At 40.1% G+C, this 57,671-nt stretch carries 51 protein-coding genes and 2 pseudogenes (2 of these 53 cut by a window edge); 20 read left to right on the plus strand and 33 right to left on the minus strand.

Translation table 11 applies throughout. From position 1 onward, the window contains the following. Positions 1-783, minus strand: the 5' portion of a protein-coding gene (locus P3L40_RS10030; RefSeq protein WP_094960462.1) for an MBL fold metallo-hydrolase. It extends 60 nt beyond the left edge of the window; 783 of the gene's 843 nt are visible here — the first part of the coding sequence; its start codon is at positions 781-783; its stop codon lies off the left edge, out of view. A gap of 207 nt (positions 784-990) precedes the next feature. Beyond that, positions 991-2,643 (minus strand): methyl-accepting chemotaxis protein, encoded by a 1,653-nt coding sequence (locus tag P3L40_RS10035; RefSeq protein WP_136135171.1) that lies wholly within the window; start codon positions 2,641-2,643, stop codon positions 991-993. Positions 2,644-3,000: 357 nt separating this feature from the next. Here P3L40_RS10035 and P3L40_RS10040 point away from each other — a divergent pair, with 357 nt between their 5' ends. Beyond that, positions 3,001-3,339 (plus strand): GlpM family protein, encoded by a 339-nt coding sequence (locus P3L40_RS10040; protein WP_004253427.1) that lies wholly within the window; start codon positions 3,001-3,003, stop codon positions 3,337-3,339. Between the two features lie 76 nt (positions 3,340-3,415). Then, positions 3,416-3,889, plus strand: coding sequence for a hypothetical protein (locus P3L40_RS10045; protein ID WP_227528966.1), 474 nt, complete (start codon positions 3,416-3,418; stop codon positions 3,887-3,889). A 46-nt stretch (positions 3,890-3,935) separates the two neighbouring features. Here P3L40_RS10045 and P3L40_RS10050 read toward each other — a convergent pair whose 3' ends face one another. Then, a complete protein-coding gene (locus P3L40_RS10050; protein WP_094960464.1) occupies positions 3,936-4,718 on the minus strand; it encodes a class I SAM-dependent methyltransferase in 783 nt (260 codons plus the stop codon). A gap of 85 nt (positions 4,719-4,803) precedes the next feature. Continuing rightward, a complete protein-coding gene (locus P3L40_RS10055; protein ID WP_110591811.1) occupies positions 4,804-5,295 on the minus strand; it encodes an N-acetyltransferase in 492 nt (163 codons plus the stop codon). A 134-nt stretch (positions 5,296-5,429) separates the two neighbouring features. Between P3L40_RS10055 and P3L40_RS10060 the strand changes: the two genes are divergently transcribed. Then, entirely contained in the window at positions 5,430-5,774 is a 345-nt protein-coding gene (locus tag P3L40_RS10060; protein WP_094960466.1) for a DMT family protein, read from the plus strand. Positions 5,775-5,817: 43 nt separating this feature from the next. On the opposite strand, the gene P3L40_RS10065 is transcribed toward P3L40_RS10060, so the two are convergent. Beyond that, a complete protein-coding gene (locus P3L40_RS10065; protein WP_196731920.1) occupies positions 5,818-6,969 on the minus strand; it encodes a pyridoxal phosphate-dependent aminotransferase in 1,152 nt (383 codons plus the stop codon). Between the two features lie 280 nt (positions 6,970-7,249). Here P3L40_RS10065 and P3L40_RS10070 point away from each other — a divergent pair, with 280 nt between their 5' ends. After that, a complete protein-coding gene (locus P3L40_RS10070; RefSeq protein WP_004253444.1) occupies positions 7,250-7,753 on the plus strand; it encodes a DUF1543 domain-containing protein in 504 nt (167 codons plus the stop codon). Positions 7,754-7,793: 40 nt separating this feature from the next. Here P3L40_RS10070 and P3L40_RS10075 read toward each other — a convergent pair whose 3' ends face one another. After that, entirely contained in the window at positions 7,794-8,132 is a 339-nt protein-coding gene (locus tag P3L40_RS10075; RefSeq protein ID WP_004253447.1) for a hypothetical protein, read from the minus strand. A gap of 189 nt (positions 8,133-8,321) precedes the next feature. Continuing rightward, a complete protein-coding gene (locus tag P3L40_RS10080; protein ID WP_094960468.1) occupies positions 8,322-8,546 on the minus strand; it encodes a hypothetical protein in 225 nt (74 codons plus the stop codon). A gap of 286 nt (positions 8,547-8,832) precedes the next feature. Here P3L40_RS10080 and P3L40_RS10085 point away from each other — a divergent pair, with 286 nt between their 5' ends. Continuing rightward, the gene (locus P3L40_RS10085; RefSeq protein ID WP_094960469.1) at positions 8,833-9,210 is read left to right on the plus strand and encodes a hypothetical protein; all 378 of its coding nucleotides are present in this window, start codon (positions 8,833-8,835) and stop codon (positions 9,208-9,210) included. A 59-nt stretch (positions 9,211-9,269) separates the two neighbouring features. Here the strand turns inward: P3L40_RS10085 and P3L40_RS10090 are convergent, their stop codons facing one another. Together P3L40_RS10090 and P3L40_RS10095 are read right to left on the minus strand one after the other, a co-directional pair. Continuing rightward, positions 9,270-9,641 carry a hypothetical protein gene (locus P3L40_RS10090; protein ID WP_036957640.1) on the minus strand — a complete coding sequence of 124 codons (372 nt, stop codon included), beginning with the start codon at positions 9,639-9,641 and terminating at the stop codon, positions 9,270-9,272. Positions 9,642-10,014: 373 nt separating this feature from the next. Then, the gene (locus tag P3L40_RS10095) at positions 10,015-10,263 is read right to left on the minus strand and encodes a DinI-like family protein (protein WP_004253462.1); all 249 of its coding nucleotides are present in this window, start codon (positions 10,261-10,263) and stop codon (positions 10,015-10,017) included. Positions 10,264-10,844: 581 nt separating this feature from the next. Here P3L40_RS10095 and P3L40_RS10100 point away from each other — a divergent pair. Together P3L40_RS10100 and yddG are read left to right on the plus strand one after the other, a co-directional pair. After that, positions 10,845-12,305 (plus strand): alanine/glycine:cation symporter family protein, encoded by a 1,461-nt coding sequence (locus P3L40_RS10100; protein WP_094960470.1) that lies wholly within the window; start codon positions 10,845-10,847, stop codon positions 12,303-12,305. A gap of 188 nt (positions 12,306-12,493) precedes the next feature. Then, complete coding sequence (gene yddG, locus P3L40_RS10105; protein ID WP_094960471.1) at positions 12,494-13,393, plus strand: aromatic amino acid DMT transporter YddG; 900 nt, start codon at positions 12,494-12,496, stop codon at positions 13,391-13,393. Positions 13,394-13,460: 67 nt separating this feature from the next. On the opposite strand, the gene yidA is transcribed toward yddG, so the two are convergent. Both yidA and P3L40_RS10115 read right to left on the minus strand, forming a co-directional pair. After that, positions 13,461-14,273, minus strand: a complete 813-nt coding sequence (yidA, locus tag P3L40_RS10110) for a sugar-phosphatase (RefSeq protein WP_004253474.1) — start codon at positions 14,271-14,273, stop codon at positions 13,461-13,463. Between the two features lie 226 nt (positions 14,274-14,499). Beyond that, positions 14,500-14,883 carry a helix-turn-helix domain-containing protein gene (locus P3L40_RS10115; RefSeq protein WP_004253477.1) on the minus strand — a complete coding sequence of 128 codons (384 nt, stop codon included), beginning with the start codon at positions 14,881-14,883 and terminating at the stop codon, positions 14,500-14,502. 333 nt (positions 14,884-15,216) lie between these two features. Between P3L40_RS10115 and mgrB the strand changes: the two genes are divergently transcribed. Beyond that, complete coding sequence (gene mgrB / locus P3L40_RS10120; RefSeq protein ID WP_004253482.1) at positions 15,217-15,363, plus strand: PhoP/PhoQ regulator MgrB; 147 nt, start codon at positions 15,217-15,219, stop codon at positions 15,361-15,363. Between the two features lie 230 nt (positions 15,364-15,593). Further along, positions 15,594-16,970: an amino acid permease gene (locus tag P3L40_RS10125; RefSeq protein WP_036957645.1), complete on the plus strand. Its 1,377-nt coding sequence runs from the start codon at positions 15,594-15,596 to the stop codon at positions 16,968-16,970. A 75-nt stretch (positions 16,971-17,045) separates the two neighbouring features. On the opposite strand, the gene pagP is transcribed toward P3L40_RS10125, so the two are convergent. Beyond that, entirely contained in the window at positions 17,046-17,621 is a 576-nt protein-coding gene (gene pagP / locus P3L40_RS10130; protein WP_196731923.1) for a lipid IV(A) palmitoyltransferase PagP, read from the minus strand. Positions 17,622-18,292: 671 nt separating this feature from the next. Between pagP and P3L40_RS10135 the strand changes: the two genes are divergently transcribed. The 3 genes from P3L40_RS10135 (at position 18,293) to thiD (ending at position 21,676) form a co-directional block, all read left to right on the plus strand. Then, positions 18,293-19,849, plus strand: coding sequence for a YjjI family glycine radical enzyme (locus P3L40_RS10135; protein ID WP_196731924.1), 1,557 nt, complete (start codon positions 18,293-18,295; stop codon positions 19,847-19,849). Beyond that, positions 19,821-20,687: a YjjW family glycine radical enzyme activase gene (locus P3L40_RS10140; RefSeq protein ID WP_036957647.1), complete on the plus strand. Its 867-nt coding sequence runs from the start codon at positions 19,821-19,823 to the stop codon at positions 20,685-20,687. The genes P3L40_RS10135 and P3L40_RS10140 overlap by 29 nt, the downstream gene beginning before the upstream one ends. 191 nt (positions 20,688-20,878) lie before the next feature. Then, positions 20,879-21,676 carry a bifunctional hydroxymethylpyrimidine kinase/phosphomethylpyrimidine kinase gene (thiD, locus tag P3L40_RS10145; protein WP_004253495.1) on the plus strand — a complete coding sequence of 266 codons (798 nt, stop codon included), beginning with the start codon at positions 20,879-20,881 and terminating at the stop codon, positions 21,674-21,676. Positions 21,677-21,722: 46 nt separating this feature from the next. On the opposite strand, the gene yegS is transcribed toward thiD, so the two are convergent. The 14 genes and pseudogenes from yegS to purM form a co-directional block, all read right to left on the minus strand. Beyond that, positions 21,723-22,622: a lipid kinase YegS gene (gene yegS, locus P3L40_RS10150; RefSeq protein WP_004253508.1), complete on the minus strand. Its 900-nt coding sequence runs from the start codon at positions 22,620-22,622 to the stop codon at positions 21,723-21,725. 462 nt (positions 22,623-23,084) lie between these two features. Then, positions 23,085-24,470: a tRNA 5-hydroxyuridine modification protein YegQ gene (gene yegQ / locus P3L40_RS10155; protein ID WP_004253511.1), complete on the minus strand. Its 1,386-nt coding sequence runs from the start codon at positions 24,468-24,470 to the stop codon at positions 23,085-23,087. A 128-nt stretch (positions 24,471-24,598) separates the two neighbouring features. Next, the gene (gene baeR / locus P3L40_RS10160) at positions 24,599-25,306 is read right to left on the minus strand and encodes a two-component system response regulator BaeR (protein WP_172767103.1); all 708 of its coding nucleotides are present in this window, start codon (positions 25,304-25,306) and stop codon (positions 24,599-24,601) included. 2 nt (positions 25,307-25,308) lie between these two features. Further along, positions 25,309-26,697, minus strand: a complete 1,389-nt coding sequence (gene baeS / locus P3L40_RS10165) for a two-component system sensor histidine kinase BaeS (RefSeq protein ID WP_004253515.1) — start codon at positions 26,695-26,697, stop codon at positions 25,309-25,311. After that, entirely contained in the window at positions 26,687-29,788 is a 3,102-nt protein-coding gene (mdtC, locus tag P3L40_RS10170; RefSeq protein WP_165879770.1) for a multidrug efflux RND transporter permease subunit MdtC, read from the minus strand. Before mdtC ends, baeS begins: the two co-directional genes overlap by 11 nt. Further along, a complete protein-coding gene (locus P3L40_RS10175; protein ID WP_144140702.1) occupies positions 29,788-32,910 on the minus strand; it encodes an MdtB/MuxB family multidrug efflux RND transporter permease subunit in 3,123 nt (1,040 codons plus the stop codon). Before P3L40_RS10175 ends, mdtC begins: the two co-directional genes overlap by 1 nt. Then, positions 32,910-34,154: an MdtA/MuxA family multidrug efflux RND transporter periplasmic adaptor subunit gene (locus P3L40_RS10180; RefSeq protein WP_094960479.1), complete on the minus strand. Its 1,245-nt coding sequence runs from the start codon at positions 34,152-34,154 to the stop codon at positions 32,910-32,912. Before P3L40_RS10180 ends, P3L40_RS10175 begins: the two co-directional genes overlap by 1 nt. A gap of 248 nt (positions 34,155-34,402) precedes the next feature. Next, positions 34,403-35,755 (minus strand): MFS transporter, encoded by a 1,353-nt coding sequence (locus P3L40_RS10185; protein WP_094960480.1) that lies wholly within the window; start codon positions 35,753-35,755, stop codon positions 34,403-34,405. Between the two features lie 585 nt (positions 35,756-36,340). Then, positions 36,341-37,612: pseudogene (gene mgtE, locus P3L40_RS10190) on the minus strand (magnesium transporter); the annotation flags it as partial. 375 nt (positions 37,613-37,987) lie between these two features. Continuing rightward, complete coding sequence (locus P3L40_RS10195) at positions 37,988-39,517, minus strand: exopolyphosphatase (protein ID WP_004253535.1); 1,530 nt, start codon at positions 39,515-39,517, stop codon at positions 37,988-37,990. 4 nt (positions 39,518-39,521) lie between these two features. Beyond that, positions 39,522-41,591 carry a polyphosphate kinase 1 gene (ppk1, locus tag P3L40_RS10200; protein ID WP_210853162.1) on the minus strand — a complete coding sequence of 690 codons (2,070 nt, stop codon included), beginning with the start codon at positions 41,589-41,591 and terminating at the stop codon, positions 39,522-39,524. Between the two features lie 54 nt (positions 41,592-41,645). Continuing rightward, positions 41,646-42,233 (minus strand): spermidine N1-acetyltransferase, encoded by a 588-nt coding sequence (gene speG, locus P3L40_RS10205; protein WP_004253538.1) that lies wholly within the window; start codon positions 42,231-42,233, stop codon positions 41,646-41,648. 237 nt (positions 42,234-42,470) lie between these two features. Beyond that, entirely contained in the window at positions 42,471-43,109 is a 639-nt protein-coding gene (gene purN / locus P3L40_RS10210; RefSeq protein ID WP_096863895.1) for a phosphoribosylglycinamide formyltransferase, read from the minus strand. Further along, positions 43,109-44,149, minus strand: coding sequence for a phosphoribosylformylglycinamidine cyclo-ligase (purM, locus tag P3L40_RS10215; protein ID WP_094960484.1), 1,041 nt, complete (start codon positions 44,147-44,149; stop codon positions 43,109-43,111). The genes purN and purM overlap by 1 nt, the downstream gene beginning before the upstream one ends. A gap of 354 nt (positions 44,150-44,503) precedes the next feature. Here purM and upp point away from each other — a divergent pair, with 354 nt between their 5' ends. The 3 genes from upp to hda all read left to right on the plus strand — a co-directional run bounded on the left by upp (position 44,504) and on the right by hda (position 47,353). Beyond that, positions 44,504-45,130, plus strand: a complete 627-nt coding sequence (gene upp / locus P3L40_RS10220) for a uracil phosphoribosyltransferase (protein WP_004253541.1) — start codon at positions 44,504-44,506, stop codon at positions 45,128-45,130. 98 nt (positions 45,131-45,228) lie between these two features. Then, positions 45,229-46,524, plus strand: coding sequence for a uracil permease (gene uraA, locus P3L40_RS10225; protein WP_004253542.1), 1,296 nt, complete (start codon positions 45,229-45,231; stop codon positions 46,522-46,524). A gap of 127 nt (positions 46,525-46,651) precedes the next feature. After that, positions 46,652-47,353, plus strand: coding sequence for a DnaA inactivator Hda (hda, locus tag P3L40_RS10230; RefSeq protein WP_036957653.1), 702 nt, complete (start codon positions 46,652-46,654; stop codon positions 47,351-47,353). 43 nt (positions 47,354-47,396) lie between these two features. Here the strand turns inward: hda and arsC are convergent, their stop codons facing one another. After that, complete coding sequence (arsC, locus tag P3L40_RS10235; RefSeq protein WP_210853161.1) at positions 47,397-47,753, minus strand: arsenate reductase (glutaredoxin); 357 nt, start codon at positions 47,751-47,753, stop codon at positions 47,397-47,399. A gap of 12 nt (positions 47,754-47,765) precedes the next feature. Then, a complete protein-coding gene (locus tag P3L40_RS10240) occupies positions 47,766-49,229 on the minus strand; it encodes a tetratricopeptide repeat protein (RefSeq protein ID WP_210853160.1) in 1,464 nt (487 codons plus the stop codon). 196 nt (positions 49,230-49,425) lie between these two features. Between P3L40_RS10240 and P3L40_RS10245 the strand changes: the two genes are divergently transcribed. Further along, entirely contained in the window at positions 49,426-50,490 is a 1,065-nt protein-coding gene (locus P3L40_RS10245) for an AI-2E family transporter (protein WP_004253547.1), read from the plus strand. A gap of 47 nt (positions 50,491-50,537) precedes the next feature. On the opposite strand, the gene bcp is transcribed toward P3L40_RS10245, so the two are convergent. Together bcp and P3L40_RS10255 are read right to left on the minus strand one after the other, a co-directional pair. After that, a complete protein-coding gene (bcp, locus tag P3L40_RS10250; protein ID WP_004253548.1) occupies positions 50,538-51,008 on the minus strand; it encodes a thioredoxin-dependent thiol peroxidase in 471 nt (156 codons plus the stop codon). A 14-nt stretch (positions 51,009-51,022) separates the two neighbouring features. Then, positions 51,023-51,580, minus strand: coding sequence for a glycine cleavage system transcriptional repressor (locus tag P3L40_RS10255; protein ID WP_004253549.1), 558 nt, complete (start codon positions 51,578-51,580; stop codon positions 51,023-51,025). Positions 51,581-51,867: 287 nt separating this feature from the next. Between P3L40_RS10255 and dapA the strand changes: the two genes are divergently transcribed. The 4 genes from dapA (at position 51,868) to purC (ending at position 55,828) form a co-directional block, all read left to right on the plus strand. After that, positions 51,868-52,776 (plus strand): 4-hydroxy-tetrahydrodipicolinate synthase, encoded by a 909-nt coding sequence (gene dapA, locus P3L40_RS10260; RefSeq protein WP_004253550.1) that lies wholly within the window; start codon positions 51,868-51,870, stop codon positions 52,774-52,776. A 16-nt stretch (positions 52,777-52,792) separates the two neighbouring features. Further along, positions 52,793-53,848: an outer membrane protein assembly factor BamC gene (bamC, locus tag P3L40_RS10265; RefSeq protein WP_004253551.1), complete on the plus strand. Its 1,056-nt coding sequence runs from the start codon at positions 52,793-52,795 to the stop codon at positions 53,846-53,848. Between the two features lie 192 nt (positions 53,849-54,040). Beyond that, complete coding sequence (locus tag P3L40_RS10270) at positions 54,041-54,697, plus strand: hypothetical protein (protein WP_228677083.1); 657 nt, start codon at positions 54,041-54,043, stop codon at positions 54,695-54,697. Between the two features lie 417 nt (positions 54,698-55,114). After that, positions 55,115-55,828, plus strand: coding sequence for a phosphoribosylaminoimidazolesuccinocarboxamide synthase (gene purC / locus P3L40_RS10275; protein WP_004253553.1), 714 nt, complete (start codon positions 55,115-55,117; stop codon positions 55,826-55,828). Between the two features lie 59 nt (positions 55,829-55,887). On the opposite strand, the pseudogene P3L40_RS10280 reads toward purC, so the two are convergent. The 3 genes and pseudogenes from P3L40_RS10280 to P3L40_RS10290 form a co-directional block, all read right to left on the minus strand. Then, positions 55,888-56,643, minus strand: a pseudogene (locus tag P3L40_RS10280) (energy-coupling factor ABC transporter ATP-binding protein); the annotation flags it as partial. A 52-nt stretch (positions 56,644-56,695) separates the two neighbouring features. Beyond that, positions 56,696-57,559 carry an energy-coupling factor ABC transporter ATP-binding protein gene (locus P3L40_RS10285; protein ID WP_136135133.1) on the minus strand — a complete coding sequence of 288 codons (864 nt, stop codon included), beginning with the start codon at positions 57,557-57,559 and terminating at the stop codon, positions 56,696-56,698. Further along, positions 57,550-57,671, minus strand: the final stretch of a protein-coding gene (locus tag P3L40_RS10290; protein ID WP_136135132.1) for an energy-coupling factor transporter transmembrane component T. It continues 583 nt past the right edge of the window; the window shows 122 of its 705 coding nt (coding positions 584-705); its start codon lies off the right edge, out of view; it ends in the stop codon at positions 57,550-57,552. The genes P3L40_RS10285 and P3L40_RS10290 overlap by 10 nt, the downstream gene beginning before the upstream one ends.

The raw sequence follows: 57,671 nt of genomic DNA on the forward strand, positions 1-57,671 counted from the left end.
CAAATGTATTTTTGCGTTGAGATCTGTACAGTGGCATGGGTGTATAAATTTTATATCCTGCTGGTTAAAGTAATTACCTGTTTTTTCCAAAATTTCTTTTGATGCTTGCTGTAAATGAAATCCACCTATGACAGTGACAATATTATTTATGCCAGTTACATGCTTTGCATATTCAGTAATATTACAAATTCCAGAATGAGAGCAACCCGTTATTACAATTAGGCCTTCAGACGTTTTAATTGCAAGTGCTGAGTCATCAAACACATAGTCATCAATGATATTATGATTGAAGTCGAGTGTAGTACCAATTGGCTCTTTTCCCTCAAAACTATTGAGTCTAGGAATTTGGCCTAAAAAAATTATCTTTTCAGAAAGATAGTATGGTTTTGTCGCTTCTATACAATGAAAATAAGAAGCTAAAATGTCTTTAGATGTATTTGTCCCGATGACTTTAGATTGAAATTTTTTGGGAATTAGCGCATCCGGATGGTATATCAGGTGTTTAGTTTCAGGTGCTTCAATGTTACGGCGGTCAAAGTGTTGAATTAGGTGACCTAAGCCCCATGTATGATCATTGTGGCCGTGAGAAAGCACCAGGTCAGTAATATCGGCAAGATCAATATGTAAAATATTCGCATTATCAATAAATATATCTGAATAACCTGTATCGAATAATATTTTTTTATCATCAGCTTCGATATAGTAGCAAACACCGGGTTCACCACAAAAATAACTATCAATCAGGGTATTATTATCTACAAGAACAGTAATTTTTATTGTCATCATGAGCTCATGTTTAATAGAAGTAATCGTAATCTGTTGTATCAGATAAACAGTAACAAATTACTAAATGGCGATAAAATATAATTATAAAAAATGAGGAAATGAGAGGAATACGAGAAAATTATAAAAAAGGTCGGAGGAGACTATCGAGAGTCAACCTCCTAAATAAATTGCGATATAAGCTTATACATTGCTAGGCAAATTTTTTTACTTCTTTACTTCTTGTTGAATTTCATCACCTGTTTCATGGGGATTGGTTGGCTCTGTATGAAAAATAGACATAATATCTTCTAATAGATCTGATTGAGCTTCTAAAGCTTTTAAGGATGATTGCAACTCACGAGTCATAGCTGCATTCGCTTGAGTGGTGTTATCTAATTCATTGATTGCTAGATGTATTTGACTCACCCCATGGGTTTGTTCATTTGAGGCAAGCGCAACACTTTGGATCATTTCATTGATATTAGATGTGTCTTGTGCAATTGAAACGATATTGTCATTTGCATCCGCTGCTAATTGGAAACAGTGGTTAATCTTATCATTTGAATTATTAATCAATAGCTTGATTTCTTTGGATGCTTGAGTACAACTAATTGATAATTCGCGCACTTCATTTGCGACGACCGCAAACCCTTTGCCATGTTCACCCACTCTGGCAGCTTCTACAGCGGCATTCAATGCTAATAAATTAGTTTGAAAAGCAATATTATCAATGGTTGAAGTGATTTTACTGATTTCTTTTGAAAAATCGACGATATCATCCATGTTTTCTACAACATCAGAAATAAGTTCATTGCTTTTTTCAATGGTTACACTTGTCTCTGACATCAATTGGCACGATTGGTTGGTGTGAGCTGTATTTAATTTAAACGATGAATCGAGTTCTTCGACACTGGCTGCGGTTTCGACAATTGCCGCGGCTTGTTGATCTGCTCGAATAGAGAGGTCGTGATTCATCTGAGTGATATCTCCGAGCTCAACTTTTATATGATGAGTGTTGTCATAGATATTTTTAACGATATCAATCAGCTTACTTTGCATATTAGATACATGCTGTTTAAGTAATTTAATTTCATATAAACCTTTGTTATCAAAGGTATGATATAGAACGCCATGGCTAACTTTCTCAATACCATCAATAACTTGGTTTAGTGGGCGAATAAAGAAAAGCTGTAGAATAAATCGAATAAATAGAGTCACGAGGATAACGATTGAGATAGTAACGATTAAGCCAATCAAACTTTGCTTATACAATTGCTCACTTGCAAGAGCAATATCATGATAATTACTATTTAACTGTTGATGATAATTAACGTAGTTTTTCTCAAATGTATCTTGAAACCCTTGAGTAGGTTGGTTTAAAAAGTCATATGTTTTTCCTTGAACTAAAAATACAGAAAGTTCATTCAATGCAGCATATAACGCTCTATATGATTTTTCTAGTTCAGCAAATTCATCACCGTTTTTATAGATTGAGGTGGATGTGAATGCATCCCAATAGTTTCCTGTTTCTGTTATTTTTTTATGATAAAACTCGATGAGGCTATCTATGTCAGTGTTTGATGTTTTCATCTTGTTGATAACCAATAAATGACGAGAGCTAGCGCGATTCAATGTGTTACGTGCTTGTAATAAAGATTGCCACGTATTGTTCAGTTGTGTTTGTTCATTATAAATAGTGTCGAGTTTGGATAATGTCTCTTGATATTGCTTTAAAGAACTAAAGAAAAACCAACAGGTTGAAAGAAGAAGGACGATGAGCAGGCCTGAAATAAACCAGACTAGAGTTGTCGTTTTAAAACCAGAAAAAGAGAATTTAGCTGAACTAAAATTAATTTTTTTTAAATTACCAGACATCATTGATTATTTCCTTTCATACCATCGAGTAGTATGTTTGCACGCATACTAAGTACGACTTCTAAACATAACGTGATTAACCATGAGCAAATCGAAGTTGTCCAATAGCTAAAAAGTTATATGTAGTCACGCGGAAGCATCAGGCGTAGGGACTAAATGAATGTATCGGCACTAACTCTGGATACTTTATATCCAACAATTTGACTTAGCTCATAAAATTGAAAGTAATTAAGGGGTTTTACTGATCGAGAGAGAATGGGAGGAAATAATTGTTGTACATTGCTACTTAGAATACAGTTAATTTACGAATTATTTGTGATAATAATAGTCAACCTTTAAAACTTTGGCTTTGAGTGCGGTATGCTTTCTTTATTCTTTAAATGCCTTTTAGGCGCTTTAGCTGTATTGATTATTGCACTGTTTTCGCGTAGTAAAATTTACTATATTGCAGGTTTAGTTCCATTATTTCCTACATTTGCATTAATTGCACATGTTATCGTTGTACAAGAACAAGGCACAGAAGCACTAAGAAAAACGGCATTGTTTGGGTTGTGGTCACTCATCCCTTATGCAATGTATTTATTAACGGTATATTTGCTAGCAACGAAAATGACGGCTTGGGGAAGTTTAAGTATTGCAACTGTTATTTGGATAATAACAGCAGCAATATTGGTTTATATATGGCAACTCACTCAATAAATAACATAGGGAGAAATAATTAACTGTAAATAATGATAAAACTAAACTATCACGATAAGCTGATAGCTTAAGCCTTATGGGTTATAGTCGCAAAAATCTAAGTATTAACTATAATGATAAGCAGTGTTTTCCATTGAGTTTTACAGTTAAAATGTTATTAAGAACCTTGGTATTATTATTAGTTGCTGGTTGCGCGTATATTGCAGGAATTATGACTGAAATTAAACTTGATCCTGAGTTAGATACTGAAGGTCGAGTGAAAAGTTCTGTCGAAGATTTTCTTGCTTACCCCTCAGCTGCAAATTATAAAAATGTTCAATACTATGTATTGACCAAAAGTGAAGAGGGGGATGAAACTGGCTATTATTGTGGCGAAGTCTTTGGTTTTGAAAATGAATTACCCCATGGCTATAAAAGGTTTATCGTTAGACTCCATAAAAATAGAGCTGGCAAGGTAATGATATCCATTCCTTTTGTAGAAAAAACAGATGATATTATTCCCGCAGAGCAATTTGAATCTGTGTGGGACAGGTATTGTAAAAGAAGCTAATTTAATATAGCTCGTTGAGTGACAAACAAAACGAGCACCAATAATATTAATTTGTTTTAACTGCCATCGTTGCTAGGAATGTGGGCAGATAATTATCAACGACAAATCGTGGATTAGGTTGCCAGTCTTCTTTAAAGCCAGTGATATAAAAGCCTACCTTTATTTGCCCCCCAATAAGATCTGTTAATGAGTGACCGAACACAAAAGCTTCTCGCCTTGCTTGCTTTTGCGCTATTTGCTCTATTGATAGGGTAGATAGCTCGGAGTACGGCATAGTATGACTTGGTTTTATTATGCCTTGCTCATCATATCGCTTATCACGTTCTCCAATGAAAACAACAGGATTAAAAAAACTGGATAACAGTCGTCCATTTGGTTTTAAAACACGGTAGCATTCTTGCCAGACCGGGTTAACATCTGGAATATACAGGTTAGAAATAGGGTGAAATATTATATCAAATGATTCATCCGCAAACATGTGTAATGAGCGCATATCACCTTGAACAATCTCTAATGTTAAATTATCCCTTTCTGCCACCATTTTGTCTTGCTCAAGCTGTTTTTGAGAAAAGTCAAAAACAGTCACATTCGCCCCTGCGGCAGCGAGTACTGGAGCTTGTTGTCCTCCAGCAGAGGCTAAGCAGAGAATTTTTTTATCTTTTACATCACCTAACCAAGCGTCATCAACAGGAGTTGGAGTTAGATGAACCTGCCACTTTCCTTTTTTAGCTTCATTGATAGTTTTGGAATCAACGGGGGTTGACCAAGCAAGTTGCGATTCTGCTTGTTTATCCCATGCTTTTTGGTTGGCACTCATGAAATCTGTCATAAAAAGACCTTCTGCATACAATAATTTGTCACAGTGTAGCAAAAAATGAGCAAATTGAAATAAAAATGTACCAGTTAGTACATAATTAATTTCCTACCATTAAATGATATGAGGTGCCATTAAATTCAAAATTAGTGACATTACTCATTCCTATCTTCTTATGTGCAAAAAGGGACCTAAGATTATCTGCATTGATAAATGCAATAGGCTTTCCTTGGTTATACGAACATACGCTATCAAAAAGGATCTTTAGAATATTTTTTCCTCTATAATTTCTATCAATACAAACAGGGCCATAGAACCAATTATTCTGTATAATTTCCGTATGCTGTTTAATGATCAAATGTGCTATAGCGGGTAGGGATGAAGAATGAGGATCAAAGCTAAATACGACTGCGATAATTTTATTTCCATCTCTGGCTATAACAGTAGTTAGACTCCCTGAAAACATAGCGTTGACTTTAGCTTGAGGATATTCACCGAGTAACCCACCTTGTTGGGATTCAGAATTAGATTGCAATAATTGAGCCACAGCAGGACAATCTGATTGTGTCATTAATTCATATTTAATATTCATTATTCCCTCGTAATGATTGCTAAATACGTTTAAATTTATGATATGAAGAGTAGCGGGATTTGTGGGAGCACATTGTAATGTGTTACTTCTAACCCCATAATATCGGTTATTTATTCTTTGTCTATTGAATCAGTATGTTAACTAAATTTTATCCAGTATTTTTACTTGTTATTTCAAATGTATTTATGATGTTTGCTTGGTATGGGCATTTAAAATTTACAACAAAGCCACTGTATGTTGTTATTTTCTTTAGCTGGTTAATTGCATTGGTTGAATACTGTTTTGCGGTGCCAGCTAATCGGTTAGGGCATCAGTACTACAGTGCAGCTGAATTAAAAACAATGCAAGAGGTGATAACACTCTGTGTTTTTGTTCTTTTTTCGGTGTTGTATTTAGGTGAAAGTTTTACCATTAATCATTTAATAGGTTTTATTCTCATTTTTGCGGGGGCCTTTTTTATATTTAAGGGGCCATTTTAACAAAAAGAGCAGTTTGAGCTGCTCTTTTTGAATTTGACTTAGTTTATACCCATCCTTTTTCATGGAATTGTTTCAGTATTACAACAAATTGCTGCATTTCCTCGGGGGTTCCTAGCGTTAATCTATTCCAGCCAACCGCTGGTGGAAATTCACGACCTACCATGACATGAGCATCAGCCATACGTTGTTGATAGGTTTTTACGTCCCCTTTAACTTTATGGAAAATAAAATTAGCCTGTGATGGAGCATATTCCAGCCCGATTTCGTTTAATGCTTTTTCTACGATTTTTCTCGATATATCGTTGGATTTTAGGCTGTATTGAATAAATGATTTATCCTTTAGTGATGCAATCGCAGCAACCGCCCCTGCTGTATTAGTATTATCAATAGATAAAAACGTATCTACAGCAGCAATAATTTCGGGAGTTGCGACCCCATAGCCGACTCTTAAGCCTGCTAAGGCAAAAATTTTAGAGAAGGTACGTGTGACAATCAGGTTGTTTTGACCTTTTTTGACTAATTCAATAGCACTTGTAAAGTTCGGGTCTTCAACAAACTCAGCGTAAGCTTCATCAACGATAAAAAATGTGTTGTCAGAGTCTTTACTCAGCCACTTATCAAGCTGGCTATAAGGCGTGATCATTGCCGTCGGATTATTTGGGTTACAAATATAGACCATTGATAAACCATCAAAGTCATTAGCGGCTTGTTCCATTTTTGCTAAGTCAAATGATAAATCGGTTTTTAAAGGAATTTTCGTTATCGTCACCCCTAATGGTAGGGAGTATAGCTCTGCATAATTGAATGTTGGGTCAGGTGTGACGAGCTGAATATTGATACCCCGTTTCTTCGCTTTATTTGCCAACATCGCGACAGTGGCTTGAATGGTTTCAGATGAACCATTGCCTATACTAATGTTCTTATCGGATAAACTGTATAGCTCACCAATATTCTTCTGTAATTCAGCACGAGCATCATCAGGGTAGCGGAATGCATTAGGTAATGCCTTAATGATAGCTTCTTTAGCCTTTTCGGACATCCCTAATGAGTTTTCATTGAAATTCAATAGTAATGGGTGTTTTTCACTCGGCAAGACAATGTTACTATTTTGTGCAACCGCATGATTAAACAATGAATTAAGCGCAAGCCCACCAGCCACTAATGAGCTGGATTTAAGAAATGAACGACGATCCATAGTTATTCCCTGAAATTATTATTTTTGAATGTATTAGATTACTCATAATTATCTCAAAGTAAATAATTATATAGATAAAATGACTTTTTATTCACTTTATTGTTTGGTTAACTATTTCAAATCATTGCATAGGAAATTCAACCTTATCTATTTAATTGATATTAAAAGATAAAATTTTTTAACTCGGGAGTGACTAGAATAATAAGTAATTGTGCTATGAATTAAATTCGTTATATAATAATTTATATGATGATTATTTGGCTATATAATAGGAACAATAATGAAGCTATACATGTTTTATGTGGGTGGTAACGCAGGTAAATCTAATATTGAAGTGCATGATGTTCAGTTTGTGGCAGCAGAGCAACCTACAGATGCTTGGCCGACATTAAGAGAAAATTGGTTTGGTGATAAAGACAAGATCCATATTGATGGCTATGCAGTGATTAATTGGGCAGATGGGTTTGAAATAGAATTACGAAAAGAACCCTCAACAAGTGAATATCGCCTTTATTTTGTTAATGTAGGTGGATATATTCCAAGCAACCTTGCGGAATTACATGAGTTTGATTTATTCGTTGCTAAAACTGCACATGAGGCTAAACAAAAAGCACTTCAGGCGCTATTAACAAATAGTCAGCAACAACATAAAGATAATTTGAAAGATGTGGATGATTGCTTATTACTACAACAAGTTGGTGATTTTTATATACATCTAACTGAAAATAAAAATGGAAATCACTTTATTCCTCAGTGGCAAGGTTACCAGCCAATCGGAATATAAAATAATACCAAGGGTAGTGTTATTCTACCCTTGGTAAAAATTACTGACCTTGTACAGGGGTATTAGGCGTAATTTCTACAACTGCAACTTTAACCATATATTGTTTACCATTTTCTCCTTTAGGAGCATCTGCAGCAATTTTTTTCAGTGTTTCATCTGGCTGAGCTGTTTGAATTGATGTTGAATACTGCATCATACCACGGTGACGATTTGCATAATTAGAGTGACGATAATTATCACAAGGTCTATCATTATATTGGTGTTGATTTTGGTACCCACCACGGTGCCATGAACCATTCCCATCCCCTGGGTAAGCAAATGTTGAAAAACTGATAGCGATTAAACTTGCACTAAGAATTAATGGCTTTAATATATTCATGTGATATCTCCTTTAGAATATTTATTAATTATCATTCTGCCATTCTAATTATGTAATTCAATTACATTTACTTATCTAAATGAATAAACCATAATTCAGTCACTTTATATTCATTATTTCTTCACAATGAAAATAGTTTGTTAATGAAATGAGAGTGAGGTTAAATTATAATTCTCTGTTGGTTTTGTTTTATTGTTTTTCATTGAAAAACTTAGCGAGTTTACTGATTGATATAATTGATGCAACGGCAATATCTTTATTATAATCATCACATAATACTAACAGTCTATCGATGGCGGCTTCTTGTTCAATTGAACAAATATAATCACCTAATGCATTTATTGCAGCTATTTTAACATCATTGTTATTGCCATGAGTTAAGTTAACGAGATTTTTAACGATCTTTTCTTTCATAAAAATAGATTAAATTAGTCTAACAGTATAGAGGTTAGTATAAAACTAGCTAACAAAATAAAAAATGTTTTTTTTATTAATGTTAAGTTAATAGATATAAATTGAATCAATAGTGATAGGAATGTTTTAGAAAAATTTTCAATATTAAAGTTCGATTTTTATGAGAAAATAGCAATTGGTTAGAGGGAATATCAAATAGTAGAGCCAAAAGCTCAAATTGTTTATTCAAACTGATATAATCCATTTATACTAGTTCGATTTATCATAAAGTAGAAAGGGTGATGCGTTGAAGCGTATAAAAACAAAATTACTGATTGTACTGCTATTGGCTTTAGGAGTATTTGCATACCATTCTTATACGAGTATTGGTGATTCAGATGTTAAAAATGAAGCACAAAGCTTGGTGGAAAAGAAATTCGGCAACTCATCAGCAGTTGAGTTTAGTGATGTTGAAATAGTACAAAAAAATGAGTTTAAGGAAGGGGAGAGTTATCGAGTTTGTGGCTTATACCATTTATCTTCCCAAGACGACGCTCTGCCATTTGTTGCGAATGTGATTGTTAAGGAAGGGAGTTTTTCTGAACATGGGCAGCTGATTATTAGTGAAACACCGGAGTTACAATTTTCTATTGAACAGTTGTGTGTTAAAAAACAAGCTAATTGATAAAAAAGCGCTCAAAGTAAAAGTTGAGCGCTTTTTTGTTTCCTAGAAAAATTAAATGATTAAGATTTATTCAAAAGAAGTTCAGTTTGAATTTTACAAGCTGAAACAGAATCATTTAATGATTTATTGAAGTCAGCTTCATTAGCAAATTTAGATTTATTGCTACGTACGGTATCAATCGCTGAAGTTAGATTTTTGCGGAGGTCTGACTCAACAGTGGCTAATTGCTTGAGATCGACATTTTCACTTTTCAGTTTAGCAATGGTTTCTTGGGTTAATTCACTGCTAGTTTTGTCAGTGCTGTATGCTTCACTTAGTGCTTGACCTGTGATTTCACAATAATCGTTGGCTATCTCACTAATATTTAATGGGGCATTATCAGCCATAACAAGGGCTGGGGCCAGGCAAAAAGCCAGTAATAAACGCTTCATAGTCATACCTCTATTTTGCACACAATGAATAATAACTCTATCTGGTATTAGAGAAATACTATAGCAGATTAGACCTAAAACGGGGGATGTCGAATGGGTTTTAGCATGATTTCATAAAAAAGAGCCAGTATAAATACTGGCCGCTATAATTAGCAAAAGCAATGTAAATGAAAATTACGTTATATACATTACCATATAACGGTGTGAGGTAAAGCGATTTCCACTTATTTTGGTGAAAGTTAAGATTAAGTATGATCTTGATCAGAGTTTGGATAAATATTGGAAGAGCGTTATTGAAATATAGGAGAGTTAAAACAACCAGCTAGCGATCATGCAGACCACTGCTGGTTCTATTCATAACCTCACAGAGAGCTTATTGTTTTAACCAATGACCATGTTTTAATACATCTTCGACAAGTTCATGTAAAACAATATGTGCTTCGTTATCATCATGAAAGCCTTTAGTTTGAAAGGTTGTTGGGCCATTATCATGAGTAATCAATAGATAACTACCAGGGTAGACTTCTAAAACGCGAGCTTTCAGTTCTGCAATGAAGGATTCATATGATTTTTCAGGGAGCTGAGAAAGTGGGTCATCAGATAACTTAATATTAATTTCCATGCGTTAACCTCTTGTTTATAAATTTAATTAAGCTCAGTTTATTGTTAAGTGAAAGCATAAGCAATAATCTAATTATGATGATTGCAATTTGATTTATTTTGGTGCTGTGAATTAACGTTATTCATTGAGTCAATATTCCAAATAGCAAGTGAGTTAAATATAGTTAATATGATAAATGTTTTAGTTAGAGGATAAGCTAATTAAAGTTGACGATGTGAAATAAATAATAGGCTTTTATTTGTTTAAGTGACTATTTGATTAAAATAAATACTATAATTCAATCATTTGATTGGTTTTTTGTTAAATAATAAATGATTTTATCATGCTTATATTTTTCAATATGTTACATGTCTTTTTTTGTAAATGTCTAACTTGTTTTTATTAAAACGTAATGTAGTTAATGATTGTTCAAGCGAAAATCAATTTACATTAAAGATAAAAAAATATAATTTCTGATAATCATATTAAGATGATTTGGCTTTTGTAAGCTGAACTCCTTTTTCTGGAGTTATATTTTAAATGTGAGGTTTTGATTTTCGATTAATTATTTATTAATCGTTCTAATAAAAAAGGAGTGTAATTTGATAGAATTTATAAACTCATTAACTAATTTTATTTGGGGTTCTTTACTTATTTATTTATTACTGGGTGCCGGCCTGTATTTTACTCTTCGGTCAGGGTTTATTCAAATTAGGCATTTTGGCCATATGTTTAGTGTCTTAAAAAATAGTAAACAGTCCGATAGTGCGGGTATCTCATCTTTTCAGGCATTATGTACAAGTTTAGCCGCTAGGGTCGGCACAGGAAATTTAACCGGAGTTGCAATTGCGCTAACAGCAGGTGGGCCAGGCGCTATTTTTTGGATGTGGGTCGTCGCTGTACTCGGAATGGCTACGTCTTTTATTGAGTGTACTCTCGCACAGTTATACAAAACCAAAGATGATAAAGGAAACTATCGAGGTGGGCCTTCATATTATATGCAGAAAGGCTTAAACCAACGCTGGATGGGCGTATTATTTTCCATTTTCCTGATTATTGCCTTTGGTTTAGTATTTAATGCAGTACAAGCTAATTCTATTGCTCAAGCAACCGCAGTCGCCTTTGATTTCAATCCAATTTATGTTGGCATTGGCTTAGTTTTATTAAGCGGAGTTATTATTTTTGGTGGATTGAAATCCATTGCGAAAGTTGCTGAATTAGTTGTTCCAGTTATGGCGTTAGCTTATTTGTTATTAGCTTTTTGGGTTGTTGGGCACCATATTGAACGATTACCTGAAGTTTTTATGCTGATAATTCGAAATGCATTTGGCCTGCAAGAGGCTGCGGGTGGGGCTGTCGGTTATGGTGTTGCCCAGGCAATGACACAAGGAATTCAACGGGGGTTATTCTCTAACGAAGCTGGGATGGGGTCTGCACCAAATGCAGCGGCATCTGCGGCACCTTATCCACCACATCCGGCGTCTCAAGGGTATGTACAGATGCTTGGTGTATTTATGGACACCATCGTTATTTGCAGTGCGACCGCCATTATTATTTTATCATCTGGCGTTCTAGAAAGTGGAATGGATAACATTAATGGGATTGAATTGACACAGCTTGCTCTTTCTTCTGCTGTCGGTAGCTGGGGAAGTACGTTCATTGCAATTGCTATCTTCTTTTTTGCATTTACATCAATCATTGCTAATTATGCTTATGCCGAAAGTAATATGATTTTTCTCGAGAATAATCATACAGCTGGGTTATTTATTTTCCGTTTAGCTGCGTTGGGTATGGTGATGTTTGGTGCGCTCGCTGAAATGCCATTTATTTGGAAACTCGCAGACTTATCGATGGGCTTAATGGCGATAACTAATCTAATTGCGATCCTTTTATTATCGGGTATCGCTTTCAAACTTGCTAAAGATTATAACCAGCAGTTAGTTGCAGGCAAAATACCGACTTTTGATATCAATCAACACCCTGAATTAAAGAAACAGTTTGAGGAAGGGATATGGGAAAAAGAAGAAGTTGATAAGTGGGTTGAGAAAGAAACATCTCGCTAATACAAAACATTTTAAGCATAAAATTCTTAGGTGATAGCCTGAGAATTTTTTTTATGAAATATTATCAATGCGTAATAAGAATAAGCGCTTGCATTATAATTATTTGAGCTATAAGGTTTTTTAAGGTGATAAAATAAATGTATTATTACAATAAATATCAATTTCGAAACTAAATAGCTGAGAAAATTATGAAATTGAATCAGTATGCCGCAACGCTGTATGGGGTTATATCAATCTTGTTGTGGAGCACAATGGTAGGGCTGATCCGTAGTGTAAGTGAAAACTTTGGGCCAGTGGGTGGTGCTGCATTAGTGTATACAGTCGGTTCGCTTGTATTAGTACTCGTTATGGGGATACCAAAAATAACGAAATATCCTAAACGCTATTTGCTTTGGGGAACGGTGTTATTTGTTAGCTATGAAATCTGTTTTGTTTTGGCGTTAGGATTAGCTAATAACCGGCAACAAGCTATTGAACTTGGTATGGTGAATTATTTGTGGCCAAGTTTTACTATCGCACTTGCTGTGTTTTTTAACCGCCAGCGTTTCACTTTATTATTAGGATTAGGGTTGGTTTTAGCTTTTATGGGGTTGATCTGGGTAATTTCAGGCAATCAGCCATTGTCGGTGCAAACTATTTTGGCAAATATACAAAGTAACCCACTTTGTTATTTTTTAGCTTTTATTGGAGCCATTGTTTGGTCATTTTATAGTAATGTTACCAAGCGTATTTCTGGTGGTCACAATGGCATGGTATTATTTTTCATCATGACTTCTATTGGGTTATGGATTTTGTATTTTTTTAGTACGCCAACAGCGTTTATTATCAATAGCGAAAGCCTGTTGTTATTACTCGTTGCCTCTATTGCGACTGGTGGGGCGAATGCATTATGGACATTTGCGGTTATCAAGGGCAATGTGGCTTTTCTAGGGACGCTTTCTTATTTCACTCCAGTTATATCGACAGCATTCGCGTCTATGTTGTTAAGTACTGCATTAACGTTAAGTTTTTGGCAAGGTGTGTTAATGGTGACAATGGGGTCGGTGATTTGCTTTTTAGCGACTAGGCAAAAACCAATACACGGTTAAAAATGGCAGCGCATACTGGTGTAAGCGCTGCAACGGAAAATATACTGAAGTGAAATTTTTTGCGGGCTTATACATTAATAAACTTATTAATGGCGACAGCAACACCATCTTCATCATTGGTTGTGGTGACAAATTTAACCATTTGGCGAATTGGCTCTAAAGCATTGCCCATTGCGACAGAAACACTGGCGTATTGCAGCATTTGAATATCATTGTTTTGGTCTCCAATACTCATGACTTTGTCCGGTGTAATGCCTAGTTTTTCACAGATACATTCTAACGCTGCGCCTTTACTTGAGGTTTTATTTGATACCTCAAGGAAATATGGGCTTGTTCGAGTTAAAGAGTAATTATCAAAGACATTCTCTGGAATATAGCTGATACCCATATCTAATTTTTCTGGATGGTCAATTATCATAAACTTAGTAAATTCCAGAGAAGAGTCCATTTCATTAACGGGGCAATAGATAAGCGGAGTGTGGGTTAGATAAGCATCTGCCACCGTATAGTGACTAATATGGCGGTTTGCCGTGAACATGCTGTTATCCGCAAGAGCATGCATGTGGACCCCAACATTTCTAGCCAGTTCCTCAAAATATTGGAAGTCAGCGAAATCTAACAAATTTTCTGCCAGATGACTGCCATCATTGGCTTGGTGAATGACACTACCATTATTACTAATACAGTAGTTATCCGCTGTATTTAAATCTAATTCCCGCAGGTAGGGGGATATACCCGAAAATGGCCTACCGGAGGCTAAAATAATATGGACACCTTTTTGCTTGGCTTGAGTGATGGCCTCTTTTACTACGGGAGATATTTGGTGTTGGGAGTTAAGTAATGTGCCATCTAAATCAATGGCGACCAGTTTGATTGACATCCAATGCCTCCTAAAATTCGTGCTTTCTGCCAATACCTTACTCCAATTATTCGGAATGTAAATTATACAAATAGTTATAATTTTTACGCGTACTAGAATAATGGGTATTTGATGTGAAATTGAACAGAATATAACGCAGGAACTCTGTTCAATAGTCAAAGGTTGAAATGACAATGTTTTATAGCATTAGTGTGTGAATCAATAGATTAATGCGGCTAAAATATTCTCACTCATAATTATGAATCAAATGAAGCGGTTGCTTAACATCTAATTGGATTTGGTCATTCTGTCTAAAATCAAATGGCGTAATGCCATATTCCTTACGAAACATATAGGTAAAGTGGGACTGTGACCCAAAACCAAAATCCAGTGCGATATCGAAAATAGACTGGTTGCTGTTGCGCAGTAAGTTAACCGCACCAGCAAGACGGCGTTGGCGGATGTATTTACCCAGTGAAATCCCTGTGACTTCTTTAAAGATTTTTTGCATATGCCAAAGTGAATAGCCTGAATAAGCCGCGAGCTCTTCTAAGTGGATCACGCGCCCTAAGTGTTCTTCTATCCATTTACTCAAAGCATAAACAAGTGCTAAGTGGTTATCTTGTGGCATCTCAAATGTTTTCTAGTTTTACGGTAGCAGAAGTATACACAACTTCATTTCATCATGACAAAGGCTGCTTGTGCGGTATTTCCTATTTTTAGGATAAAAAAAGCACAATCAGAATAAGTTAATGGTCAATAGCACCTAAAATGAGCGAAATTTTTGTAAAAAGAGGTCAATTGCATATTTTCCTCAAATTTAAGGCTCGAAATTAGAGTACCATTTATTTTATAAACGCATTACGTGCAATGCCATAAGTGATATCAATCATAAAATAGCAGTACCTTAGTATTGTAATCATTTGAAAAATAAAATCATCATAGAAATATGAAGGAATCATCGGTGTTTGGTCGTAAATTAATTATTGTTATAAGTGCAATCTTGGCCTGTATTTTTCTCTATCTTTTAGCGATGGATAGCCTGTGCGACCAAGGTGGAGAGGACTTTATTTTTGGTATTTGTCGTGTAACTGACTTGTTACCATTTTGAATTTGCTTTTTAATGCACAATCCATGATATTGAGTTGGGGTAACTATCCTGCGGTATCATTTTGTTATGTGATGAAAAAAAATAACTAATAGCACCAGCTTCTGGTTCGTAGAATAGGGTAAAAACAGCGCCAGAAGAATGTAGTGTTAATAAGAAAATTCAAATAAACTTGTGTCATTATCATTAGTTTGGGCGATAAAAAGCAAGTAAGAGGACGAAAGGGTAAAGTTATGGCGCAACAGCAACAGACGCTAAAGCGGGGATTAAAAAATAGGCATATCCAATTGATTGCTTTGGGAGGCGCTGTTGGTACAGGGTTATTCCTCGGAATAGCAACAACCATACAAATGGCAGGGCCATCAGTTTTACTGGGCTATGCATTGTGTGGGTTTATTGCTTTTCTTATCATGCGCCAGTTGGGAGAAATGATTGTTCAGGAACCTGTCGCGGGTTCATTTAGCCACTTTGCATTTAAGTATTGGGGTGGTTTTGCGGGCTTCCTCTCCGGGTGGAATTACTGGGTTATGTTTATCCTTGTTGGGATGACAGAACTGACGGCCGCAGGTAAATATATGCAACACTGGTGGCCTGAGCTCCCGATATGGGTTTCTGCCGCGGTGTTTTTTATTGCGGTAAATGCCGTTAACTTGGTTAATGTTCGCTCTTATGGGGAAACTGAATTCTGGTTTGCATTGATTAAAGTTATTGCTGTCGTAGCTATGATTATTTTTGGTTGCTACTTACTACTTAGCGGTCATGGTGGCTCACAAGCGAAAGTGAGTAACTTATGGGAGTATGGCGGTTTCTTTGCTAATGGTTTTAATGGGCTAATAATGGCTTTGGCTATTATTATGTTTTCATTTGGGGGCTTAGAGCTAGTCGGTATTACGGCCGCAGAGGCAGAAGACCCAGATAAAAGCATTCCAAAAGCGATAAACCAAGTTGTGTACCGTATCTTGATTTTTTATATTGGCTCGTTAGCTGTATTGTTAGCGTTGTACCCTTGGGTTGACCTTGATGGCAAAACAAGCCCATTTGTATTAATTTTCCATGAATTAGGGGATTTACTGGTTGCTAATTCGTTGAACGTTGTCATTTTGATCGCTGCGTTGTCTGTTTATAACAGCGGGGCTTATGCGACAAGCCGTATGTTGTATGGTTTGGCACAACAAAGTAATGCACCTAAATTTCTTGCAAAAGTGAATAAAGGTGGCGTTCCAGTCATGGCATTATTAGTTTCAGGTATTGCGACTTCTGGCGGGATTTTAATTAACTTTGTGATGGAAGGTAAAGCTTTCGAATTATTAATGTCATTGGTTGTGACGACGTTAGTTCTGAACTGGATTATGATTTGTGTTTCAAATTTGAAGTTCAGAGCGGCAATGAACAAACAAGGTGTTGAAACGAAATTTAAAAGCATTTGGTATCCATTTGGGAACTATCTATGCTTAGCATTTTTGCTGTTAATTTTAGGGATTATCCTGACAATGGACGGCTTGCGCATCTCGGTATTAATTATGCCATTATGGATAGCGGTTCTATGGGTTGGGTACCAGTTCTCAGGGGCTAAAAAGCAAGATTTAGCTAAAAGCCAACAGCTGAGCTAAATTTGATTTTCTGATAATAAAAAGGTCGGTGGGAATATCCCACCGGCCTTTTTATACAGTAATGAAGTACTTAAATTACCATTGCCAACGTAACCAAGCGAATAATACGTTACCGTTATTATAAGTTCCCGGAATATAAGTGGCTTGTAGCGAAAGTTTGTCATATTCCACTGATACCAGAGGAAGCGGTGCTGGGATCGGAATATAGTACATATCCTTGCGGGCAGTAACACTTAGAGTGAAGCCAGCTCCCATGCGAAAACCATCAATGTCCCCTGGGATCCACATTTTTTGGAATGCATAACCACCAATTGGCTCCCAATCATTATGTGAATCTTTAAATGCCATTGCATAGATAGCATGCCAGTCATTGTCTTCATCATAACGATATTTACCAAAGCCCAGACCCCAAGGGCGCTCGTTATATTCATCTGTTTTTTTCTTGTCGTACATTGCACGGTTGTGCCAAGTCACAGCGGGAACGTATAGCTCATATTTGTCTGAGTCCCATGTGGTACTGACATTACTTTTAAATGTATCCCATAAATTTGCTGATTGCTCTTGTGCAACGGCAGGCGATGATATGCAGGTTGAGGCGCTCATGAGTAGCGATGCACCTACGGCCAACTGTATGTTTTTATAAACTCTCATTGTAAATCCAGTTCTGTATCGCAGATATAAAAATGATGATTAGCTCGCTAATGATTATCAGATTAGCATTATTATTATAATTTTGAGCGAAATTATTTTAATTAAGATGTACAGAATATAACAGTATTTATTACATAGTTAAGGATAATAATTGGCTGGTCATGGTAGAACCGTTTAATTTTGCCTGTTTTTAAGTAGGATAACCGATAGATAAATTGGATGTTAACTTATCAGATTGGTTATTGAATAGGCTAATCCTCCTAAAAATAACCAATAATAATAGATAAGGTATTTCATTTTCTTATTAATAAGGCCGTTATTTGATAAGAAAAAATGAAAGAGAATTTTTTAATCAAGAATAAGAGAAAACATTGTGTCACTCATTATTGTTGTATTTAACGTTTTGTAATAAAAAGATATTTTTAACAATTTAGGTGATTACGACTAGTAATGTTGATAGAGCAGACATTTATGAAAAATAGCGTGCAAACAAATCTAAAAAGTATGATGCACATCAAATAATGACTTGTCTCAATGGGATGAAATGAGTGTTATAGGCGGCAGGTATAAGCTGCTGCATGTCAACACGGGTAGGAGCGAGTACTTAAAGGTTTATAGCATATACATTGCTGTGCGTAACCTTGGCTTCTAACTAACAAAGGAACATCACCATGATGAAACGCCAAGAACCACTGACTGAATATCAAGCAAAATGCTTGGCTATCGCTACAGACAAAATATTATCACCAAAACAAAAAGCCAATTTTTTAGCGATAGAGGCCGATAGCAATATTCCTTACCTTGCGATGAGCCAACCCCTAGCGGATGCGTTAAATGAACGTGTTATTTGTGATATGTATGAAGGAAATGCACCGTATAAGCCACGTTATGTATTGCCTGATTATGTAAAATACCTCAAGCAAGGTTCAAAATACTTAGAGTTAGCCCCTGCTGAGGACTTTGATGACGCCCTTAATCATCTGATGATTTTATACCACCACGTCCCTTCGGTAACCAATTTCCCTGTGTTTTTAGGGTATTTAGATAAAGTCCTCATGCCATACGTGGGTGAGTTGACAGAAGAACAACTGTATCCAAAACTAAAAAGATTCTGGGTGCAGTTAGACCGAACTCTACCTGATGCTTTTATGCATGCCAATATTGGGCCAGATGACAACGTTATTTGCCGTTTGATTTTACGGATTGATGCAGAACTGAAACAAGTCGCACCTAACCTGACATTTGTCTATCACCCACAACGCACACCAGAGTCACTTTTCTTACAAGCGATTGAGAATATTTGTGAATGTAGTAAGCCACATATTGCAAATGATATTATTCATAATGCGGCATTTGATGAGCAAGGTTACGGTATTGTCAGTTGTTATAATGCATTACCTGTTGCGGGTGGCGGAAGCACTTTAGTTCGCATTAATTTGCGCGAAGTTGCGTTACGCAGTCAAAATTCAGCTGATTTTTTAAATGTGCAATTGAAAAAGTATTGTGAGTTACAAATGGAACTCATTGAAACACGTAGCGCATTTTTATATGAGGAATCTAATTTCTTCCAAACCAGTTTTCTTGTTCAAGAGGGGTTAATTGAGCCAGAACGCTTTGCACCGATGTTTGGTATTTATGGTTTAGCAGAGGCCGTGAATATCTTGATGGAAAAAGATGGCGTGAAAGGCCAGTACCAAGCGAATTCACCAGCTTTACCATTGTCTTATCAAATTAGCGAACAATTGGCAGACTTTGTTGAAACAACACCGGTTAAATATGGCTATAAAAACCGAGCTATGCTTCATGCGCAATCTGGGATTAGCTCAGACATAGGAACGACGCCGGGGGCTCGTATTCCATATGGTGAAGAGCCTGATCCTGTGTCGCATATTCAAGCCGTTGCACCTCATCACAAACACTATTTATCTGGGATCAGTGACATTTTAACCATCGATGAAACGATTAAACAAAACCCGCAAGCATTAATGCAATTGTGCAAAGGGGCGTTTAGTTGTGGGATGCGCGAATTTACCGCAAACGTGGCAAGTAATGATTTAGTCCGTGTCACTGGCTATATGGTGCGTTTGTCAGATATCGAAAAATACAAAGAACAAGGTTCTAGAAGCAATACTACCTGGTTAGGTGAAGAAGCGACTAAGAACTGTAAAATTACAGCCCGTCAGCAGCGAGTCATCAGCAATGAGCAATCGATGCGCTACGCTGAATAAGGTTATTCCTTTTTCCTGCGTAGATGGGCCGGGCAATCGACATGTTATCTTTTTGCAAGGTTGCAATTTACGTTGTTTGAATTGCCATAATCCATATACCATGGCGCTCTGTGACCATTGTGGGGACTGCGTTTTAACCTGTCCTCACAATGGGTTATCATTTGTTGATGGTAAGGTTATATGGGATAGCGATGCCTGCCAGCTCTGTGACACTTGTTTACAAACGTGCACTAAGAATTCAAGCCCAATGACAGTGTCGTTAAGTGTTAATGATGCTATCAATGACTTGAAAAAAAATGTTGTCTTTCTGAATGGTATAACCATTAGTGGCGGGGAAGCAACAACACAATTACCTTTTATTATTGAATTATTTAAAGCGATTAAAGACACACCTGAACTGAAACATTTAACCTGCTTTATTGACAGTAATGGCCATCTTGCTTCTGCGGGGTGGAGTAAGGTAATTGAGTATACTGATGGCGTAATGATTGACTTAAAATCATGGAGCGATGAGTGTGCCTTAAGATTAACTGGGAAAGATAACCAACGTGTATTTCAATCAATTCAATTTCTGGCACAAGCGGGGAAATTGTATGAATTGCGTTTATTATATATTCCTCAGCAAACAGATTATCTAGAACATATTGATAAACTGGCTGATTTCTTAAATCAACTTCCTGCAAACACACGAATAAAAGTTAATGCTTTTCAGCAACATGGCGTAAAAAATGAAGCGGCTAACTGGCCTGCGGCAACCCAAACGGAAGTAGAGACATTTGCCCAGCTATTAAAACAGCGAGGTGTCGGTAATATTCATTTGCCTAATGTGTACTTATAAGTCGCGCTAATTTTTCCTGTGTAATATATTTCCCCTTTTTATCTAAGTCATTAAAATTCATTCACTAACCGCTGGTATTTGTTAAATGATATGAGACAATCAAGGCGGTTTTATTGTTTGATTTAAAATGATTTCAGTAAACCTCGCTTATCAATCTATTCAAATGCTTTAGCCGAAAAGGGGAATCACTCATGAGGATCAATGCGTTAACCATAGCCGGAACAGACCCATCGGGTGGGGCGGGTATTCAGGCGGATTTAAAAACTTTCTCTGCGTTAGAGGCTTATGGTACGAGTGTGATGACGGCATTGGTGGCTCAAAATACCCGAGGCGTGCAATCCGTCCAAGACTTACCCCCTGAATTTGTGGCGGCACAATTAGACTCTGTTCTCAGTGATGTGCGAATTGATAGCGCAAAAATCGGCATGTTATTTAACCAAAGTAATATCGCAGTTGTGGCGAAGGCGCTGAAGCAATATCCTATTCCGTATGTGGTATTGGATACTGTAATGGTGGCTAAAAGTGGCGACCCGTTACTATTACCCGATGCGGTTGATGCACTGCGCCAACAATTATTGCCCCTCGTTTCTATAATTACACCGAATCTCCCTGAAGCCGCGGTATTACTAGACGAAAAAGTTGCACAAACAGAAAGCCAAATGTTGACTCAGGGGTATAAGTTACTTGAAAAAGGTTGTCAAGCGGTGTTGATGAAAGGCGGGCACCTAAGTGATGCTGAAAGCCCTGATTGGTTAATCACACCTGAAGGTGAATGGCGCTTTACCTCTATTCGCGTAAATACTAAAAATACCCATGGTACTGGGTGTACTTTGTCAGCGGCTTTGGCTGCTCTGCGCCCTCGTTGCTCTGATTGGCAAGAAGCGGTTACGCAGGCTAAAGCCTATTTACAAGCTGCGTTAGAGCAAGCGGACAGTTTAGAAGTTGGCAAGGGGATTGGCCCAGTACACCACTTCCATGCATGGTGGTAGTCTGTAATGATTGAAAGCCCGAACACTAGGGCTTTCTCGTTATATTTTAAGCTAATAAGTTACATTGAGGCGGCAACCGGCACTGAATAGCATTCGGCTGCACTGCGAACGTAAAGGTATCTCCCGATAATGGCTCACCATCAAGGTTTAAGATCATATCGTGAGGAGATGAAATTTTTACCCATGATAATTGCCTTTCGACCAAGTGCTCGTTTTTATCGTCTGAAAATAGGTTTGCTAAAAATGCGGGTATGACATCCCTTGCAGGAATAATCAGTAAATTTAATGCGCCATCATTAATTAGTGCTTGCGGTGTCAGTTGTTGCCCTCCGCCCGCTTGGCGGCCGTTTCCGACAGCGATGACCAACGTTTCACCTTCCCAACTAAAGTTTTCGCCCTCAATGCGGCAAATATCCGTTTTCAGCGTATCAGGGCGCAATAAGCCATTTATCACGTAAGCGGCACCGCCCAATGCTGATTTCAGTGCTTCAGGCGTTTCGGTGGTAATACGCGTCCCAAAGCCGCCAGTTGCCATATTGAGAAAATAATATTGCTTATTGACTTGCGCAATATCAATGGGAACTGCTTTACCTTTTAATGAGAGAGCAAGGGCGGCTTCAATATCCAGTGGAATATTCGCGCTGGTGGCAAAATCATTTGCCGTTCCCATCGGGAGAATTCCTAAAGTAGGGCGAGAGTCACTCGGGAACTTCATCAAGGTACTGGCAACCGCATTTACTGTGCCGTCACCTCCTGCGGCAATGATGGTATCAACGCCGTGTTTTATTGCCTGAGAAATAAAATAATAAGTATCATCCAATTCCCACGGAATACGGACTTGAATTTGATGGCCTTCATTACGTAAGTGAGTAATGGCCTTTCGCAGCTCAGCGTGATTGGCTTGTTTACCATTAAGGATAATCATGGCTGACTGATATTGATTCATATATACCCATCCATTCGGCTTAACATATGGCAAATATTCGTTAAAATGAGTATAAATGGATTTATAAGATATTGATGAGCTTATTTTAGATTTTTTACAGTAATAGCGTTAACAAGAGAAATGAAATAGAAATTGCAGATAAAAGAAATGGCTAGCTCAAGGGAGATTGAGCCAGCCAAGGAGGTGGTTCCTAGTCTTATTTTATGACTTTCTAGTTCTTCGTTTTCAAGAGTGACTATACGATATTGAATAGCCAATTGATGTGATCTGTTGCATAAAATTGGATATTCAGTGCACTTTTCAATGTAAATGTCAATAACGCGAATGATTCTCATATAAGAAAAAGCATATAAAGTGAAATAATATCATATTATAGATAAAAAAAAGCCAAAATATCAAAACGTTAAACGATGAGATTTTGGCTTTTAGCGAACAAACTATTTAAAAAACACGGAGTGGCGGTTAGCCTGCAATTTGCTTTTCTGCCTGAGTTTGGTGAGGTGCGCGGGTCGTTGTTCCTGCTAAGTTACGGATCAACAAACCAAAATTAACATCGACATCCTCAGGGATTGGCAGGTAAACCACATGGCCGTTACCGGGTGCAACATCAATCGCTTCACCTTTGCGGTTTGCTAATGAGTCCAAAGTAAAGACAATATTACCCGCCGGGGTCATCATCTCTAAGCTATCCCCAACGCTAAATTTATTTTTTACATCAACCTCAGCCATACCATTGACACGTTTACCTGTGAATTCACCCACAAATTGCTGAGTTTCAGAAACAGAATAGCCATATTCATAGGTTTGGTAGGCATCGTGAGTGTGGCGACGCAAGAAACCTTCAGTGTAACCACGGTGTGCTAACCCTTCTAAAGTAGATAACAACGTTGGGTCAAAGGGTTTTCCTGCGACAGCATCGTCAATCGCACGTCTATAGACTTGTGCAGTACGAGCACAGTAATAAAACGATTTTGTGCGGCCTTCAATTTTTAATGAGTGAACACCCATTTTTGTTAGGTTTTCAACGTGTTCGATTGCACGTAAATCTTTAGAGTTCATGATATAAGTGCCATGTTCGTCTTCAAAGGCCGTCATATATTCGCCTGGACGTTTAGCTTCTTCTATCATAAAGACTTTATCTGTTGGCGCGCCCGCACCTAGGGTTGGTGCCACATTTTGTACAGGGATAGGTTCATGCACATGGACAATATTACCCACATCATCTTCTTTACCTTCTTGTACGTTATATTCCCAGCGGCAAGCATTGGTGCAAGTCCCTTGATTTGGGTCGCGTTTATTAATATAACCGGAAAGTAAACAACGGCCGGAATAGGCCATACAAAGGGCACCATGGACAAAGACTTCAAGCTCGATTTCCGGTACTTGTTGACGAATTTCAGCAATTTCTTCGAGGGATAATTCGCGAGATAAGATCACTCGTGTTAAGCCCATTTGTTTCCAGAACTTCACCGATGCCCAGTTAACTGCATTGGCCTGCACAGATAAATGAATATCCATCTCAGGAAACGCTTCACGAACCATCATAATAAGGCCAGGGTCAGACATGATCAGAGCATCTGGGCCCATTTCAATGACGGGGGTTAAATCACGAATAAAGGTTTTTAATTTCGCATTATGAGGGGCAATATTCACCACCACATAAAACTTTTTACCCAACTCATGGGCTTCCTGAATGCCTTTAGCTAAGTTTTCGTGATTAAATTCGTTATTTCGTACGCGTAAGCTGTAACGAGGCTGTCCTGCATAAACGGCGTCTGCGCCATACGCGAAGGCGTAGCGCATATTTTTTAATGAACCGGCAGGAGACAAAAGCTCTGGTGTAAACATGGTTATTCTCTATCTGATGTCAAGTCAGCACTCACTCATACGAGAGAGTGTTTTTAAGGGATGAGGATTTTACTCCTATTTGATAAAAAAACCAAATATCCCACAAGAATAGTATGTCTATTGATTGCTTAATATTCATCCCAACGGTAGCCGAGGCCATATATTGAACGAATAAAGGTTTTTTCGTTATCGAGGGACTCTAATTTACGGCGTAAATTTTTGACGTGACTATCAATTGTACGGTCCGTTACTACGCGGTGGTCGTCATATAAGATATCCAGTAACTGGTCGCGAGAAAACACCATACCTGCATTATCAGACATAAACTTGAGTAGCCGAAATTCAGCGGGCGTGAGTTCAAGTAACTGTGAGCCATAGCGTACTTGAAATGCATTTTCATCAATAATAAGCTTGGTTTGATTATTGCTATTAGTTTGGCTATTGCTAGTTGTCATATTTGGCTGGCAACGGCGTAAAATCGTTTTGACTCGAGCCACGACTTCTCGCGGGCTAAAAGGCTTACAAATATAGTCGTCAGCCCCAATTTCTAACCCTAATAAACGGTCAATTTCTTCGGTTTTTGCTGTCACCATAATAATGGGAACATCACTGAATTTTCGTAGTTCACGACATACTGAAATGCCGTCCATACCGGGTAACATTAAATCTAATAAAATGAGTGCAGGTTGATGTTGTTTAACATAGTCGATTACTTGGTCACCCCGTGCAATTAATGCGGGTTGATAATTTGCAGCTTGTAAGTAATCGAACAGCAGTTGGCCTAGCTTGGGTTCATCTTCCACAACCAAAATAGGGGTATTGCTCTGTTCAGTCATGATCATAAACCTTTGTCTTTTAATTGAATCGGTAAATTAATGGTAATTTTGACACCACCTAATGGTGACGGTGCTGCGGAAATTGTTCCATGGTGAGCCTCAACAATATTATAGCAAATGGCCAACCCTAAACCTGAACCGCCACTGGCGCGATTACGAGAACCTTCAGCACGGTAAAAACGTTCAAATAAATGTTGGCATTGCTCAGCAGACAGCCCCGGGGCGCTATCTTGCCAAATTATACTGAGCTGGTTGTGGTCTTGTGTGACTTGAATGGCAATTTTACCTTGTGGGTCTGTATAGCGTAAGCTGTTTTCCATTAAGTTATAGAATAACTGAGTGATGCGGTCAGGGTCTGCAAACACGTTGCCTTGTGCAATAAATTGCCGTTCAACTGAAAGTTGTTGGTCTTCTAACCGCCAGCGAGCTTGGCCTATCGCCATTTCAATTAAAGGAATGATATCGGTAAGTTGCATACGATAGACCAATGAGCCTCTATCCGATAACGAGAGCTGGTGGAGGTCATTAACCAGCTTAATTAAAGTTTGAGTTTCATTCAGTAGGGAATTGATTGTTTCGGGAGTGGCTTGCCGGACGCCATCTTGCACCGCTTCTAATTCGCCTCGCAGAACTGACAACGGCGTGCGGAGCTCATGGGAAATATCCGCCATATAATCACGCCGCATTTGTTCGTTTTTTTCAAGGGTAGAGGCCAGATGGTTAAAATCTTTAGCCAGTTGCCCAAGTTCATCGCGGCCAGACTCAGGAACCCGCGTGGCAAAGTCTCCATTGGCGAGCCGGTTAGTGCCTTCGAGTAACCGCTTGATGGGTTTCAAAAAACTACGGGCAAGGAACAATGTGGCAATCAGAGCCACAAATAAAGACAGCCCTGCGATGATCCAACTGGTATACATTTGTTTGGTATCAAAACGGCGGTCAAGGGCGCTGCTGATTCCCGTTTCATAGCTGGCAACGAGCCAACCGACGGTTTCGCCATTGCTAGTAACAATAGGCTCACGGAGAACTTTGCTCGGTAGGGGCGTGTCTTGCCCGAAAATTAGCCGGTCCTGTGTATCATAAACCCAAAAAATGGTTCGCCAGCGCTGTCGCATCGGGCCACGATGCTGTTGATGTTCTACAGAGCGCAGAATGCGAAAGAAAATGCGATCATTACCAATCAAAAACCGCCAATTCCCCATTTCTTCATATTGTTCCGCAAGGGCGGAAGAAACCTGCTCAACGCGTTGTTGGTCATTTTCTTTAATATAGTCAATAAAGCCATGTTGAAAACTCATGCGCACGCCTTGGTGCATAATTAGCACTAGCAATAAGCATGTCGCAAAAATAGCTAAAAAAAGCCGAGTACTAACGCTATTTAACCTAAGCTTCATGGTTATTCTCCACAATCTTATGCGTTAATGATTTTTTGCGCTGCCAACGTTGCCTTAAGCTATCAAAACTTAAATACACAACAGGAGTGGTAAATAAAGTCAGCAATTGGCTCATTATTAAGCCACCGACAATGGTGATCCCGAGAGGTTGACGTAGTTCTGCTCCATCACCACTACCTAACATTAACGGTAACGCACCAAAAATGGCGGCGAGTGTCGTCATTAAAATAGGGCGAAAACGTAATAAACTGGCACGGAAAATGGCTTCTTGAGCGGTTAAACCCGCTGTTCTTTGTGCTTGAATAGCAAAATCCACCATAATAATGGCGTTCTTCTTGACGATCCCAATTAATAGCATGATGCCGATTAAAGCGATTAAACTAAATGGTGTGTCAAATAACTCAAGGGCTAATAATGCACCGACACCAGCAGAAGGCAAAGTTGATAAAATTGTCAGTGGGTGAATATAACTTTCATATAGAATCCCAAGGACTAAATAGACAGTCACAATAGCGGCTAAAATCAAAAATAATTGTGATTGCAAAGTTTCTTGGAATATTTGTGCCGTTCCTGCAAAAGACCCTCGCACTGTAGATGGCACGCCAAGCGCAGTCATGGTTTTTTCTATTTCGACGATGGCATCATTTAAGGTATAACCGTCAGCGACATTAAATGCGATAGTGGATGAAGCTGATAGCCCCTGGTGGTTCACGCTTAATGGCGCATTCGCCGGCTGCCAACGAGCAAAATAAGACAGCGGGATAGCATCGCCATCTTTATTGATAACAAACATTTTGTCGAGGGAACTGACATCTTGCGTATATTCAGGAGCAACTTCCATCACTACTTTATATTGGTTCATCGCTTCATAAATGGTGGAAACTTGGCGTTGGCCAAATGCGTTGTTAAGCAAACTGTTAGCTTCACGGACATCGATACCTAGCTGGGCCATTAAGTCCCTATCGTAGGTGATCGCCATTTCTGCGCCTTTGTCTTCCTTATCTGAGTTCACATCTGTCAGCTGTGGCAATTCACCGAGTGCTTTACGAATGGCGGGTTCCCAGTCACGCAATGCAGAAAGCTCATCCGCAAGCAGCGTAAACTGATAGCTGGCATTGGCTTGTCGACCTCCCACACGAATATCTTGTACTGGCATCATAAACAGGTTAGCCCCTGGCTCATTGGCTAATTTCATGCGTAACCGATTAATGACTTCAGCTGAACTTTCAGTACGTTCACCCAGTGGTTTTAATGAGATATACATAAAACCGCTGTTTACCCGGCTACCGCCAGTAAAACCGGTGACATTATCCGTCGCTGGGTCGGCTTTAACTTGCTGCATAAAACGGGTCATTTTTTCTTTCATTGACTGGAATGAAATACTTTGGTCTGCGCGAACAAAGCCCAGCACACGGCCGGTATCTTGTTCAGGAAAGAAAGTTTTCGGAACGGTAATATACAGATAAACGTTTAAGCCGATTGTGGCAAATAGCACCGCGAGAACACTACGGCGATGTTCGAGTACCCATTTTAAAGCGATGCCATAACTTTCTTGCAAGCGCAGCAACACACGTCCAAACCCGCGATGTTTGGCTTTGACGTTGCGAGGGCGTTTCTTCAGTAAGTAAGCACACATCATAGGGGTGAGCGTTAATGAGATCACCAAAGAAATACCGATAGCGGTTGCAAGGGTAATGGCAAATTCGCGGAATAAACGGCCGACCAGTCCATCCATAAGCAGTAGCGGAATAAAAACAGCCACTAAGGAAATACTCATGGAAACGACGGTAAAGCCGACTTCATGCACGCCTTTAACCGCCGCAATAAACGGTTTTTTACCATTTTCGATATGACGCGAGATATTTTCTAATACGACAATGGCATCATCAACCACAAAGCCCGTCGCAACCGTTAATGCCATCAATGACAAGTTATTTAAACTAAAGCCACATAAATACATGGCCGTAAAAGTCCCAATCAATGAGACAGGGACAGCAACGGCAGGGATCAAAGTAGCGCGACCTGAGCGTAAGAACAGCAGCACCACGAGGATCACCAAGGCAACGGCAATCAGTAGAGCACGTTCCACTTCGGCTAGAGACGCGCGAATGGTCGGTGTTCTGTCTTGTGCCACTTTTAAATCAATAGCGGCAGGGATCATGTCATTGAATTCAGGCAATTCAGCACGAATACGGTTCACTGTTTCAATAATATTGGCGCCAGCTTCACGACGAATGACAATCAAAATAGCCGGTTTACCGTCTGCCATACCGGCAGCGCGTACGTTTTCAATGGAATCTTTAACATTGGCGACATCGCTGAGCTTTACAGCATTGCCTTGGCTGTAATGAACAATAATTGGTCGATAATCGGCTGCTTTTTTTAACTCATCATTAGTCTGTACTTGATAACGTTTTTCGTCATCATTGATATAGCCTTGCGGTTGGCGAACGTTAGCACTACTAATGGCTGAGCGCACGGCATCAAGGGAAACCCCTTGGTTAAATAGGGCGGTTGGGTTGAGCTCAACCCGTACGGCAGGGAGCGAGCCGCCACCAACTGAAACTTCACTAACCCCTTCAATTTGCGCAATTCGCTGGGCTAAACGGGTAGATGCAATATCATAAATTTCGCCAGTACCCATGGTCTCTGAGGTCATGGTTAAAATCATAATTGGCGCATCAGACGGGTTAGACTTGTAATAACGTGGACGGCTTGGCATACCGCTGGGCAGCAGGTTTTGCGCCGCATTAATCGCAGCTTGCACTTCCCGAGCCGCGTTATTAATGTCTTTGTCGAGATTAAACTCAAGGGTAATAGTGGTTCGCCCAAGCGCACTGCTTGAGGTCATTTCGCTGATCCCAGCAATACTGCCTAAAGAGCGTTCAAGAGGTGTCGCAACAGAGGACGCCATGGTTTCCGGTGACGCCCCAGGAAGTGACGCTGTCACGTTAATCACAGGGTAATCTACTTGAGGCAACGGAGAAACGGGTAAAAATAGAAAGCTCAGGGCACCACACAAAGTAATCGCAACGCTAATCAGCGTCGTTGCTACCGGGCGGCTAATAAATAGAGCAAAGAAGCGCTTCATTATGACACCTGTGCCTTCTTCGCTTGGCGACGGTCTTTAAAATAATGAGAAAGACGGTCGAACAATAAGTAAATAACCGGTGTGGTAAATAAGGTGAGGATTTGGCTCATAATTAAGCCACCAACCATACAAATTCCTAATGGTTGGCGTAATTCTGCACCGACACCTGTACTTAGCATTAATGGCAAGGCTCCTAGTAATGCCGCCATGGTGGTCATTAAAATTGGGCGAAAACGCAGTAGGCAAGCTTGGTAGATGGCATCATAAGGGGACATTCCCTGTTCACGCTCTGCAGCAAGGGCAAAGTCAATCATCATAATGGCGTTCTTTTTCACGATACCAATTAATAAGATGATGCCGATGACTGCAATAACATCAAGGTCTTTCCCTGCCATCATTAAAGCAAGTAATGCGCCAACCCCCGCAGTCGGTAAGGTGGATAAAATCGTAATCGGATGGATAAAGCTCTCATATAAAATGCCTAATACGATATACATCGCCACAATTGCGGCTGCAATTAACCAGATAGTGCTGCTTAGTGCAGCTTCAAAGGCTAAAGTCGCCCCTTGGAATTGTGTGGTAATGGATTTTGGCATAGCAATTTGTGATTCGGCCAATTTCACGGCATTGACGGCTGACTCAAGCGAAGCGCCATCCGCCACATTAAACGAGAATGTCACCGCGGGAAATTGGTCGAGGTGATTAATGGCTAATGGCCCATTGCCTTCTTGAATATTCACCAAGGTACTTAGTGGCACAATGGCCCCATCAGTGCCTTTTAGACGAATATCATTCAGCGCATCCATACCATCACGTGTCTGTGTGTCATGTTCTAATATCACACGATATTGATTTGACTGTGTGTATATGGTCGAAACCATTCGCTGCCCAAATGCATTATATAAAGCGTTATCAATGGCTGACATTGTGATACCAAAACGGCTTGCGGTATCACGGTTAACATTCACATAAGCAACTAACCCTTTATTTTGCCAGTCACTACTGACATCGGTGAGTTCAGGTTGTTGCTCTAGGGCATCTAACAAGCGTGGAACCCAAGTGGTTAATTCCTCTAGTGAACCGGCCTGTAATGTAAATTGATACTGTGTGCGTGCAACTTGCGTATCGATGGTGAGATCTTGCATAGGCTGCAAATATAAATTCACCCCGGCAATGTTATCCACGGATTGCTGTAGACGATCAATAATCGCCACCACTCTATCTTCACGCTCATCAAGGGGCTTTAAGGTAATTTGGAGACGCGCATTGTTTAATGTTGGGTTGCTACCATCAACCCCCACATAAGTGGTGACATTATCAACCGCAGGGTCTGCCAATAATTTTGACGCGACTTCCTGTTGCTTTTGCGCCATGGCCGCAAAAGAAATAGATTGACGGCTTTCAATTGAACCCTGAATAATTCCACTGTCTTGCAACGGGAAAAACCCTTTTGGGATCCACATATACAGCAAAACAGTCAGCACCATGGTGCCTAGCGCCACAGAAAGCGTTAACCATTGGTGATTAAGAATACGTTTTAACCAAATTGCGTATCCAGCAACCATACGGTCAAAGAAACGCTCACACGCTAGTTCAAAACGGTTATGTTTATGTTGCGACTCTGGTTTTAATAAACGCGCACACATCATTGGCGTTAACGTCAAAGAGACGACAGCGGAGATCAAAATAGCCACGGCTAGGGTAATGGCAAATTCGCGGAATAACCGGCCGACAATATCCCCCATAAATAACAGCGGGATTAACACTGCAACTAAAGAAAAGGTGAGGGAGATAATGGTAAACCCGATTTCACCCGCCCCTTTGAGTGCAGCGACCAGAGGCTTATCGCCTTTTTCTAAGTAGCGGGAAATATTTTCAATCACCACTATTGCATCATCGACCACAAAACCTGTGGCGATGGTTAATGCCATTAGGGTGAGGTTATTGACAGAAAAACCACAAAAATACATGACTGCAAAGGTACCAACGAGCGACAGCGGTACGGCAATGCCCGGTATTAAGGTGGCAATTCCATTGCGTAAAAACAAATAAATCACCATCACAACGAGGGCGATAGCTAACATTAACTCAAACTGTACATCATTAACGGACGCTCGAATAGTACTGGTTCTATCGGTTAAAATATCGACATTAACCGATTTAGGTAAGCTCTCAATTAATTCGGGTAACAGCGTACGAATGGTATCTGTGGTTTCAATGACGTTAGCACCGGGCTGCCGCTGCACATTGATCACAATCGCCTGTTCATTATTTGCCCATGCCCCTAAATAGGCATTTTCAGCACCTTGTACAATTGTTGCAATATCGCCTAAACGCACAGGCGCACCATTTTGGAAGGCCACAATAAGCTGACGATAGTCGTCAAGTGACTTCATTTGGTCGTTAGCAGAAAGCGTCACTGCTCGCGTTGGCCCATCGAAACTCCCTTTTGCGGAGTTGACGTTAGCATTGTTGATGGCTAGGCGGATGGTTTCGCTATCCAGCCCTTTGGCTGCCATGGCTTGTGGGTTTAAATTCACGCGAACAGCAGGGCGTTGACCACCGGCTAAGGTGACTAAACCCACTCCATTAACTTGGGATATTTTCTGGGCAATTCGCGTTTCAATAATATCCTGTACCTGCGTTAATGGCATCGCATCAGAGGTGACCGCTAAGGTGAGTACAGGCGGGTCAGCAGGGTTTACCTTATTATAAATCGGAGGATAGGGTAAATCCGAAGGCAGTAAGCTACTGGCGGAATTAATCGCTGCTTGGACTTCTTGTTCGGCAACCTCTAGAGGCAACGTTAATTGGAACATCAGTGTTATAACTGATGCTCCTCCTGAACTTTGCGATGACATCTGTTTAAGACCCGACATTTGCCCAAACTGGGTTTCCAAAGGCGCAGTCACTGCAGAGGTCATCACATCGGGGCTGGCTCCCGGGTAAAGGGTAACAACTTGAATCGTCGGATAATCGACTTCGGGCAGGGCTGAAACAGGTAAGAAGCGATAGCCGATGATCCCTGCAAGTAATATAGCCACCATGAATAATGTGGTAGCCACAGGGCGCAAAATAAATAAACGAGAAGGCCCACCGCCTTTTAACATTTCAGGCTGCATTACGCTTTCTCCGCGCTATTGGCTTTACCTTTGCGGGGCTCTTTTTTGGCGATGCTTTCAGCGGTAACGACTTCGACAGTTGTGCCATCGGTGAGTTTATCAACACCATCGGTGATGACTTTGGTATTTGCTGCGAGCCCACTTTCAATAACGACTTGTTGGCTATCTTGCATCCCCACGGTCACATTGTGTTTGCTGACTTTATTATCATCACTCAATACCCAAACATAGTGACCTTCGTTGCCCATTTGCAGTGCAGCGGTTGGGATCACCACGGCATTTTGCAGCGTTTCAACTTGCATTTTTACATTAACAAATTGATTAGGAAAAAGCTTTTCTTCTTCATTGGTAAAGCGCGCTTTTATTTTAAGAGTGCCGGTTGCAGCATCAATTTGGTTATCGGTACTGAGTAGCTCACCGCTTGCGATTAGCGCGATATTGTTTCTGTCCCAAGCCTCAATCAATACTTTTTCACCGGAAGATTGTGCTTGCTGGATCGCGGGAATATCACCTTCAGGTAAAGCAAACAAGACATCTGCGGGTTGAGTTTGTGTGATAACAACAAGAGGGGTTGAGGTTCCTGAAGAGATAAAGTTTCCGACATCAACTTGTTTTAAACCAACCCGCCCTGAGATGGGGGCAGTAATTTTACTGTAGGTTAATTGCAGTTTGGCATTATCAACAGCCGCTTGGTCGACTTTAATACTGCCTTGTGCCTGTAATACCGCCGCTTTTTGGTTATCTAGCTCTTGTTGTGAAATCACTTTAGTGCCAGCAAGCTTTTGATAACGCGCTAAATCTAATTGCGCATTAGCTAACGTTGCTTTGTCTTTAGCTAATTGCCCCTCAGCTTGTGATAGCTGAACTTCAAATGGGCGAGGGTCAATCTGTGCCAATAAATCTCCCTTATTGACATATTGCCCTTCGGTAAAATACAGCTGCATTAACTGGCCTTCAACACGGCTGGTTACAGTGACAACATTTGCCGCTTGCACCGTGCCTAAGCCTGATAAAAATCGCGGAACGACTTTTTGTTCAGCAACGGCAAACTGCACAGGGGCTAACACACGTGGTGGGCGGCCCATCGCGCTTCGCTGTGAGTTTGGTTTTGCTACGGTACCAGTAGATTGTGTATCTGATTGTTTTTCTTGATGATAAAAGTACCAAGAAACGCCAGCTACCGCAATAATGGCAATAAAAATGGCAGAGCGAATAAAAGGTTTACGTTGTTTTTGTTTATTCATTTTGGGTAATTCGCTTAACTCAAAAAAAGTGGATGAGATCCGTCAGGCTGTATACTAAAAAACTAACAAAAAAGAGTCAGTTAGACATATTAGTAGTTTAACGTGATAGGTACAAAGAAAAATGGAGGAAATATGAATAAGTGTCAATTTCTGTACTTGTATACTTCAGTGCTTGTAAAGGGGGAGAGCGGGGGAATAATTTTGTAACAATTAAGATTGCCCCCTGAGTAAATAGGGGGCAATCGATTTTATAAACTAGAAGCTTTTAAGACCGCAGATTTTTCGTTTGAAGACTCTGAATTGACAGTCCAACCTTTCCAAGATAGAGGAATGAAGGCTACAGCAACCGCTAATAATGAGACGCCAGCGACATAATAGGCAGGTGCCATGTGAGATTGCTGCAACCAAGCACCAGTTAATATTGGTGTTAAACCACCAAAAATTGCATAAGCCACATTGTAAGCGAATGACAGACCAGAATAGCGAATTTCAGGTGGAAATGCGCGTGTACTGATAATTGGAGTGGTTGCAATCGCGCCAACAAAGAAGCCCATCAAGCCATAGTTAAAAATTAACGTACTCGCCGCAATATCACTGGATAATGACGAATAAAAGTAAATTGCTGTTACGGCTAATCCACCCCATGATAAAGTCATTGAGGTACGAGTTCCGGTTTTATCTCCTAACCAGCCCCAGAAGATACAGCCTAATGTTAAGGTCAATGTCGCCGCGCAGTTAGCTTGCAATGCCACATTCCTATCAATGTTATAGATCCCTTTTAACACCACATCTGGTGTCATCAAAATGGTGACAACGATAGCGGTTGATAATGACCACGTCAGTGCCGCAGTGATCATACAAGCTTGTTTATGAGACTTAATGACGGTTTTGACGGGTAATTCTTGTGACAAGGCCTTTTTGGCTGCCAGTTCTTTAAATATCGGGGTTTCTTGTAAAAAACGACGTAAATACACAGAGATAAACCCAAAAACACCACCAAGAATAAATGGAATACGCCATGCAAAATCATGAATTTCAGTTGTGGTATAAGAGCGCTCAATAATAATTGCGACGATAGAGCCTAATAAAATACCACCGGTGATCCCAGAAGTCAGTGTACCGACACCTAAACCATAACGTTGTTTTGGTGTATGTTCTGCAATAAATACCCATGCACCTGGCATTTCACCACCAATCGCGGCACCTTGCATAATACGCATTAACAGCAGTAATAATGGAGCAGCAGCGCCAATGGTTTCATAAGTAGGTAAGAAACCAATAACAAACGTTGGGAATGCCATTAAGAAAATACTGAGGGTAAACATTTTCTTGCGGCCAATTTTATCCCCGAAATGAGCCATGATAATGCCACCAAGAGGGCGAGCAAGGTAACCGGCTGCAAATAGACCCAGTGTTGCCATTAGCGCGAGAAATTCGTTATCCCCTGGGAAAAATAGTTGGGAAATAATTTTTGCGTAAAAAACAAAGATAACGAAGTCATAAAACTCAAGAGTTCCCCCTAAAGAGGATAAGCCTAATGTTTTATAGTCTTCTTTGCCCAAAGGTCTCGCAGAGGGCTGGCTGGCGGTTTGCGGTGTCATTATAGTTTCCTTCTAACTACCTGTAATACTAAATTGCATAAATTCAAAATAATAAGCATTGACTCATAATAATGAGCTAATCATTTTTATTGGTGCAGATAAGAGGTATAAAACGTTGGATGGGTATAACTTAGTTTAATACACAGTATCTTTCTTGCATGAGTATATTTATAGCAGGAAATTCTATATTCTGTAAACCTCAACCCTAAAAACAAGAATGACATTCCAATTAGTTTTGATTTGTTAGCGTATTGATTTGGTGTGATGATAAATAACCTTATATGATGTTAATAATATGAATTTTGCAGAATATCGTATATTTAAATTAGTGAGTTATAGCGTTAATTATATTTAATTTAATAAATTCTTACTGAATTATGGTAAGTAAATATTACCTAGATATTATTCGTTATAATTAACTTTATTAATCTAGATAAACTAAATAACTATAAAATCATTTAATTAATAGATAAATAAAAGGGTTGTTTGCAGAATTTTGGTTTTTTAGCTGGGCTTTGCTGTCGGTGTGAGTGTTTTGTAAATTGCACGCGCCTAATCTAAGAGTAGGACGCGTGCAAAGCGAATTTAAACGAGGAATAGAGTGGCTAAGCCAAGGAAAATAAAGAAACCACCTGTATCTGTGATAGCGGTGATCATCACGCTAGAACCGATAGCAGGGTCCTTGCCCAGTTTTAGCATAATGAGTGGAATAACCACGCCCATAATAGCCGCCATCAGTAGGTTCAAGATCATCGCTAATGTCATGACTGCACCCATAGCGATATCGCCATAAAGGAAGTAAGTGACGACACCCATAATTCCTCCCCATACAACCCCATTAATAAAGGCGACACCAAGCTCCCTTAACATTAAGAAAGAGAAACTATTGTTTTGTATCTGGTGCAGGGCAATGGCACGAACAATCATGGTAATGGTTTGGTTTCCCGTATTACCGCCAATTCCTGCCACAATAGGCATTAATGTGGCAAGGGCGACTAATTGGGAAATCGTATCTTCAAAAACCCCAATAACACGAGAAGCCACAAAAGCGGTACATAGGTTAATGGCTAGCCATGTCCAACGGGTTTTAACGGCTTGGCCGACAGGGGCGAAAACGTCTTCTTCAGGGCTTAACCCCCCCATACGACGAATACTGTTATCGTTTTCTTCACTAATGTTATCAACGATATCTTCAACCGTCAGGCGGCCCATTAGTAGGCCGTTGTTATCAACAACAGCCGCAGAAATTAAGTCATAACGTTCGAACGCACTCGCTGCGTCTTCGCCTTTTTCATCAGGCAAGAAGGTCACTGTGTCAGTCTTCATGACATCGGCCACTATTTTTTCAGGGGATTGCGTTAAAATAGTGGTTAGAGGCAATTCACCTTGTAAATAATTACTGTTATCGACAACGAAAATTTTGTCGGTCGCTTCTGGGATCTTGCCCCGTTGGCGTAAATAACGTTGAACCGTTTTTAGCGTCACATTTGGGCGTACGGTGACGAATTCAAAATCCATCATTTGGCCGACGCTATCTTTCGCATATTGTAAAACTTCGCGAATACGGCTTCGCAGGCTAGGTTCTAAATAGGTGAGGAGCCGACGCATGGTGTCACGAGGTAAATGCTCAGCAATATAAGCTTGTTCGTCAACATGCAAGTTGGCAACGGCGCGCAGTAGTTCTCTGTCAGACATATCCTTAATTAGGCTATCCCAAACAGAAACCGAGGCCTCAACTAACACTTCACCACGTTCGTTATTATCAACAAGACGCCATAACGCGAGACGCTCATCATAAGGGAGCATTTCTAAGATATCGGCGATATCCGCAGTGTGTAAATCAAGTAGCAATTCTTTTACAAGACTAATTTTTTCACTAATTGCTTTGTCATCAATACTGACGTGTTGATCATTTTCAACAAGCGCATGGACGAACTCTTCGTCATCTAAAAATAGCGTCAGGATTTGCTGGCGAATATGTGCCAGTTTTTGAGAGTGCGGGTTGACTGTTGGCGCCGCATCGGTTGAGAAAGCAGATTGTGACATTTTAATCCTTAAAGCAATAGCAGCGCAAAAGCGCTTTTTATGAATTCGTCTGCGAGCGGACGAAATTTATTATCATTATTGTCGCCTATTTAAATAATATATCAAATAGTTGAGTCAAATAAGCGGTGATTTTCAAGTCATCAATGATGAATAATAAGAACAAATCACTACAATAATGGCCGCAAATTACTCATTTTCTGCGCAAATAGTTAACGACCAACCGGGAACATCTTCCCAATAGCCACTTTCCTTTTCTAAATCTAATAACATCAATGCATTTTGCACGAGATATTCAGATGGTAAATAGATAGTCCAGTGCCCATCATCCGTTTCTATCCGTAACGAAGAAGGGATTGTTGTAGATTGGCGTTGATTATTTAACAAAATGGCTAGCCGCAAAATTTGGATAAGCGGCATAAATTGTTTTCTTTTAAATAAATTAAATTTAGGGATATCGTCATACTTAATAGCCCTACGATGATTACGTACTAATGTGGCAAGCAATAACTGCTGTTCTTGGTTGAAACCCGGTAAGTTAGTATTTTGCAAAATATAAGCAGAATGGCGGTGCATACCACTATGATTAATACTTAAGCCAACTTCATGGAGCATAACCGCCCATATTAAAATGGATTCTAACTGTGGATTGAGTTGTTTAGGGTTTTGCTGCCCCCATTGGAAATAGAGCTCTTCCATCGTTTTTAATACACGCTTCGCTTGCTCTCTATCAATATTATAATGCTCAGCAAGGCTTAATGCAGTACGTTGACGGATATCTTGGTGACGGAAGCGGCCTTCCATTTCATATAAAACACCTTCACGTAATGCACCGTCAGATAAACGTAACTCTTTAATTTCTAATGAATCAAAGACGGCAAGTAAAATGGCTAAACCTGGGACAAATACGTGTTTACGTTCATTAGAGAGGCCCAGTATATTTAGTGAGCTAAATGACTTATATTTTAATGCCATTTGCTTGATTTCGATAAGGCGTTCACGGGTGATAATACCGTCTTTATAGCCTAATTCTTGTATTACACTATGAGCAGCTTTGATGGTGCCCGAGGCACCCATCGCGACGTCCCAAGTTTGTTTCTTAAATAAAATCGCAGTGCTTTCTAATTTTAAGCAAGCCCCTAGGTAGGCGCGATTAAAAAATTCAGGGTTGATTTCTTCATTTGGGAAGTAAGTGCGAGCAAAGCTCACACAACCCATACGGCGGCTTTCAATCAAAAGCGGTTCAAACTTCTCACCAATGACTAACTCAGTTGAACCACCACCGATATCAAGTACTAATTTGCGGCCTTTTTCGGGTTGGGTGTGTTCAACGCCCATAAAAATCAATCGAGCCTCTTCTTGGCCTGAAATGATTTCAATAGGATAGGGCATGATTTCTTTTGCGCGTTGCAAAAATAATTTCACATTCGTTGCGACACGTAATGAGTGTGTGCCAACAATACACACGTTCTCAGGGGAAAATCCTTGTAACCGTTCGGCAAACAACGCGAGGCAGGCAAGGCCACGTTCCATGGCTTCTTCACTTAATTCATTGGTATCACTTAGGCCATCGGCAAGGTGAACACGTTTTTTCAAACGAGTGAGAACTTGCAATGCACCGTTGACAATACGAGCAATGACCATATGAAAACTATTGGAGCCTAAATCTATAGCCGCAATTTCTTGTGGTCTCGGTGTTGAGGCGTTGGTTATTGGCATATTTTTAAGCTCTTGTATCAGGTGTTTCGATTGATTTTAAATAATCATACACAGCAAGCTGGGCTTGGATTTTACGTTTATTTCCGCGGGGAACATAATGATTACTTAAATCTTTGTCAACATAACGTGCTTTTACGGTATCGCTAAATTGCAGCTCTAAAATATCCAAGACCCGTTGTTTTAAATGCGGGTCGACTAAGCTAACGGCAACTTCAATGCGGTAGTCAATATTGCGTGTCATCCAGTCAGCGGAGGAAATAAAGACTTTTTCGTCACCCGCATTGGTGAAAACATAGACACGGTCATGCTCAAGAAAACGGTCAACAATACTGGTTACCTGAATATTTTCACTGTAGCCAGCTTGACCCGCCACTAAAGAGCACATCCCCCTGACTAACAAGCGAATTTTGACACCTGCATTGGAGGCATCATACAGTTTGTCGGTCAATTCTTTGTCGACTAAATTATTAATTTTTAATGTGATGCCACTGGGGCGTTCAGCGAGTGCATTTTCGATTTCTTGGTCAATTAAGGCCATTAAACGAATCCGTGTATTTTGTGGGGACACCATTAAATTATCGAAAGTCACTGGGCGATAGGGATTTTCTATAAAACTAAATACCCGACGAACTTCGTTAGTGATTAGCTCATTTGCTGTGAGTAGCGAGTAATCGGTATAAAGCCGAGCGGTTTTCTCATTAAAATTACCCGTACCAATATGAGCGTAGCGAACGATTTGACCTTCTTCCATGCGCGAGATAATAAACAATTTCGCATGGATTTTAAGCCCTGGCGCGGAGAAAATAACATGCACGCCGGCTTCGGTTAACCGTTTTGCCCAATGAATATTGGCGGCTTCGTCGAATCGAGCTTGTAACTCAACGACCACAGTGACTTTTTTTCCATTATGGGCAGCATGGATAACGGAATCGATAATGCGTGAGTCTTTTGCAACACGGTAAATATTAATTTTTATCGACAATACATTCGGGTCAAAAGACGCTTGGCGCAATAATTCTAAAGTATGTTCAAAGGTATAGTAGGGATAATATAACAGCACATCGCGTTCACGAATGGCATCGAAACCGTTGCGGAAATTATCAAACCAGCGATGACGCAGCCTTGGTAACGGCTTGTTTAATAAATTTTTATTTCCCTCATTTGGGAAGTTAATAAAATCTTTAAAGTTGTGATAGCGACCGCCAGCAATTACAGAGTCATCACTGGATAAGCCCAGCTTTTCACGTAAAAGAGCAACCATTTCGTCAGGCATATCACGTTGATAGACAAAACGGACGGGCTCTGCGGTTAAACGCTGTTTCAATGTGGACGACATTATCTCAAGTAAGCTCGATTCCATCTCTGTTGCGATGTCATACTCCGCATCACGCGTCATTTTCATCGAATAAGCATTAAGCTTATCGTAATCAAAGAAGCCTTTGAAAATTTCATCCAGTGTATAGCGAAGGATATTATCAATTAGGATCATTGACTTGCGACGTTTTGGCATTTCCGGCGGTAAGTTAACAAACCGAGGCACTTTATCAGAAGGAATTTCCAATAGCGCATACTGAATGTGATTGCCATTGATGATTTCAACGGCAAGGTACGTGTAGTCATCTTTTAGAAACTCAACCAGATTGGTGTCAGGATTAATTAATATTGGCGTAATATGCTGGCGCAGGTTCTGCCGGAAATATTGACGTAACCAAATCTGTTGGCGAGGCGAAATTTGACGTTCGTTAATCAAGAATATTTGATTGCGCGCCATTTCTAATAGCAAATCATTATAAAGAATATCGAACTCTTGTTCTTGTTTGGCAACTCTTGACTGAATTCTTTTTAACAAGTGGCGAGCACCGCTTGCCGAACCCCGTTCTTCATTAATTAAAATACGGCGTTTAACGTCGGCGAAGCGGACTTTATAAAACTCGTCTAAATTATTGGAATAAATACCCAAAAAACGCATTCGCTCAATAAGAGGGTTACGCTTGTCGGCTGCTTCTTGTAAAACACGCTCGTTAAAAGACAGCCAGCTTAACTCTTTTTCATGATAGAGACGTTCTTGGGACATTCTAACTCCATATTAGACTCTTGTTACTTTGTGGCTATGATACCAGCCAGTTAGCTAAATGTGTTGTTTAATTGCTTTATCTTGGGTAATAACACTTTCTGGATTAGCAGATTGCTGTTTCATCGTAAAATATTGCTGCTGAAAAATACACATACGGATAGCGGTGTGATAACGACCATTGACAAAGAACTCGTCGATCAGTTCGCCTTCAGTATGGAAGCCTAGTTTATTATAAATATGGATAGCTTTGACATTTTCTTTATCAACAATAAGATAAAGTTTATATAAGTTTAGTACAGAAAACGCGTAGTCCATTGCTAATTGCGCAGCGCGACTCGCATAGCCATGCCCTTGATGGCTCGGTGCAATGATAATCTGAAATTCAGAGCGTCGGTGAATATAATCAATCTCTACCAATTCGACTAGGCCAACTTTCTCACTGTCATTTTCAACGATAAAGCGGCGTTCAGACTGGTCATGAATATGTTTATCGTAAAGATCGCTTAATTCAACAAAAGCTTCGTAAGGTTCTTCAAACCAATAACGCATAACACTGGCATTATTATCAAGCTGGTGAATGAATGCTAAATCTTCACGTTCAAGTGGGCGCAACCTAAACGGATGAACTTGCCCGGTTGTCATAAAAATACCTCTATTTAGTTAGGAAAAATGTGTTGTTCTTCGATTACAAGGATAACATTTATTTACGATAAAATAATGACACAGCACAGAGAGATGATCACCTTGTTGAAAAATAATTCATTTTACTTAGGGGGACGCTGTTTAACTCAATACAGTTCTATGTTATTTCCATGTGAAATACGACGAAAAAAGGGTGGATATCCACCCTTAAATCTCTATTTATCGCTGTCACGAAGGTTACTCGTTAGCATAACCTTGTTGCGGTAAAATTTGGTTATCTAACACAGCGTTACCTTTTTGCATTGTTAATCGGCCACTGATAAACCATTCAACGACTAATGGGTAAATCGCATGTTCTTGAGCTTTAACCCGCTCGATAATATCTTCTTCGCTATCTTGTTCAAAGATAGGCACTTTGGCCTGTAAAATAACCGGCCCGCCATCCAGCTCTTCGGTAACGAAATGCACCGATGTGCCATGCTCTTTATCCCCATTTTCCAGCGCCTTCCGGTGTGTATGTAAACCGGGGTATTTAGGTAACAAAGAAGGGTGGATATTGAGTAATTTTCCAGCAAAGTGGTTGACGAATTGGGCTGATAAGATACGCATAAAACCCGCTAATACGACTAAATCAGGCTGGAATTGGTCAACCTGCGCGAGTAATGCAGCATCATATGCTTGGCGGTCAGTATATTGTTTCGCATCTAAATAACAGGCTGGGATCCCAGCCTGTTGTGCTCGAACAAGCCCATAAGCATTGGCTTGGTTGCTGATAACAGCAACAATTTGAGCGCCAATTGCCCCAGAGCGACAGCTATCAATTAATGATTGCAAATTACTGCCACTGCCAGAAATGAGGACAACTATTTTTTTCATTAGCGGATCACAACCTGCTCTTCACCCGCAGGTAATGCACCAATTGTACCGATTTGCCATGCGTTTTCACCAAGCTTGTTCAGCAGAGCAAGTGCATTTTCGACTTCTTGCTGTGGCAGAGCAATAATAATCCCCACACCACAATTGAAGGTACGGTACATTTCATGGGTACTAACATCACCAGCTTGCTGTAGCCAATTAAAGACTGCGGGCCATTGCCAACTGCTGCCGTCAATAATCGCTTGTGTGTTGTCAGGTAGTACGCGAGGAATATTTTCCCAGAAGCCCCCACCGGTTATGTGTGCAATGGCGTGGATATCGCTATTTGCGATCAGCTCTAATACATTTTTAACGTAAATGCGTGTTGGTTCCAATAAGTGATCAGCTAAAGGTTTTCCATCTAATAGCGTTTCTTCAGGGTTGGTTTGACTGACTTCAAGGATTTTGCGAACCAGCGAATAACCATTTGAATGAGGGCCGCTAGAGGCTAAAGCAATTAAGGCATCCCCAGCACTCACTTTGCTGCCATCGATGATTTCTGAGCGCTCAACAACACCCACACAGAAACCCGCCACATCGTAGTCTTCACCATGGTACATGCCAGGCATTTCAGCAGTTTCACCGCCAACTAATGCGCAACCAGATTGTTTACAGCCTTCTGCGATACCTGTAATCACGCTAGTAGCGGTATCCACATCCAGTTTACCGGTTGCATAATAATCAAGGAAGAACAGAGGTTCTGCGCCTTGAACAATCAAGTCATTGACACACATAGCCACAAGGTCAATTCCAATGGAGTCATGACGTTTTAAATCCATTGCTAAGCGTAATTTGGTACCGACACCGTCAGTGCCTGAAACTAAAACAGGTTCACGGTATTTTTGCGGTAGGGAACATAATGCACCGAATCCCCCAAGCCCCCCCATAACTTCTGGGCGGCGGGTTTCTTTTACGACACCTTTAATACGTTCAACCAAGGCGTTACCCGCATCAATATCAACACCGGCATCTTTATAGCTGAGAGAGGTTTTATCAGTCACTACGGCCCCCAAGGCAATTACATTTTTGAGAAAAATAACATCATTGACATTATTCTAACAGGCTAGGCAAACGTTTGCGATAGCTTTGTGTTGGAAATTTTTGGGTACCACAATCAAAGAATAGGAGAACGTTATAGAAGCCGTACAGCAAAATAATAAATGATTTTATTTAAATCAAATTTGCGGTTTAGCCAATTTCAACTTAACTGAGATAAGGTATAATTCTAAAAAAAATTGTGTTAATCGTTGTTGTTTTGACCAAAATCAAGCGTTATCTAGTGGCAACCAAAGCTAAAAGAGGTATAATCCGGCGATTTTTTTGTCCGCCGCCGTCTTAAATAGTAGGAGAAACCCATGAAGATCGTTGAGGTAAAACACCCTCTCGTTAAACATAAACTCGGCCTGATGCGAGATCATGATATAAGCACAAAACGCTTTCGTGAACTGGCCTCAGAGGTTGGTAGCCTACTGACTTATGAAGCAACTGCTGACCTTGAAACTGAAAAAGTGACTATCGATGGTTGGTGTGGTCCTGTAGAAATAGAACAAATTAAAGGTAAGAAAATCACTGTAGTACCAATTCTCCGTGCTGGTATTGGTATGATGAATGGTGTATTAGATAGTATTCCAAGTGCACGTATCAGTGTGGTGGGTGTTTATCGTGATGAAGAAACACTGCAGCCTGTCCCTTATTTCCAAAAACTCGCATCTAACATTGAAGAACGTATGGCATTAGTGGTTGACCCAATGTTAGCGACGGGTGGCTCAATGATTGCCACTATTGATTTATTAAAAAATGCGGGTTGTACCTCGATTAAAATCTTAGTCCTTGTTGCAGCGCCAGAAGGTTTAAAAGCGTTGGAAGCTGCGCATCCAGATGTTGAATTATATACCGCTTCAATTGATGAGTATTTAAATGAAGAGGGGTATATCGTTCCGGGTCTCGGTGACGCGGGCGACAAGATATTTGGTACTAAATAATGATAAGCCGACTGAGAAGTCGGCTTTTTTTTGATTAATTGTAGAGACTCACTGCTTATTCAGTGATTAGCCATTTCGCTAAAAGAGGATAAAGTCACATGACTCGTCGCACCATCAGTGTTGAAGAAAGACCACCATTATTACAAACTATCCCACTGAGCCTTCAACACCTGTTTGCTATGTTTGGCGCAACCGTTATCGTACCGATTCTGTTTGGTGTAAACCCCGCGACAATTTTGCTGTTTAATGGAATAGGAACGCTGCTGTACTTATTTATTTGTAAAGGGCAAATTCCGGCTTATTTAGGTTCAAGTTTTGCATTTATTTCCCCTGTGTTGATTTTATTACCATTAGGTTATGAATTGGCACTTGGCGGCTTTATCATTTGTGGCGTGTTGTTCTGTATAGTTGCGCTGATTGTTAAAGTTGCAGGAAGAGGGTGGATCAACGTCATGTTTCCTCCGGCGGCAATGGGGGCAATCGTAGCTGTAATTGGTTTAGAGCTTGCTCAAACCGCTGCAGGTATGGCAGGGCTATTGCCTAAAGATGGTGCAGTGGTAGATTCAAACACGTTAATCATTTCCCTGACCACGCTGTCTGTGACCATTCTCTGTGCTGTCGTTTTCCGTGGATTTTTATCTATAATCCCAATTTTGATTGGTTTTTTAGCGGGTTATGCATTGTCCTATTTTATGGGAATTGTAGACTTTACCCCGGTTATTGAAGCGCCATGGTTTGCTATCCCAACATTTTATACACCACGCTTCGAATGGTTTGCTATTTTAACCATTTTACCTGCGGCCTTAGTGGTTATCGCTGAGCACGTAGGGCACTTAGTGGTCACGGCGAATATTGTTGAGCGTGACTTAATGAAATCGCCAGGTTTGCATCGCTCAATGTTTGCGAATGGGTTCTCGACGGTGATTTCAGGTTTCTTTGGCTCGACACCGAATACGACTTATGGTGAAAATATTGGGGTAATGGCAATTACCAAGGTATACAGCACATGGGTGATTGGCGGAGCTGCAATTATTGCTATTTTATTATCTTGTGTTGGTAAATTAGCTGCTGCTATCCAATTAGTGCCGGTTCCTGTGATGGGCGGGGTTTCACTCTTATTATACGGGGTAATTGGTGCATCAGGTATTCGTGTGTTGATTGATTCAAAAGTTGATTATAACAAGCCACAGAATTTGATTTTAACCTCAGTGATTTTAATTATTGGTGTTAGTGGTGCGGTTATCCATATCGGTCAAGCGGAACTTAAAGGTATGGCACTGGCGACGATTGTCGGGATATTTATGGCATTATTGTTCCGTTTTATAACGTTTGTTAGGCCTGAAAAGCAATTTGTAACATCTGAAGTGCAAGAGCTTGATAGCAATAAAAAATAAGCCATGTGATTTTCCCCATTGCCGTTCGGTTGATCGAGCGGCATTTGCTCACCGTTCTTATTCATCTATCCGTGTTTTTTATGGTAAACTGCTAGATGAAAATTGATTTGTACAGCCAGAGGCGCTTCTGAACACACCATCACAGCTTTCATTACCACTATATCTGCCAGATGATGAAACCTTTGCAAGCTTTTATGCAGGGGAAAATGGGGCGTTGCTGTCTGCTATTCAGTCTGCTATTAATCAACCACACGGTAGTTATATCTATTATTGGTCGCGAGAAGGTGGTGGAAAAAGCCATTTATTACATGCGGCTTGTGCTGAACTGTCTGAACAAGGCATTGCAGTAGGCTATGTCCCTTTAGATAAACGTGCATATTTTGTCCCTGAAGTACTAGACGGTATGGAACATTTATCACTCGTTTGTATTGATAATATTCAGTGCATCGCGGGTGATGAAGAGTGGGAAATGGCGATTTTCAATTTATATAATCGTATTTTGGAAATTGGCCGAACTTGTTTATTAATCACTGGGGATAGGCCACCTCGGCAAATCGAACTGAAATTACCTGATTTAGCGTCTCGCCTTGATTGGGGACAAATTTATAAACTGCATCCACTGAGTGACGAAGATAAAATTTGGGCACTGCAATTACGTGCTCGTATTCGTGGTTTCGAATTACCGGAAGATGTGTGCCGTTTCGTATTAAAACGTTTAGATAGAAAAATGGGAACTTTGTTTGATATCTTAAACAAACTTGACCACGCTTCCATCGTTGCTCAGCGCAAATTAACGATCCCTTTCGTAAAAGATATTCTAAAACTTTAGTAGACTAAACGAGTTGGCAGCCGCATAGCTGCCAAAATAGTGACTATAAGATTTCACAGACTTGCTCAGGCGGGCGGCCTAAGCGTGCTTTGTCACCATTAACAACGATAGGGCGTTCAATCAACTTAGGGTTCTCATGCATCGCTTTAATAAGTTGGTCCTGAGTTGAGCTGTCATCGTTTAAATTCAATTCCTTATACAGCTCTTCTTTGGTGCGCATTAATTGACGAGCATCTTTAAAGCCTAACATTTTAAGGAGTTTTTTGATCTCAGCTACCGTTGGGGGTGTTTTTAAATATTCGACCACCGTGGGAGTGATACCCTTATCAGTTAAAAGGGCTAAGGTTTCACGGCTTTTTGAACAACGTGGGTTGTGGTAAATCTTAATCGAATCCGTCATTATTTTAACTCCTTACGGTTTTGCATTTTGGTCACGTAATTGTAGTTTCCTAAGCGCATCAATGCGAGCGTCATAACGCTGTTGTTCATAGCTGCCTAAACGACTTTGACGGCTAGCATCGCTGAGATAATTAATCGCAGTGTCATAATTACCCCGTAGTGCCATTCCTTCTGCGTAAGCGGCGAGTTCTTCGGTACGTTTACCTTGCTTTGCAGACGCTTCAGCCAGTAAATCCCAGCCAATCGGGTCATCAGGGTAATCAAACGTATATTTATTCAGTAAGGTTGTTGCTTCTTTATATTGATGATTATTAATTAATGCGTTGGCAAGGTTAACAATGAATACGGTATTTTTTGGCGTTTTTTTCAATGCGTTTTGTAAACGTGAAACCGCTCTAGAAACTTGATTTTGTTCGATATCGACATCAGTCATGCTATCAATAAACCAAGGGTTATCAGGTTGTTTCGCTAATAGCTCTGTCAGGATTTTACCTGCTTCTGCATATTTTTTGTCCTGAGAAAGTAGTAGCGCTTTACCATATTGTGCCGCAATTTGCTCTTGTGCAGAACCTTTTCCGTAATTTTCAATGATTTGGTCTAAGGCATGTTTTTGCTCGGTGCTATACATGGCCAAAATACGAACGCGAGCTAACATAAAATCCAGTGATGATGGCACACTCACTTTAGGATATTGATTCGAGCGGTTTCTTGCATCCGCTAAACGGCTATCCGGTAAGGGGTGCGTTAATAGGATTTCAGGGGGCTTTGACATATAACGAGTTTGGTCTGACATCGTTTGCATAAAATCAGCCATGGCATGTGGGTCAAAGCCAGAGCGCCTTAATGTCTGTAATCCAATACGGTCAGCTTCTTGCTCATTGGCTTGGGTAAAGCTGATCATACCTTGTTGAACCCCAGCCATTGTGCTTGTTAGAGCAGCAAAACCGGCTTGAGGATTCGCCATAACTAACAGTAAAGAGCCAATGGTCCCTGCAATCGCGAGAGGAGTGGTGCTTTTTTGGTCTTCCATCATTCGCGCAAGGTGTCTTTGCGTGACGTGAGATATTTCATGGGCCATGACTGATGCGAGCTGGCTTTCATTTTGGCTGTATCGAAATAATGCGGAATGCAGTACGACATTACCCCCAAAATAGGCGTATGCGTTAATATTGGGGTTATTGACCAAATAGAACTTAAACGGTGTTTTAACTGAGTCGGCATTTTTTACTAACCGCATACCAAGTTTGTTAACATACTGAGTTAACAGAGGGTCATAAATAAGAGGGGTGCTGGCTCGTATTTGGCGCGTGATAGCGTCTCCCATAATAATTTCTTGGTTGATGCTAAGAGTGCCTCCCGCCGTCGTTCCTATATCGGGTAAGGTATCTTCAATTGCGCTATAAGCAGGTAAAACTGCACCGTTCATTAGCGCAGCGATCATGAAAGCCAATAATGGATATTTTAAAGTTTTCTTCATGAAACGTGAGTATCCCATACAACATTTTAATTTAGGGTAAGTACCGACTTTATTTCGGGTATGTTTAAGTAAGGCACCTAAAAACGCGAAAAGTTTAAAACACATGATAGCAAAAGCTATCGTAAAATCTGTTCTTCGGTATAATTTTCGTTACTTTAGGAACTGTCCTTTGCACTAATTCCCCCAGGAGCAATAAATGCTGGAATTGTTTTTACAGTGGTATCGTCGGCGTTTTGCCGATCCACAAGCCATAGCCCTCTTTACATTACTCGTATCGGGGTTTGTGATCATCTTCTTTTTCAGCAGTATACTGGCTCCATTGCTGGCGGCAATTGCTTTAGCTTATTTACTTGAATGGCCGACCAATTTATTACAGCGTATAGGGTTATCTCGTTCAGTTGCTGTCGGCATTATTTTGACCTTATTCGCTGGAATAAGTGCCATGGTTATTTTAATTATTGCGCCGACGGCATGGCAGCAAGGGATTAATTTGATGGCCGATCTACCGAATATGGTTAACCGTTTCAATGAATTTGCACAGAAACTACCAGAGCAATATCCCGCATTAGTAGATGTTGGCATTATTGATATGATGGCAGATAACCTTCGCAGCCGCATGTCGGGTATTGCTGACTCAGTGGTTAAAGCGTCAGTTGCTTCATTAATTGGTATTTTTACTTTGGCGGTTTACTTAGTTCTAGTGCCTTTGATGACATTTTTTCTTTTAAAAGATAAAGAACGTATCAGCAAAAGCTTTCTTAAGTTGTTACCCAAAAATCGTTTGTTAGTGGGCAAAGTTTGGGTCGAAATGAATGAACAAATCACCAACTACTTACGAGGGAAAGTAACAGAAATGGTGATTGTTGGGGTGGCGACCTATTTATGTTTTGCTTATTTTGACTTGCGCTATTCCGTATTGTTATCGGTTCTTGTCGGAGTAGCGGTATTAATCCCTTATATTGGTGCGGTAGCCGCCACGATCCCAGTGGTTATTGTTGCGCTCTTTCAGTTCGGTATTGGCAGTGAATTTTGGTACCTAATGTTGGTTTACTTAGTGATCCAAGGTTTGGATAGCAACGTTGTTGTACCTTTATTGTTTTCTGAAGCGGTGAATTTGCATCCATTAGTGATTATTTTATCTGTTGTGATATTTGGTGGGTTATGGGGCTTTTGGGGCGTATTTTTTGCAATACCATTAGCAACACTGATTAAAGCGGTCATTCACGTATGGCCGGAAGAGCCAACGGAATCACAAAACTAGGTTAGGAATAGTGCTGTATGGGGGCATACAGCACTAAGATGTGGCGATTAAGCGTGTGTATTAATGTAATCAAGCACAATTTCGTGGTGGTTACTGGTTTTAAAATTGTCAAAGACGTGCTCTATTTTCCCAGTAGGGTCAACGAGGAAGCTAATACGATGAATCCCATCATAGGTTTTCCCCATGAATTGTTTTTCACCCCAAACCCCAAATTGCTCACATACTTGGTGGTCTTCATCTGATAATAAAGTGAAGTTCAACATCTCTTTTTCAGCGAAACGAGACAGTTTCTCTGGTTTGTCTGTGCTAATACCTAATACTTCGACACCTTTCGCTTTAAGTGTATCCATTTCATCACGTAGACCACACGCTTGAACAGTACAACCAGGAGTCATCGCTTTAGGATAAAAGTAAACTAATACGCGCTGACCCTGATAATCAGAAAGATTGATGAGCTCACCATCTTGGTCAGGAAGGCTAAATTGAGGCGCCTTATCACCGGCTTTCAATGGGTTCATTACATATATCTCCGTTAACTTTGCATATTGGGGTTGTTAACAATACTTATGTTGCCTTTGGCATTTAGCATTGTACACAGTTGTTGAAATTTATTTTTTATGATTATGCCATTATCGTCCAACGGGTCGTGTGCAGTAATCTGAATCTCCAGTTGAGCGGGCATATCATTATTGGCTGGTTGTGTTTTAGAAACAAGCTCTGCGATATTACACTGCGAGGTTGTGAATAAATTTGTGAATTGCTCGACAATACGGGGGGCATCGTCAACAACAACATTCACTGTTACTGTCGATGGGTAATAGGTTGTTTGAACACTCTGGGTTCTTTTCATTACGATGAGCAAATCGAGCTCGGCACCCTTAGGTGGCAATGTCGCCTCTAAAAGGGTGATAGCATTCCAACTGCCTGAAAGCATCATAATGAAGGTAAATTCCTTGCCAAACATCGCTAAGCGACTATCTTCAATATTACAATCACACTCGCTGACTAGCCGTGTAATAGTATTCACAATGCCCGGACGATCTGTTCCCAGCGCAGTAATGACAAGAAATTGCTGTTCAGTCTTAGGCAAAGTCTATTCCTTAGTATTTTAATTATGTCAGTTAAACATTTGATTAGAATATAGCAGTAAAATTCTAGCACTAAAAACTGACTGACTATGAAGGTAAGGAAACCATAAAAAAGACAATCTGCCAAGAGGGGAAATAGACTCTTGCGAGAAATATCAGTGAATTATTACTTCTATTTAAGTTAATGTGCTCGGCATTAACAAAATTCATTAAATTCTTGCTGTTGGGTGGTTTTCTTCTTTGAAATGAAAAAGTAACATGGTAGTTCAATTATTGAGGGGGTATCGCTATGGCTAATGGAAACGCAAATTATAAAGATTTTTTAACGGGAAGCATTGTTGCAGTTATCACACCAATGGATTCGGCGGGGCGTTTAGATAAAGCCAGCTTAAAAAAATTGGTGGATTATCATGTTGAAAGCGGAACAACTGCGATTGTTTCTGTTGGTACAACTGGCGAATCAGCAACCTTAACGCACAAAGAACATGTGGATGTCGTGAAAGCGACACTTGAATTAGCGGATGGCCGTATTCCTATTATTGCAGGAGCAGGCGCAAATGCGACAGCTGAAGCTATTTCGCTGACAAATGAGTTTGAAAACAGTGGTGTAGTTGCTTGCCTGACGGTAACACCTTATTATAATAGACCTTCTCAGGAAGGGTTATATCAACACTTTAAAGCAATTTCAGAAAACACGAGCTTGCCACAGATTCTTTATAATGTACCATCACGGACTGGCTGTGATATGTTGCCTGAAACCGTTGGGCGTTTAGCAAAACTGGCGAATATTGTTGCAATTAAAGAAGCAACAGGGAACTTAGCTAGGGTTCATCAAATCAAAGAACTGGTTGATGATAATTTTGTACTGTTAACAGGTGATGACGCAACAGCACTTGATTTCATGCAACTGGGTGGTCAAGGCGTTATTTCAGTCACATCCAACGTTGCGGCACCACAGATGGTAAAAATGTGTGACTTAGCGCTTGCAGGCAAATATACTGAGGCGCGTGAATTAAATAAAAAACTGATGGGGCTTCATCTTCAGTTATTTGTTGAACCAAATCCAATTCCAGCGAAATGGGGCTGTCATCGCTTAGGCCTGATTGCAGATGGTACATTACGGTTGCCAATGACACCGTTAACCACCTCGGGCCAGCAAAAAGTTGAGGAAGCCTTGAAGCTCGCTGGGTTACTGTAAAATTTAGGGAATTTTAATGGCAACATTATTGCAAAAATCGAAGGTTATGAAGGTTGCTGGCCTGTCACTTGTCGTGTTACTGGCAGCCTGCTCCAGCGATCAGCGCTATAAACGTCAGGTCAGTGGTGATGAGGAATATCTCAATGCTGCGCCATTGAAAGTGTTGAATGTGCCACAAGGGCTGACATTACCAGAACAAAATGGTGAGTATGATATCCCTAAAGCCACATCAACAGGGGCAATAGGGAAAGCGTTAGACATTCGTCCGCCAGTACTGACAATTTCGCAATTAGCGGGTTCTCGTACAGAGGATAGCGCTCAAGCAAGTCGTTTGTTGCTAGAAAATACACCTGAAAATAGTGCACTTTGGTCACAAGTTACGATGATCTTAGAGCAAAGAGGTATTCCAGTTTCATCTAAAGATGATGGTTCTCGCTCAATTGAAACCGATTGGGTCAAATGGGATCGTGCAGATGAAAACGTACCGATTGAGAGTCGCCATAAAGTAACAGTGCAACCAGAAAATGGTATGATGGCGTTAACGGTAACCAGCTTAGGCTTACGTCAAGGTGGTGAGACCATTACCGATGTTGTCGAAACTCAACGTTATAACAAACTGTTATTGAATGAATTAACCGATAACTTATATACGTTGCGTGATACTTCAAACAAAAATAGCATCCAAAATGCTTATGGTATCATTGATGTTCAAACAGGTAGTGATGATACTGGCTTACCTTTAGTTGTTGTTCGTGCGCCATTTGATGCAGTATGGGAACGCTTACCACACACCTTAGAAAGTGTTGGCATGAAAGTGGGTGACCGTACACGTTCAAGTGGTTCTGTGATGGTGACTTATAAAGGTTTAAGCAGTTCAGAATGGCAGGCGTTGGGCATTGATGACCCAACTGTGCCAGAAGCGGATTATAAAGTGCAGGTCGGTGATTTAAATAACCGTAGTACACTGCAATTTATCACCACCAAAGGTGTTCCTTTAACACAAAAACAAAATGATGAAATGGTTGCTGCGCTGAAAGCGGCGTTTAGTAAAGCACCAGCCAAAAAGCAATAATTCAACATTTTTAGATGACTAATTAAACCGTAGCTTAAATACAAGCTGCGGTTTTTTTATGGGTAATTTTAATAGTATATTGGCATTTTTAGCATCAATTATTGGTAGGGTTAACTTCAGTTTGATGGATTTGTCATCCCACTATTTTCGGATATACTTCAACGAAAATAGCTAACATCAAGGAAAATAGAAATGGATAATCACGCGATGAAACCCATCAAAAACAGTCGTGATTGTATGCCAAGGAAAATATCAGGGGCTGAGTTTAACCAAAAACTGAGAATAACATCCAGTAATATAGTTAATACACAGTGTTTTCTAACTAAAGGGGTAATAGATTTTAGTTTGCCGGGGTTTGATATACCGGAAGGTTACCGACTAGTAAAATCACTCAGGAAACAACAATATCGCTTGATTGCTAATGGGGAAAAACCGGAAACTATCTATCTTGTTGAACTAAAATTTCGCCAAGACATTGTGATGGGTAAAACGACGTGTACACAAATTAAGGTTTGGCGAAGTACTGTTCATCAATATATTGAAATTATAAAAGAATTACCTCGGAAATTTTTTGTGTATCTCCTTAATTCATATTGCATTATGGTAACGAATGAAGAACAAACGGATGCAGGGCAACGCTTCTGGGAAACGATGATTAGCTGGGCATTTGATAAAAAATACTATGTTTATGCTTCAAATAGTGAAGAAGAAGATCGCCCATTAAGCCTTATTAAAGATATGGATGATTTTTACTTAAATTGGGTAGACTTGTATTGGGGTAAAGATATAGAGTTTCACACGCATAGGTTAGTGGTTATCAGTAAAATGCCTTTAATCTCAGCAGAATAACTTCGGCAATGGTTTATTCTCTGCACTGTATTTTGTTTATTTAATGCTTATCGTAACCTATATGCTTAGTTAATTATTAATTAGCATTCCATCAGTTTCAATTTTCCTTCTCTGGAAGGCTAATTTTATCTTTCATGTTTTCACTTAAAACAAATGGACAAAAAATCAGTATTTATGGTTAAGTAATCGTTTGCGTCCGCTCCGGAATTTTATTATCATGATTAGCAGTCAATTATAAAATATTGAATATCAGCTAGTTAGCGTTTTACATAGTGAATTTCAGTAACTGACTGAAACAGAGCAGAAAATTAACAATGAATAGGCCATTTGAATGGTTTTTGTTCTTCTGTTACTTATCTGAATCTGCTGTGCAGGTTGATTTTTGTTTAGTTTAATCACATCCCTGGAGTGTGTAAGATGCAAAAGAAAGCTGAGTTGTATCGTGGTAAGGCAAAAACAGTCTATACCACAGAGGATCCTGATCTACTGGTTCTGGAGTTCCGTAATGATACATCAGCACTCGATGGTGAGCGTATCGAGCAGTTTGACCGTAAAGGTATGGTAAATAACAAGTTTAACCATTTCATTATGAGCAAATTAGAAGCAGCCGGTATTCCAACGCAAATGGAAGCATTATTGTCTGACACAGAAGCTCTAGTGAAAAAGTTAGATATGGTGCCGGTTGAGTGTGTGATCCGCAACCGTGCAGCGGGTTCACTGGTAAAACGCTTAGGTGTTGAAGAAGGCATGGTGTTAAACCCGCCTTTATTTGACTTATTCTTAAAGGACGATGCCAAGCACGACCCGATGGTGAATGAATCGTACTGTGAGACTTTTGGTTGGGTGAGTAAAGAAAATTTGGCTAAAATGCGTGAGCTAAGCTACAAAGCCAATGAAGTGCTCAGTAAAATTTTTGCAGATGCAGGGTTAATTTTAGTCGATTTTAAACTGGAGTTCGGCTTGTATAAAGGCCAGATTGTCTTAGGTGATGAGTTTTCCCCAGACGGTAGCCGTTTATGGGACAAAGAAACACTGAATAAAATGGATAAAGACCGTTTTCGTCAGAGCCTTGGTGGTCTAATTGAAGCTTACGAAGAGGTCGCCCGCCGTATTGGCGTGCAGTTAGATTAATTAATTTCCTATAATTTGAATGAGATTTTAGCCTGCATTGCAGGCTATTTTTTTATTTTTTAGTTATTAATCGGGCGCGACTGTTGGTTAATAAAATGTGTGATCCATGATGAAAGAGTGGTATCAGTAGTATTTATTTGTAGTTGCTGACTAAGTGATATCAATGTCGGTGCGGGAAGTGGGCTTTCAACTTGTAACTCTGGATGACCTAATACTTCCAGTGGTTGACCATCAGCGATTAGATTACCATTTGATAGATGTATTACACGTTGAAAATGGCGGGCGACAAAATCAAGATCGTGGCTAATCGAAACGACAGTTACCCCTTTTTCGCGTTGTAGTGTCAGCCAGTCTTCGAATTTTCGCATCCAAAAGGCATCAAAGTCACGGCTTGGTTCATCAAGTAGCAATAGTTTAGGTGAAACAGCCTCTAAGCAGGCAACAGCAACCATCCTGCGTTGGCCTGCATGTAAATCTAAAGGGTGTTTATCCGCCACATCGGATAAGTGACAAATTTCAAGTGCTTGCTGTACTCGCGCTTGAATATCACGTTTATGATGTTTTTGGCGTTTTAAACCAAAAGCAATTTCATCACGTACACAACTATGAAAAATTTGTTTCTCAGCTTCTTGGAATAAGATCCCAATATGGTTAGCTCTTTGTGGGGAGGAAAGAAGATTAAGCGGCAGGCTATCAAGCCGAATATCACCTTGTGTTGGGCGCAATAACCCCGCTAAAAGGCGCAATAGCGTTGATTTACCTGCACCATTATCCCCAACTACAGCGACCCATTCACCAGGGTGAATAGATAGAGATAAAGATTGTATGTTATCAATAGTTGAACTTGGCCAACGATAACTCAGGTTTTCAAGCTGTAACATATCGCTCCTTAAACATCTGTAGCAATTGTGCTTCATCGAGGGGAATATTTCCTTGCCAATACCCTAATTTGAGCAGTTCACCTACCGCACGCCAAGCATCTGGCATATTGATTGTTTCAATGGCATCAAGAAAAACATCATTTAAACCGCCTGTTGCGACCATTTTCCCAGCCTCTAAAAAGGTTTTACCCGTATTCAGCAAAAGGAATGAGTCACAGAAACTGATGGCTGGTAATAAGTTGCGCTCAAAAAAAATAATGCTACAGCTTGTTTGTTCTGTATAGCGTTGTAATTGCGTTAAGATGCGTTGTGTTGCACTCGGTGTGAGCCGACTAAAGGCTTCATCAAGTAACAGGAGTTTGGGTTGCATCGCTAATGCGCTTGCTAACACCACTCGTTGCGCTTCACCGCCTGACAAGGTTGCAGGATGGCGCGTTCGCAGTGCCCCACAAAACGTCAGTTCAATGGCAAGCTCAACTCGCTCACTAATTTCGTCGGGTGTTAAACCGAGGTTCTCAGGCCCGAACGCAATTTCCTGTTCAACGGTAAACGCACAGCCTGAAAGTTGTAATTGGGGGGATTGCTGAACTAGTTGGCGTGATATAGACACCTGAACCACGGAGTTGTCAGCTAAGGGCGCTCGTAATATCTCTGCGGTTCCTTCGATTTTCCCCTGAATGAGGTCATTGTGCCAACCGGCGAGTATTTGCGCTAATGTGCTTTTTCCGCTGCCGTTACCGCCAAATATGCATAGCCATTGGCCTGCGTTTAGCTGAAGATCAATCGGCCCTAATAGGGACTGCTCCGCACCTTGTGGAATGAAGCGCATTTGTTGTAGATTTACCACCACAGAGAGAGACCACCTTCAATGAAAATTAACAGAGCTAACCCATATCTAAGTAGGGCTTGGAGTGAGCTATCTTTAGGCGGGTTTAATGTGGTGCGTTTGGCACAATAACGAA

Source organism: Providencia sp. PROV040, assembly GCF_032706145.1.
In the GTDB taxonomy this organism is placed as follows: Bacteria; Pseudomonadota; Gammaproteobacteria; order Enterobacterales; family Enterobacteriaceae; genus Providencia; species Providencia hangzhouensis.

What these genes read in the sequence shown, in the direction of transcription:
- P3L40_RS10035 (WP_136135171.1), bottom strand. Translation starts at nt 2,643, where the DNA reads ATGATGTCTGGTAATTTAAAAAAAATTAATTTTAGTTCAGCTAAATTC.
- P3L40_RS10040 (WP_004253427.1), top strand. Translation starts at nt 3,001, where the DNA reads ATGCTTTCTTTATTCTTTAAATGCCTTTTAGGCGCTTTAGCTGTATTG.
- P3L40_RS10045 (WP_227528966.1), top strand. Translation starts at nt 3,416, where the DNA reads ATGGGTTATAGTCGCAAAAATCTAAGTATTAACTATAATGATAAGCAG.
- P3L40_RS10050 (WP_094960464.1), bottom strand. Translation starts at nt 4,718, where the DNA reads ATGACAGATTTCATGAGTGCCAACCAAAAAGCATGGGATAAACAAGCA.
- P3L40_RS10055 (WP_110591811.1), bottom strand. Translation starts at nt 5,295, where the DNA reads ATGAATATTAAATATGAATTAATGACACAATCAGATTGTCCTGCTGTG.
- P3L40_RS10060 (WP_094960466.1), top strand. Translation starts at nt 5,430, where the DNA reads ATGTTAACTAAATTTTATCCAGTATTTTTACTTGTTATTTCAAATGTA.
- P3L40_RS10065 (WP_196731920.1), bottom strand. Translation starts at nt 6,969, where the DNA reads ATGGATCGTCGTTCATTTCTTAAATCCAGCTCATTAGTGGCTGGTGGG.
- P3L40_RS10070 (WP_004253444.1), top strand. Translation starts at nt 7,250, where the DNA reads ATGAAGCTATACATGTTTTATGTGGGTGGTAACGCAGGTAAATCTAAT.
- P3L40_RS10075 (WP_004253447.1), bottom strand. Translation starts at nt 8,132, where the DNA reads ATGAATATATTAAAGCCATTAATTCTTAGTGCAAGTTTAATCGCTATC.
- P3L40_RS10080 (WP_094960468.1), bottom strand. Translation starts at nt 8,546, where the DNA reads ATGAAAGAAAAGATCGTTAAAAATCTCGTTAACTTAACTCATGGCAAT.
- P3L40_RS10090 (WP_036957640.1), bottom strand. Translation starts at nt 9,641, where the DNA reads ATGAAGCGTTTATTACTGGCTTTTTGCCTGGCCCCAGCCCTTGTTATG.
- P3L40_RS10095 (WP_004253462.1), bottom strand. Translation starts at nt 10,263, where the DNA reads ATGGAAATTAATATTAAGTTATCTGATGACCCACTTTCTCAGCTCCCT.
- yddG (WP_094960471.1), top strand. Translation starts at nt 12,494, where the DNA reads ATGAAATTGAATCAGTATGCCGCAACGCTGTATGGGGTTATATCAATC.
- yidA (WP_004253474.1), bottom strand. Translation starts at nt 14,273, where the DNA reads ATGTCAATCAAACTGGTCGCCATTGATTTAGATGGCACATTACTTAAC.
- P3L40_RS10115 (WP_004253477.1), bottom strand. Translation starts at nt 14,883, where the DNA reads ATGCCACAAGATAACCACTTAGCACTTGTTTATGCTTTGAGTAAATGG.
- P3L40_RS10125 (WP_036957645.1), top strand. Translation starts at nt 15,594, where the DNA reads ATGGCGCAACAGCAACAGACGCTAAAGCGGGGATTAAAAAATAGGCAT.
- pagP (WP_196731923.1), bottom strand. Translation starts at nt 17,621, where the DNA reads ATGAGAGTTTATAAAAACATACAGTTGGCCGTAGGTGCATCGCTACTC.
- P3L40_RS10135 (WP_196731924.1), top strand. Translation starts at nt 18,293, where the DNA reads ATGATGAAACGCCAAGAACCACTGACTGAATATCAAGCAAAATGCTTG.
- P3L40_RS10140 (WP_036957647.1), top strand. Translation starts at nt 19,821, where the DNA reads ATGAGCAATCGATGCGCTACGCTGAATAAGGTTATTCCTTTTTCCTGC.
- thiD (WP_004253495.1), top strand. Translation starts at nt 20,879, where the DNA reads ATGAGGATCAATGCGTTAACCATAGCCGGAACAGACCCATCGGGTGGG.
- yegS (WP_004253508.1), bottom strand. Translation starts at nt 22,622, where the DNA reads ATGAATCAATATCAGTCAGCCATGATTATCCTTAATGGTAAACAAGCC.
- yegQ (WP_004253511.1), bottom strand. Translation starts at nt 24,470, where the DNA reads ATGTTTACACCAGAGCTTTTGTCTCCTGCCGGTTCATTAAAAAATATG.
- baeR (WP_172767103.1), bottom strand. Translation starts at nt 25,306, where the DNA reads ATGACTGAACAGAGCAATACCCCTATTTTGGTTGTGGAAGATGAACCC.
- baeS (WP_004253515.1), bottom strand. Translation starts at nt 26,697, where the DNA reads ATGAAGCTTAGGTTAAATAGCGTTAGTACTCGGCTTTTTTTAGCTATT.
- mdtC (WP_165879770.1), bottom strand. Translation starts at nt 29,788, where the DNA reads ATGAAGCGCTTCTTTGCTCTATTTATTAGCCGCCCGGTAGCAACGACG.
- P3L40_RS10175 (WP_144140702.1), bottom strand. Translation starts at nt 32,910, where the DNA reads ATGCAGCCTGAAATGTTAAAAGGCGGTGGGCCTTCTCGTTTATTTATT.
- P3L40_RS10180 (WP_094960479.1), bottom strand. Translation starts at nt 34,154, where the DNA reads ATGAATAAACAAAAACAACGTAAACCTTTTATTCGCTCTGCCATTTTT.
- P3L40_RS10185 (WP_094960480.1), bottom strand. Translation starts at nt 35,755, where the DNA reads ATGACACCGCAAACCGCCAGCCAGCCCTCTGCGAGACCTTTGGGCAAA.
- P3L40_RS10195 (WP_004253535.1), bottom strand. Translation starts at nt 39,517, where the DNA reads ATGCCAATAACCAACGCCTCAACACCGAGACCACAAGAAATTGCGGCT.
- ppk1 (WP_210853162.1), bottom strand. Translation starts at nt 41,591, where the DNA reads ATGTCCCAAGAACGTCTCTATCATGAAAAAGAGTTAAGCTGGCTGTCT.
- speG (WP_004253538.1), bottom strand. Translation starts at nt 42,233, where the DNA reads ATGACAACCGGGCAAGTTCATCCGTTTAGGTTGCGCCCACTTGAACGT.
- purN (WP_096863895.1), bottom strand. Translation starts at nt 43,109, where the DNA reads ATGAAAAAAATAGTTGTCCTCATTTCTGGCAGTGGCAGTAATTTGCAA.
- upp (WP_004253541.1), top strand. Translation starts at nt 44,504, where the DNA reads ATGAAGATCGTTGAGGTAAAACACCCTCTCGTTAAACATAAACTCGGC.
- uraA (WP_004253542.1), top strand. Translation starts at nt 45,229, where the DNA reads ATGACTCGTCGCACCATCAGTGTTGAAGAAAGACCACCATTATTACAA.
- arsC (WP_210853161.1), bottom strand. Translation starts at nt 47,753, where the DNA reads ATGACGGATTCGATTAAGATTTACCACAACCCACGTTGTTCAAAAAGC.
- P3L40_RS10240 (WP_210853160.1), bottom strand. Translation starts at nt 49,229, where the DNA reads ATGAAGAAAACTTTAAAATATCCATTATTGGCTTTCATGATCGCTGCG.
- P3L40_RS10245 (WP_004253547.1), top strand. Translation starts at nt 49,426, where the DNA reads ATGCTGGAATTGTTTTTACAGTGGTATCGTCGGCGTTTTGCCGATCCA.
- bcp (WP_004253548.1), bottom strand. Translation starts at nt 51,008, where the DNA reads ATGAACCCATTGAAAGCCGGTGATAAGGCGCCTCAATTTAGCCTTCCT.
- dapA (WP_004253550.1), top strand. Translation starts at nt 51,868, where the DNA reads ATGGCTAATGGAAACGCAAATTATAAAGATTTTTTAACGGGAAGCATT.
- bamC (WP_004253551.1), top strand. Translation starts at nt 52,793, where the DNA reads ATGGCAACATTATTGCAAAAATCGAAGGTTATGAAGGTTGCTGGCCTG.
- P3L40_RS10270 (WP_228677083.1), top strand. Translation starts at nt 54,041, where the DNA reads ATGGATAATCACGCGATGAAACCCATCAAAAACAGTCGTGATTGTATG.
- purC (WP_004253553.1), top strand. Translation starts at nt 55,115, where the DNA reads ATGCAAAAGAAAGCTGAGTTGTATCGTGGTAAGGCAAAAACAGTCTAT.